Here is a 46488-nt window from a genome sequence, read left to right as displayed (position 1 = left end):
CGACCACGCAAAACGCTCGACTGGGACACCCCAGCCGAGCGAATGCGTGCTCTACTGACAACCATCTAAATCATCAGGTGTTGCGACGACCACGAGAATCCGCCCTCGGAGGTGGCGGGCCGTCGTCGTGAACGGACCGCGCGCGTGTCGCTGGACGCGCCTCGCGCTTAGCGGTCCGTCCGCCTGCGCTGGACAAGCCGCACGACGACGTAGCTCATCCCGATCCCGGTAGCCGCGAAGCAGAGGCCCCGCCCTCGGAGGTCATCGACGCCGGAGGTGGCGAACAGGATCACACCGGCTGTCAGCAGCCCTGAGGTGACGATGAGGGTGATGACAAACACAATGCGGTTTCGCGCTCTCATTCAAGCCACGCTTCCTTGCTCGACGGTCAGATCTTGAGCGCACAGGCGAACGCGTTCCCAAGAAGATGCTTTCACTGGCCTGCACACCACGGAGCACCGGTCCAGGACTGGTCGACGATCACCCCGTTGCCGTCGGCAGCGCAGAACGCGATAGCCCCCGCGCCGATGGAAAGCAGTGCGGCTATCACTCCGCCCGCGATTGCACCGACACCCGTCTCCGCGGTGACGATGGCGGCAAGGGTGGCGATTCCCGCGCCCACAGCCAGAGCAGCGATGAGGCGACTCGTGTCGCAGGAATTCAGCTTCAGCTGCCGTCCGAACCACTGGGTGGAGTAGTTCGTCACGCCCGCACAACGAGAGTCGAGGACGATGCGCGTGACGTCGAGGACCTTCGAGTCGTCTACGGTGATCCCAGATACGGCCCCGCCGCCGGCAACGATGCCGACCGCCACCTCGCGAACGGTCACGGGTGCTGCGCCGCGTTCGAGCGCGAGGGCCGCATCGAAGTGCACGGAGCCGTGAATCGTGGTGAGGGCGTCCCCGAGATCGCGGATCTTCGCGATCGAGGCGTCGCCTGCAGCGATGGCCGCTGTGGTCAATGGAGATCCGTAGCGACGTTCAGGGCCGGGATGCGAGTCCGCCATGGCCGGGCTCGCGACGAATGTGCCCGCTACAACGGCGAGCGAGGCGGCCATTGCGATCAGCCGCCGATTTACCTTCATGCGTAAACTCTTTTCTGGGTAAATATACCCTCGAATGTGGTCGATGCGGCAGACCCTCCTCCCTACTCGAACCCTTGTCAAGGCTGCGATGAACTATTCTGATAAATCGATAGTGTGGTAGGCACATAGTCGGATGACCGACAAGGTCGCCCCCCACACGAGGAATTCGATACACAGCCCTCCGGTAGCGTGGCCCGATGGATCCTGTGACGCTCCGCACCGCGCGCCTGACGCTCCGCCCGCCCGCCCTCGACGACGTCGACGCGATCCAGGCCGCCTGCCAAGATCCGGCGATCCAGCGGTACGTGCCCGTCCCCGTCCCGTACGCGCGCGAGGACGGCGTCGCGTATGTCACCGGGTTCTCCCCCGACGGCTGGACGTCGGGCGACCGCCTGACCTGGGCCGTGCTCGAGGGCGGCGGGCTCGTCGGCACCGTCGGGCTGCACGCCATCGCGGACGGTGCCGCCGAGATCGGGTACTGGCTCGCGCCGGGAGCACGCGGTCGCGGCCTCATGCGGGAGGCCGCCGCGGTGGTCGTCGACCACGGCTTCGACACGGGATCCGGGCTCGGGCTCGTCCGCATCGGCTGGCGCGCCTACGCCGGGAACACCGGATCCGCCGCCGTCGCGCAGAGCCTCGGCTTCCGCTTCGAGGGCGTGGCCCGCCTCGGCGCGATGGGCCGCGACGGCCGCGAGGACGACTGGCTCGCCGGGCTCCTGGCGACCGACGACCGGACGCCGCCGCCGTGGCCGGTGCTCGGGTGACGGACGACGGTCTCCTCGGCCGCGACGTCACGATCACGACCTCCGACGGCCGCCGCCTCCGCGCGATGGTCGCGGGCGAGGGCGACGACCTCGTGGTGCTGGAGGCGGGGCTCGGAGGAAGCGGGCTGACCTGGGGGCTCGTGCACGGGATCCTCGCGCGCACCCACCGCGTCGTCGCCTACGACCGCGCAGGGCTCGGCGACAGCGACCCGGATCCCGCGCCGCGCGACCTCGACCGGCTCGCCGACGACCTCGAGGCGGTCGTCGCGGCGTTCCCGCATCGCCGGCTGGTGCTCGTCGGGCACAGCTGGGGCGGGCCGATCGTGCGCGTGGCGGCGGCGCGGCGGATCGCGCGCGGGATCCCCACCGCGGGCGTCGTGCTGGTGGATCCGAGCGACGAGCGCGCCCGCGCCTACGCTTCCCCCGCCGCGCGCGTCGGCTTCGGCGTGCAGGCGGCCCTGCTCGTCCCGCTCGCGCGGCTGGGGATCCTGCGTCGGCTGCACCGGATCGCTCTGGCGGGCCTGCCGGAACCGCTCCGCACCGCGGCCGTCGGCGCCGCCGGGTCCGTGCGCGCGGCGCGCGCCACCGCCGCTGAGCAGCGGCACCTGCTGCCCGGCCTCGCCGGCATCGCGGGGATCCTCGGCTCGGCGGCCCCGCTTCCCGGCATCCCCGTACGGGTGATCTCGGGCACGACCTCGAGCGCGCTCACCCGCGGCCAGCGGCGCGACCTCGTGCGCGCGCACCGCGTGTCGGCGGCTGCCGTCGAGCAGGGCGAGTGGATCCCCGCCGCGCGGTCGGAGCACATGGTCCCGGTGACGGACCCGGACGTGGTCGCCGCCGTGGTCACCGCGCTGCTCTGAGCCCCGCGGGTGACCGTCAGCCCCGCACGCGCCGCAGCTCCAGCACGCCCGGGATCAGCTGCCGGGTCGGGAACCGGCCGCGCGCGAAGTCGCCCCACACCTGTCGCACGCGGCGGGCGTCGCGCTGGATCCCCTCCCAGTCCGCGCCCGCGAGCAGCCCCGCGCCTCGCCACGCGTCCTCGTCGCCGAAGAGCAGCGGCAGGTCGACGGTGTGCGCGGCGCCGAACGGGCTGCCGGGCGCGGACCAGCGGATGACGTAGCGGTGGGCCGTGCCGCCCGCGAGCGCGTGGCGGCGGGCGAAGCGGCGGGCGGGGATCCCGTAGATGATGCCCGTGACGGCCGCGACGGCCGCGCGGCGTACGAGCGGGCCCACGATCGGGAGCCGCGTGAGGCGCGCGAGCCATGGGATCCCCGGCAGGAACAGCCGCGCCTCCTCCGCCGTGTTGCCGATCAGAACGTCGACGCCGGGCGCGGCCGCATCCCACGCCGCGTCGATCCCGGCCTCGGGCGGGAGCGGCGCATGCCCGTACTGCGTGCCGAACGGCATGGCGCCGAGCAGCCCGTACGGGGCGGCGACGCGCTCGACCCCGGCCTGGCGGGCGATTACGTCCTCGACGGGCATGTCGGCCGTGAGCCCGCGGGAGGCGCGCGCCATCGCCGCGTTCATGCGCCGTCTGCCCCGCGAGATGCCGAGCGGCGCGCTCTGGATGATCGCCCGCCGGAAGAGACCGGCCGCCTCGGGCACGGCCATCAGGTGCGCGACCGCGTCGCCGCCCGCCGACTGGCCGAACGCCGTGACGCGGTCCGGGTCCCCACCGAAGGCGTGGATGTTGCGCGCGACCCAGCGGAGCGCCTCCAGCTGGTCGAGGAGGCCGAGGTTCGCCGGCCGGTCGCCGCCGTCGCCGAGGTAGCCGAGGAGACCGAGCCGGTAGGTGATCGTGACGACGACTACGCGCTGCTCGGCGACGAGGGCGGGCGGATCCATGATCGGCACGTCGCCCGCGCCCGAGACGTACGAGCCGCCGTGGATCCACACCATCACCGGCAGCGCGTCGTCCGGCCGCACGTCGCGCGGCATCGTCACGGACACGCGCAGGCAGTCCTCGTCCACGGCCAGTCCGGAGAAGCTCCCGAGCACCGCGTCGAGCTCCTCCATGGGCGGCTGCGGGCACGCGGGCGCCCACGTGGTCGCCGCGCGGGGCTCCGTCCAGTCGGGGTGCGGGACCGGCGCCGCGAAGCGGGCGGCGGTCGCGTACGGAATGCCGGTCGCGCGGACGACGTCGCCGTCCGCCCAGCCGACGACGGGGCCGCATGGCGGCGAGAAGGCGCTCACCCGATCGACGCTACCGTTCGCCAGGCGTTCGTCGCGCCGCCAGCGGAGGGGCCGGATCCCGGTGCTACCGTGACGCCATGCCCCGCCTGATCGACCACGCCCGTCGCGAGGACGAGCTCGCGGAGGCGGTCTGGCGGGTCATCCACCGGGACGGCGCGAGCGGCGTCTCGGTCCGCACGGTCGCCGCGGAGGCGGGCCTCTCCACCGGATCCCTGCGCCACAGCTTCCCCAGCCGCATCGACCTGATGACCCACGCCACGGCGCTGGTCGCCGCGCGCATCGACGGCCGCATCCGCAGCCGGCGCACCGATCCGGACGCGCGGCGGCGGGCCGTGCGGATCCTCGCGGAGCACCTGCCGCTGGACGATTCCCGCCGCGCCGAGGCCGAGGTCACGGCCGCGCTCCTCGCCGACGCGGCATCGCACCCGCGGCTGCGCGAGGTGCGCGCCGCGGCCCATGCGGCCGCGCGGGAGACGTGCCTCGAGCAGCTCGCGCAGCTGCGCGCGGCGGGCCTGCTGCGGCCCGATGCGGACCCCGAGATCGAGGCCGACCACCTGCAGGCGCTCCTCGGCGGCCTGGCGCTGCAGCTGCTCGTGGAGGAGCCGGATCCGGCCCGCAGCGCCCGCGCGCTCGGCGTGCTCGAGCGGCACGTGGATGCGCTCGTGGCCCGTCGCGTGGACCGCCCGGCGCGCATCGACGCCTAGTCGGCGGCCGGGGCGTCCCCGGCGCCGCGGAGCCGGCCGCGCAGCTCCTCGACGCGCGCCCCGATGTCGTCGCGCACGAGCCGCATCCGTTCCATGCCGTCGATGCCGCGCTCGGACGGCTCGTCGGTGATCCACGTCTCGACCGCGACGTCCTGGTCGCCGTCGACGTGCGCCTCCGCGCCGAGCACGACCACGAGGTCGGCGGCGCGCACCATGTCGTCGGTGAGCGGCTTCGGCCGCTCGCCGCCCACGTCGATACCGAGCTCCGCGAGCGACTCCACCGCGAGCGCGTTGAGCGAGGGGCCGGGATCCGTGCCCGCCGACGTGACGGCGACGGCGTCACCGGCCGTGTGGCGCATGAGCGCCGCCGCGAGCTGGGACTTGCCGCCGTTGCGGGCGCAGACGAAGACGACGTGCGGGATGCGCTCGGCCATGGATCCTCCGGTCGGGATGTCGGCCGCATGTCGGCGCGTCCCTCGATCCTGGCAGACCGCGGTGGCAGGACGTTCGCCCTCGGTACAGCCGACGCTGTATCCTCGTCGCGTGCCCACCCTCGCTCCCCGCCTCGACGTCATGACCCGCCTCGGCCGCGCGCTCGCGGACCCCACACGGTCCCGGATCCTGCTGGAGCTGCTCGACGGGCCCGCCTACCCCGCGCTGCTCGCCGAGCGGCTCGGCCTCACGCGGCAGAACGTGTCCAACCACCTCGCCTGCCTGCGCGGCTGCGGCATCGTCCGCACGGTGCCCGAGGGGCGCAGCACGCGCTACGAGATCGAGGATCCGCGCATCGCCCGCGGCATCGGCGCGCTCGTGGAGGTCGTGCTCGCGGTGGACGACGACCGGGAGTGCGCGGATCCGGCCCTGTGCGACCCCGGCTGCTGCGAGGCGGGGGCGTGAGCGGCCTCGCCTCGGCGGCCCCGGCACCCGCTCCCCGCCTGACGGTCGCGCGCCGGGACCTGCTGCGCCGCCGCATCCGCTGGATCGTCGCGGGCACCATCGCCTGGAACGCGGTCGAGGCCGTGGTCGCCCTCGCCGCGGGCGCCGTGGCGTCGTCGACCGCGCTCGTGGCCTTCGGGCTCGACTCGATCGTGGAGGTGCTCGCCGCGTCCGCCGTCGCGTGGCAGTTCTCCGCGCCGGATCCGGAAGCGCGCGAGCGCGCGGCCCTCCGCCTGATCGCGGTGTCGTTCCTCGGGCTCGCCGCCTACGTGAGCGTGGACGCCGTGCTCGCGCTCGCGGGCGGAAACGAGGCGCGCCCGAGTCCGACCGGCATCGTGCTCGCCGCGCTGAGCCTCGCGGTGATGCCGGTCCTCAGCCTGCTTGAGCGACGCACCGGCACCGAGCTCGGCTCCGCGAGCGCCGTCGCCGACTCGCGGCAGACCCTCGTGTGCGCCTGGCTGTCCGCCGCGCTCCTCATCGGGCTGCTGCTCGACGCCGGGCTCGGCTGGTGGTGGGCGGATCCCGTCGCCGGGCTCGCGATCGCCGCCTTCGCGGTCCGCGAGGGCGTCGAGGCGTGGCGCGGCGACGCGTGCACCGTCCCCGTCGGCGCGCTCACGGGCGAGCGGGTGCACGACGAGCACGACGCGAACGACGACGCCTGCTGCTGAATCCGCGAGGAGCACGGCCGGGCATCGCGCCCGGCCGTGCTCCGCTCACTTCGACAGCTGCACCGCGCCCGTCGCCCGCTGGTAGGCGGCGAAGTACTTGTCACCCATGGCCCGGGCGCCTGCCGCCGTGTAGTGGATCGAGTCCTCGGCCCTGCTGTACCCCGCGGCTCCCGGGATGTACGACACGTTCGACCGCAGCGCGGGCATGCCCTGCTGCGCGGTGTCGATGGCCTGGCGCTGCGACGACACGTTCAGCCACTCGGGCACCATGCCGCCGATGAGGAACGGCACCGCGCCGTACCGGGTGTTCAGCCGGTCGACGAGGTCGAGCAGCATCGACTGGTATCCCGCCGCGTTCGTGCGGGTCGCGTCGGACTCGCCCTGGGCCCAGACGACCGCGACGAGGCGGTTGTCGGGATCCTGCGCGAGCGCGGCGTCGATCTGGCCGAGCGCGCGCGTGAACAGGTTGATGCGCGAGCGCGTGTCCGCCGGGTTCCACGCGTAGGTTCCGTCCCCGGTCATCGACGTGGACGCCATCGCGGCGGGGACGAGCAGCACCTTGCGACTCGGGCGGGCGTCGGCGAGCATGTGCCGACCGAGCTCCATCCCGGGGCCGACGGCCTGGACGCCGCCGGAGGTCGTCCAGGTGGTCACGTGGCTCAGCGAGTCCTTGGCGGGCACGATCTGCCCGGCCTTGGCACCGCTGCCGGCGAGCTGGTCAAGCCCGGGCACGCTCACGTCGATCGACGGATCCCATCCGGTGCCGACGCCCTGCGCGTTCGACTGGCCGAGGACCACGACGACGTCGTAGCCCTCCCCGGTCGACGCGATCTGGCACGGCACGGAGGTGCGGGACGTCGGCGCGTAGCCGTCGGCCCGACCGGTGACGGTCACGGTGATCTGCGATCCCGCGTCGCGCGGCGCCGGCACGTAGGTCGATGCGGTGCGGCCGGGCACGACCACGCCATTGCGCTGCCAGACGTAGGAGTACGAGGTGGCGACCGGGGTCCATCCGGGCGTCTCGGCCGTGAGGGCGGATCCGACGGCGGCCTCGCCCGTGATGGTCGGGCTCGGCGCGTCCGCGAACGGCTGGTCGTCGGGCGACGGTGCGGGCTGGGCGGGCGGCACGTCGAGGGCGTCGACCACGACGGCGGTCGGCTCGCTCGTCACGCTCGTCGCCTTGTAGCCCGTGCGCGTGCCGGTGACGGTCACGGTGATCCGCGACCCGGCGTCCGCGCGGCGCACGGCGTACGTCGCGTCGGTCGCGCCGAGCACGGTGACGCCGTCCCGGGCCCAGGCGTAGGCGTAGGCGGTGGCCTCCGGCGTCCACGCGGCCGTCTCCACCCGCAGCGAGCCGCCGGCGACGGGCGGTCCCTGGATCACCGGCGCGGTCGTCGCCTCGAACGGCACGGCCGGGGCGGGCGGCGGCGGAGTCACCGGCGTCACGACGACGGCGACGCCCGGGCTGGTCACGGTCTGCGTGACGTAGCCGGTCTTCGTGCCCGTGACGGCGACGGAGATGCCCGTGCCGACGTCACCCGCCACGACGCGGTAGCTCGGGCCGGTCTGGTCGGGGATCACGACGCCGTCGCGCAGCCACGCGTAGGAGAAGGACGGCCACGGCGACCAGGTGCCGGACTTGGCCGTGAGCGTGTAGTCCACGCGACCGAGTCCGGTGATGGACGGCGTGCCGGCCGTCTCGAACGCGACGTCGGGGGCGGGCGTCGGGTCGGGCGTGGGCACGGTCGGCTCGGGCGTCGGCTCGGGCAGCGGCACGAGGAGCCCGGCGCTGGTGAGGGACTGCGTGACGTACCCGGTCTTCGTGCCGGTGACGTTCACGGCGATGGTGGTGCCCTGGTCGCCCTCCTGCACGCGGTAGGTGACGGCGGTCTGGTCGGCGATGGCGACGCCGTCGCGGGTCCACTGGTAGGAGAAGGCGGGCCAGGGGGTCCACACCCCGGCGCGCGCGGACAGCGTGAAGCCGACGCGGGCGGTGCCGCCGATGGTCGGGGTCGCGGCGGCCGAGAACGGCGCGTCCTCCTGCGGCGGGGTGGTGGGATCCGGGGTCGGCGTGCCGGGGGTAGCGGTGGGCGTGGGCGTCGGCGTGCTCGCGGCGGGGACCTGGAGCTCCGCGCTCGTCAGGGACTGCGTCGCGTACCCGGTCTTCGTGCCGGTGACGGTGACGCTGATGCGGGATCCGGCATCCCCGGCCTGCACGCGGTAGGTGACGCCGGTCTGCCCGGCGATCACCACGCCGTCGCGCAGCCAGGCGTAGGAGAACGTGGGCCACGGGGTCCAGACGCCGGCGCGCGCGGAGAGCGTGAAGCCGACGCGCGCGGTCCCGGCGATGATGGGCGTCGCGGCGGCCGTGAAGGGCGCTGCCGCGGGCATGGTCGGCGCGGGGGTCGGGGCGGTGGTCGGCGCGACGGTGGGCGTCGGCGTGGGGGTCGGCGCCTGCGTCGGCGTCGGCGTCGGCGTGGGCGCCGTCGTCGGAGCGGCGGTCGGCGTGGCCGTGGGCGCCGCGGTCGGCGTCGGGGTCGGGGTAGCGCCCGGCACGGTCATCGGGTCGCTCGTCCGGGTCGTCGTCGCGTACCCGGTCTTCGTGCCGGTGACCGTCACGGCGAGGGCCGCCCCGCGGTCCTGCTCGGTGACGCGGTAGGTCACGCCGGTCTGCCCGGCGATGAGCACCCCGTCGCGGGTCCAGGAGTAGGAGAACGTCGGCCACGGGGTCCAGGTGCCGGCCCGCGCGGTGAGCGTGAAGCCGACCTGCGGGGATCCGGCGATGGTGGGCGTCGGGGCGGACGAGAACTGCGCGACGACGGGCGTCGGGACGGTCGCGGTCGGCACGCTCGTCTGCGTGCTGGTGTCGTACCCGGAGCGGCTGCCCGTGACGGCGACGGTGATGACGGATCCCGCGTCGGCGGCGCGCACGGTGTACGCGGTGCTCGTCTACCCGCTCACGGGCACGCCGTCGACGAGCCACGCGTACGTGCTCGTCGTCGCGGCCGGGGTCCAGCGCGCGGTGGTGGCGAGGAGGCGCTGGCCGATCACGGCCTTGCCGGTGATCACGGGCGCGGGCGTCGCGGTGAACGGCGCCGCGGCGGCCGTGGCCTGCAGGATGCGCATCATCGATGCCGCGGTGGGCGTGCCGTCGGTCGCGGCCGGCGGCACGACGCTCGTGGTCGGCGCGATGACGCGCGCCGACGACGCCGCGGTGCCTGCCGACGCGGCCTCGGCCGGAGCGGCGCCCGGCTCGACGGCGACGAGCAGCGTCACCCCGAGGCTCAGCCCCGTGATGGCGGCGATGAGTCGTGCGCGTGCGGATGCGCTGCGCATCCTTCGTGTCGAGGCACGGCGGACGGCAGAGTGGTGCTCCCCCAATTGATCCCCCCAGATCGTCGAGGCGAATTCCACCTCATGTGGAAATGCTTGCACACCGCGCAGGTGATGCGTGACACGTGTCCGGCGAGGACCCCGCTCACGCCCGGCTCACAGGCGTTGCACATGCCACGTGCACGCCGCCGTCCGCGCAGGTGGACGCGGACGCCGGCGCCCGCCCTCTGCTCGCGTCCACAGCTCGTACCCGATGGCGCCCCGTACCCTGGGCGGCGACCTGCCCCGCCCGTCGGATCCCCGAGGATCCCCCCGCCCCGGAAGGCCCCATGACGAACGCCCCGCATCCCGACGCCGCCCCGCCCGCCGAGCCTGGGGCCCGCCCTGCGGGGTCGCCCGCCTCCCACGCCGTTACCGGCTCAGCGCCGACCGTCGGCTTCGCCGCCCTCGTCCGCGGCACGCGCGACCGCTCCGACCGGCCGTCGCGTCTCGGCCGCCTGTTCGCCGTGATCGCGGTCATCGAGGCGATCACGTGGACCGGGCTCCTCGTGGGCATGTTCCTCAAGTACGTGACGGAGACGACCGAGCTCGGCGTGTACGTCTTCGGCCGCCTGCACGGCGCCGCGTTCGTGCTCTACGTAATCGTCACGGCCGTCGCCGCGATCCCGCCGCTCGCCACGCTCCCGCTCGAGGTCGGGCTGCGGCGCCGCGGGTACCTGCGGCAGCCGGCCGATGCCGCCGATGGAGGGGCACGCACGACCGCGGTGTCGACGTCGGACAGCGCGAGCGCGCGGGGCTGAACGCCCCGGATCAGATCCCGGTGTAGCGCCCCGGCCGGTGGTTGAGCGCGAGCACCAGGTTGAGCAGCACCGCGCCGAGCGCCGACCACACGACGCCCTCGAGCGGCACGACCGTGAGGCCGAGCAGGATCACGATCACGTCGAGGATCATCTGCGCGTACCCGGCGGGGAAGCCGAACCGCTCCTGCACGATGAGCGCGACGATGTTGAAGCCGCCGAGGCTGGATCCGTGGCGGAAGACCACCAGCAGCCCGATCCCCACGAGCAGGTTCCCCGCGAGCACGCCGTAGACCGGCTGCAGCTCGAGCCCGGTGACCATGGCGGGATGCAGCGTCGAGAACAGCGACACGAGCGCGACCGAGATGACCGTGCGGATCGTGAACCGCCACCCCTTCTTCCACACCGCGAGCGCGAAGAACGGCGCATTGACCACGAAGAACAGCACCCCGAACGGCAGCACGCCCGTGTAGCTCAGCAGCAGCGCGAGCCCCGCGGTGCCGCCCGTGACGGCGCCGGCGTCCCGCAGCAGGTACAGCCCGAACGAGGCGACGAAGGTGCCGGTGAGGATCCCCAGCACGTCCTCGATGACCGAGTGCGGGATGCCGGCGGTCGTCGGCTCGTCGGGCGAGGGGGCGATCGGCGTGGGCAGGGGCTCGGACGCGGAAGCGGTCATGGCGGTCTCCGGGGTGGGGGGGGACGGGATCCGCGCGGGCGGTCGTGCCGCATCACGCGCAGGGAACAGCATGGCGGATCGGCGGGGTGGCGGAGGACGGGGCCGCCGCCCCAGGCGCTCGCGGGCTCAGATCGGGCCGTCGAAGGGGTCGACGTCGAAGTACCCCTGGGAGGTTCGCCGCCTCCGCCTCCCGACGAGGCGTTCGATGGATCGGCGCTCCCCCGTCATCATGCTGTCCCAGCGTCGCTCCGAGTCGCGGACGAACCACGCCCGCGCCTCCTGCCACGCCTCCGGCGACGCGTCCCACTCCACCTCGAGCACGGTCGTGACGACGTCGATGATCGACCCCTCGGGTGCGGGCGCGAACGCCCCCTCGGCGGTTCCCACCGTCCAGTCGTACTCGCCGTCGCCGTACCGGAGCACGTCCTCCGGGAGCTTCAGGCGGTAGGCGTCGTCACGGAGGAAGAAGTCGTTGCCGTTGCGCCGCGCCATCACCCACGGGTGCGGGTACCCGGAGAGACGGATGCAGCCTGCGATCCCGGACGGCAGCCAGTCGTCGTACGCCGGGACGGCGGGGTTGCGGAGGAACGAGCGAGCGGGGTAGGGCGACTCCGGCTCGACAGGCGGGCGGCGGCGCCGGAGGCGGATCACGACGGCTGCCTGCGCCCGGCCAGCGGGCCGAGCCCTCGGGAGCGGACGCGACCACCGAGCCGGCGCAGCCGGGAGCCGATGCCGCGCCGCTCCCGGCCCACGGTGCTGACGATGTCCCAGCAGGCCCCCGCCGCGTCGAGCCGCCACTGCGGATCGATGTCATGCGGCAGGTGGATCAGCTCGTGCCTCAGCTCCGTGAACGTCGTCGCGCTCGAGATCGGCGCGAGGAGCTCCACCGGGATGGGCTCCTCGACGAAGGCTGTCTGATCGGCCCATGCTTTCATCTCGTGCAAGCGATCGCTGATGTCGGAGAACGTGTCCATCACATTGCGCATGAGCGCGCGGTAGGTGGCACCCGGTACCAGGTGCAGCGCGCGCGACGCCTCGTCCGAGAGCAGGTCGCGGGCGCCCCACAGGTACTCGACGTGGAACACCCCGTCGTCAGCGACCCACATGCGCGCTCCTCCCAATCCCTGCGCGCCGGTGCGTGGCCGCAGGACGATCACGACGCATTCAGATACTCCAGGAAGTCCTCGATGAGGCCGGACCGCAGCTCCTCGTTGCAGATGCGCGCATCCGCTGACATCAGGAGATCGCGCAGGGACAGATCGGATCCGCGCAGGAATATGTAGACGCAGACCTCGCTCGGGTCGAGCACCTCTGCCCGGTCGCCGTGGGGCAAGCGATTGATGATCCCCGAGAGCATGGAGGCCGCCCGTCGACCCGGGAGCATGGGAACCACGTAGGCCGGGAACATCTCGTCCGCGCGAGCGTCACCGGCCGGCTCGCCCACCTCTCCGGCGCCGGACGTCAGTCGATCACCGAGGGCGCGGATGATCTCCATCCGGATCTCGTCCTGGGCATCGTCGCGGTCAGCGCCCAAGGGATCCCTCAGGGCGCCGACCAACGCATGCACTTCCTGGCGTCGCAATGCGATGACCGTGCCACTCGACGGCGAGAGGATCGTGCCCCTGTGCCGCTCAGCGACTGCCACCAGCGCACGAGTGACCCATGACGGTCTTGCTCCCCTTGGCCGGATCCAGATGTGCCACTCTGCTTCCGGCTCGTCCCGTGACACTCAGTCCCCAATCCGCTTGGTCAGATATTTGTCCCACGTGCCGCCGCGGGTCGTCTTGCTATTGAGGCCGGCAACAGAATTAGCCCTTTTCCAGTAGCCGCCGTTGTGACCACCGGTCGGGTCACTTCCACGATCATAGGTGATGTAGTCATTCTTCCCCTTCTTGAAGATCGCCCGACCCTTGGCCGAACGTGCCTTGATCTTTGTATAACCTTTCTCCTTTGCGACTTCAGCCGCTTCTTTGTCTGTTACCGCGTGCCCCTTGCCAGCATTAGGATTCTTCGGCTTACTGAACGTCTGGCGTATCCAGGGAAATGCGGTCGTCTTGATCCAAGAGCCGATCTGCTGCCCTATCTACCACGCGCCCAGGACTATGGCGGTAGCGAGGACCGCAAGACCGAGGGCAACGACGAGGAGGACAGCGAGGGGGATCAAGAACGCGAATTGCCCGGTCAGGTCGAACGAGTTGACCGGATCGTTCGGATACGCGTAGTCGTCATCCGTCCCACCCAGCACCGGATCCACCTGCAGGAACCGACCCAGCGCCGCGACGTACTGCCTCGCACCCATCTCGATGGTCGCGATGCCACCCAGGTGCTCCGACAGCTTCTGGTGCTGACCCAGCCACCCGTAGTCCGCGTTCCCCTGCTGCGTGTCCAGACCCGACTGGTTCGCCGCCACCGTGCCCAGCGCACCCGTCTTCGGATCCTCGACCTGACCGAACGGGTCGTACACCGCGAGCCCCGGCGCACGCGTCCCGGCCTGATCCGCCGTGACGAGGATGTCACCGTGGATGCCCGGGTACGACCACACGGCCGACCCGTTGCGGAACTCCGCCGTCACCCCACCCGGCAGCGGCAGATCCCACTCGGTCGCCGTGCTCGAGACGTCGAGCACGAAGTCCGGCGCATCGCCGCTCCCCGTGAAGCCGTAGCGCGTGACCGTCGTCACGCCCGCCGCGGTCACCTCCGTCCGCTGCACGATCCGGTCGGTCGCGTCGCGCATGTAGGAGACCGACGCACCGTCGGCCAGCTTGGTGGCCGTGTGCCGGTCCCCGCCGTCGTACGACAGGGTCTCGTCGGCGAGCTGCACCGTGTTGCCGTGCGCGTCGTAGACGAGCTGCGCCGCGCTCAGCGAGCGGTTCACCGGTGATGCGTCCGCCGGGGCGTTCGTCACCGTGGTGCCCAGGAGCCGGTCCGCGCCATCGTAGCAGGACGCCACCGTGGTGGGCGTCCCGCCGTCGAGCACGTCGGACGAGGCCGTCCGGTTGCCGTTCCGACCGGCCGCCGCGACCGCGCCGGCCTGGGTGCACGCCGAGGATCCGGCGAGCGCATCGAACCCGTAGGTCAGACGGTGGTGCGGGATCACCGCGGTAACGAGTCGCCCGGCGGCGTCGTACGAGTACGTCGAGACGTTGCTCGTCGTGCCGTCGCTCGTGGTGTCCTGGAGCACGTCGCCCGCCTGCGAGCGGATGACCCGATCGGTGACGGCGGTCTGCTTCCCGGGGAACGACCAGCCGATCCCGGTCACCGCGCCTGCGCCGTTCCGCGTGATCTCGGAGAGCGACGAGTCGTTGCCGGCGCCGTTCGCACCCGACGGGTAGGAGATGCCCGTGAGCTCGCCCTTCGCGTACGTGGGATCGGCGATGACCTTGCCGTCCACGCGCATCACGTCGACCCGGGAGTCGATGTCGTACTCGTAGGAGGTGGTGTGCGCGGTGCCGGAGGGCGGCGTCGCGACCGTCGAGGTGACCCGGCCCGCCGCGTCGTACGACATGGTCGTGACCGTGCCCCAGACGTCGGTGTACTTGACAGCCTGCCCGAGGAGGTTCGCGACCGTCGTGACGGTGCCACCACTCGTGGATCCGGTGACAGATCCGTCCGAGACCGCTCCGGTGAGCGGATCCCCGCCGACCGCGTAGTCCGTCTTCTCCGTGCGCGCCGCGACCGACCCGAAGGCGGCCGTGGTGCTCGAGGTGGCGCGCCCGCGGGCGTCGTAGCTCGTGCACGACCAGTCGGCGTCGCCGGAGCGTTTGGATCCGATCGCGCGCCCCATCACGTCGTAGACGAACGAGGTGACGATGGCGTCGCCCGATGCGGGCTTCGCTCCGGTGGTGGTCTTCGTCCCCCCGTACTGCGGCGTGGAGGCGTCGACGCCGCAGACCTTGCCGCTCGCGCCCCACGCGGAGGCGATGGTCTCCGTCGCGCCGTAGTACGCGCTCGTGGTCGCCACGTTCGCCTGTGCGGGGAGCGTGCGGGTGAGGCCGCGAAGGTACCCGGTGCCGCGCGCCTCGTGCGTGCCGGAGTGCGTGAGGGCCAGGCCCTTGGGATCCACCACCGACGCGGTCGCGATGCCGAGCCACGGCTCGTCGTACTGCGTGACTGAGGTGGCCGACGAGATCTGCGACGCGCTGATGCCCGCTACTCCCGTCGGAGCCTGGTCGGCGGCCGTCACGCTCGTCTGCAGGCCGTAGTCAGGCGTGAGCGCGCTGCCCGGCACCACGACCATGGCTCCGCTGCCGATCTGCCACTCCAGCTTGAGCGACGCGGACACCTGGCCCTCGTTGTACTGCAGCCGGATGCGCGCGGTCTGGCCCGCGGCGAGGTGCACGGCGTGGTTCGCCCGGATCTCGTTGCCGGGGTTCGCGCCCCACGCGTCGATCAGCGGGATGTCGTCGATGAACAGCTGCGTGCCGTCGTCCGCCTTGGTGGCGAAGGTGTAGTCGCCATCCTGCGGAGCCGTGACGAGACCCGTGAGCCGCAGCGAGAAGCCGTCCGACGGGAAGCCGTCGCCGGCCGCGGGCGGGCTGCCGTTCCCCCAGTCCTGATCCACGCTGCCGTCGGCGTTGCCGACGCCCAGCCCGTAGGCGCGCGGCGCTCCCGCGAGCCGGCCGTTGTCGTACCAGACGGCGTCGAGCCCGTGCAGACCGCTGTCGTACCCGGTCGACGAGTGCGCCGTCGTCGCGGCGCAGGCCGCCGTGGGCACGCGGTCGGAGCCGAAGCACGACGCGGGCGCCGGGCCGTAGGAGTCCGTCGGCCGGTCCTGCGCGTCGTAGAGCGTGGTGGACTTCCGACCCTGCGCGTCGACGGACGCGAGCGGCAGGTCCTTCTGGTTCCACTCGGAGGAGGCGGTGAGCCCCGACGGCCCGGTGATGCTCGTCTGCCGCCAGGCGTCGTCGTACGTCACGGTCGACGCGTGCGTGCCCGCGGGCAGGCCGAGCGCCGGCACATCGATCGAGGTCGTGCCGGATCCGTAGACGTACGTCTTCGTGGGCCGCTTCGCCGCCGTGACGCCGTCGGGCGCCGGGAGCGTGACCGTGGTAGCGCGGCCGGAGGCGTCGTAGGCGATGGTGGTGGCGACGTTCGCGTCGGCGGTGCGTCGGGCATCCGCCGCGAGCCAGTCGTCCGCGAGCGCGTCGCGGACCGCGGTGAGGCGCCCGCCGTCGTAGGCGAGGTCGGTGACCTCGTCGCCCGGGTCCGTGATGCGCACGAGGTTGCCGTGCGCGTCTCAGGAGAGGCGCGTGGTGTCCGCTGCTCCCGCGACGTGTCCCGGGTAGACGATGCGGCAGAGCATGTCGGCGGGAGGCGCGGCGAACCCGGCGGCGACCGGGCAGGCGGATCCCGTGGAGTCCGTGTCCTTCGCGTCGAGCCCCAGGGACGGGGCGGTGTCGCCGGCGTACGCGAAGCGGACCTCGCGGCCGTACGTCTCGGGCGAGGTGCCGAGCGCGGAGAGCGGATCCGAGATGCGGTCGACGAGGCCCGTGCCGGGTCGACGGGCTGACAGGGGCGTCGCCCGCTTGAGGGCGTCACCCGGTCCCGTGACGCCCTGCACGCGGCCGGACGGATCGAAGGTGGTGATCGTCCCGTCGTCGCCGGTCACGACGACCTGTCGCGACTGGTCGAGGGAGACGCGGTCGTGCTCTCCCGTCGGCGCCGTGTAGCCGGTGCCGGATCCGTCGCCCGCGGTGCGCGTGTAGGTGTGCGCGGTGCCGGAGGCGTCGGTGAGGATGACGGCGGAGTCCGTGACCTGGGCGCGCGACCAGTCGCCGGCGTCGCCCTCGAGCGCGGTGGTCGACGACCACCCGGCCGGGAGCGTGTCGACGGTGCGGGTGAACCAGTCGGCGGGGACCACGTACTGGGCGCCCGTCGGATCCGTGACCCACAGCGAGACCCCGGCCTCCCCCGCGTGCTCGAAGTAGTCGACCTCGAGCGGCACGGGCTTGCCCTGCGTCAAGGCGGTCGGGGTCGATCCCGTGGTGTCCTGCGCGACGTGGTCGTCGCGCCATCCGGAGTACACGGTGGATCCGTCGACCCGGACGCAGCCGCCGTCATCGCGCGTCATGCCGAACGTGTAGGTGCCCGTGGTGGGCACGTGCAGGAAGCCCGTCCACTTCGCGGAGAAGTCGTCCACGTCCACCCCAGGAGCCGGGGAACCGTCGCCCCAGTCGAAGGAGATCGACGGATCGGTGCGGGTGGTCGCGAGCGTGCCGGCGTCGGCGTGGCACGCGTCGCCGTCCCCGAGAGGAGCCGCGCCGTCGTAGTAGCGGCCGAGGAGCCCGCCGGAGCCGGCTTGCATCGAGTTGTAGCTGAAGCCCAGGCCCATGCTGCCGCCCACGGTCTGCACCGTCGGCGACGCGAAGCGCAGCCCGACGTTGCCGTTCGCGAGGTTCACGCTGACGGGACCCGCGGTGTCCGTCGGGGCGGGCCCGGCGTCGCCGACCCGGCGGTCGACCCGGATCTTGTCCGTCCACGTCACCGGCGGCTCGTCGTACCCGTCGGACGCGCGCACCGACCAGGTGTAGCGGCCGCCGTCCTGCAGGGAGTTCGCCGGAACGGTCCACGTCGTGCCCGCCTGCCAGCCGGACGTCGCGACCGCGCCCGTGGTGCCGTCGGCCCCGGAGGCGATCTGGAAGCGGTACCGAACCGGGTCGCCGTCGGGATCCGCGATGGTCGGCGCCGTCAGGGTCGGCGTGGTCGTGGTGATGACCGAGCCGTCCGCGGGCGCGGACCCCGCCTGCGCCGTCATCGCCGGAGTGTTCGTGGTGAAGCTCCACGTGGAGGAGATGCCGAGAGTGGAGGTGCCGTGCACCCCGTCGTACCCGTCCTTGACGTAGCCCTTCCAGTGGTACCTGGTGCCGGGCTTCAACGCGCCGAACGGCACCTTCACCTGCTGCGCGCCCCAGCCCGACTCCCACACCGGGCCCACCTCGGGATCGTCCCCGGCGCTGATGCGGTAGAAGTACTGCAGCCCGGTGCCCTCCGGGTCCGTCCCCGAGATCGCGAGCGTGGGCATCACGGGACCGCGGGCTCCGTCGGCGGGCGACGGCGCGATGGCCGGGCCCGCGGTGGGCATGTCCTTATAGGTCACGACGAGGGCGACCGCGATCGACTTGTACGTGTAGACGCCGGGCCGCTCGTCGCCGCCGATGATGAGGTACGCGCCGCGCGAGCCGTCGCGCACGTACTTGGCGATCTCGTCGGTGAGCCGGTCGTCCTGCGCGGATCCGTTGTCGGACATCGCGAACTGGCTCAGGCGGTCGCCGACCCCGTTGTAGGAGAACGAGGTGGCTGCGCTGATGGATCCGCCGAAGAGCGCCTTGGTCCCGCCGTTGTAGTACGAGCCGTCGATGCGGGCGCTGAGGACCTGCTTGCCGAACAGCTGCTCGTAGTCGAAGTGCTCGACCGTGCGCCAGTACTTGTCGCCGTGGTCCCGCGCGTTGCCGATGCGGACGGTGCCGTCGGTGAGCCGGGTGCCGTCGGACTTGTACTCGTGCTGGTCGTTCGACCAGGACGCGACGGACGACGGGTCCACGTGCACCGGGTAGGCGCGCTCGGGGCTCGCGAGCCACGCCGGATCGGGCGCCATCCGGATGGTCCAGCCGCGTCCGTCGGCGGTCAGCGTCGTGGCGACGGGCGCGTCGGCGGGCTCCTGCACGTCCGGGATCCCGCTCGAGTCGTACATGCGCGGCGCGGGGATGCCGAAGACGACGGATCCCGCCTTGTCCGTGAAGAGGATGGAGCCGTCGGCGTCCTGCGCCGCGTGCAGACCGGCTGCGCTGACATGCCAGGTGTACGAGGGCGCGGCCGGCACCGGCGGCGCCGCGAGGATGAGCTCCTCCTTGACCTGACCGGCCGTCACCGCGTAGTGCAGGTCGGTCCGCGGGAACACGTCCCGGTACTGCACCTCGTCGGCGCTGGGCCGCTCGAGCGGGCTGTCCGCGGCGCCGTCGAGCGTGTACTTCAGGACGTGCCCGTCGTGGTGCAGCGTGAGGACGCCCGCGTCGGACGCGGAGTCGGCGAAGCGCGGGGCGAGCGGGTGGTCGGGGACGACCCCCGCGCCGGACGACCGGACGGTGATGTCCGTGTTGACCGGCACCCAGTCGCCCTTCGTGTCCTGCACGTTGAGGGGCGTCTGCGAGAGCACCGCCGACTCGGTGCCGTCGTCGTTCGCGTAGGTGTCCTGGAACTGCGACTGGGACACGAGCTGGGCCGAGTCCTGCAGCTGGCTCGCCGATGCCGCCCGCCGGGGTCGGGCGACGGCGGAGGCCGAGAGGGAGGAGGGCGAGACGGCCGACTCGTCGGCGGCCGGCGCGCTCGGGTCGGCGGGAGCCTGGGCGTACGCGGGAGCGGGGGCGTCGACCGAGCCGCTGGGGATCGTCGGCGTGGCGACGTCGACGTCGTCGGACGTGAGCGCGGGCACGGAGGCGACGGGCCGGGTCGGCGTGGTCGCGGCCTCGGCGGGCAGGGCGACGAAGATCTCCGCGACCAGGGCCAGGGCGACGATGACGGCGGTGGAGGTGAGACGGCGTGCAGGACGCATCCGAGTGCTCCCTTTCGAGCAGACGGATCAGGCACCCGCATCCGCGACCGCCGGGCGCTCGCGAAGCTGAGAATAGGGTTGGAGCTGGAAAAGAATCACTTGCATTCCACAGGCACGTCCGGGGTGGACGATCGGCGCCCGCGCCCCCGTTGCGGGGGCACGCCCCTCACTCCCCGAAGATCACCCCCACCGGCTCGCGCTTCTCCGCCTGGAAGCGGTCCTCGGCGCGGCCGAGCGCCCAGTAGGCGGAGAGCGAGAGGGCGCGGCGGTCGATGCCCCAGCCGTCCTGGAGGACCGCCCGCAGCTCCTTCATCGCCCCGCGCTCGCCGTGCGCGAAGACCTCCACCTCGCCGTCGGGACGCTCGAGCGCGCGGGCCGCGGCGACGAGGGGCGCGCCCGGCACGGCGTCGGGCGTGCGCGAGCGGTGGATCCAGCGCACGGCGACGCCCGAGGGGTGCGCGAGCGGGAGCTCGTCGTCCGGGCCGTCGACCTCGAGGAGCGCGACCCCGGTGGCGTCGGCGGGCATGGCGGCGAGCGCCGCGGCGATGGCGGGCACGGCGGAGTCGTCGCCGAGGAGGACGCGCGCGATCGCGGCGTCCTCGCTCGGCCGGTACATCCCACCGGGGCCGCTCGCCGCGAGCAGGTCGCCGGGCTGCGCGGACGCCGCCCAGGGGCCCGCGAGCCCCTCGTCCCCGTGCACGACGAAGTCGATCGCGCAGGTGCCGGCGGCCGGATCCGCGTGCCGCAGCGTGTAGGTCCGCACCGCCGGCAGCGCCTCGGCCGGCCGCGTCTCGCGGAGGGCGGGCAGGTCGTACGGCGGCGTGAGCCCGGATCCCCGCGGCGGCAGCATCAGCTTCACATAGGCGTCGGTCGCGGCGAGCCGCTCGGGGGCGGCCCGCTCCAGCAGCGCCCGCATCCCCTCGCCGCCGAGGTGCACGCGCACGAGGTGCGGGGTGAGTCGCTCGGCGCGGACCACCTCCAGCACGTGCTGCGTCCGCGCGGCGCGGACGGGACGGTCGGGGACGGCGGGTGCGGAGGAGTCGGTCATCGAGGTCGATCCTCCGCCCCGCGCGCCTCCCCCGCAACGCGACCGGGCCGCGCGCACCCTCGCCCGCCGCGGATCGCCCGCCTACACTGACGGCGTGGTCGACATCGTCGTCACGGGGCTAAGCGCCAACTCCGTGCCGTACATCGAGGCCCTCGAGCGTCAGCGTGCCCTGCATGCCGACGTCGTCGCGGGCCGGGCGCAGGACACCGTCATCCTCCTCGAGCACCCCAGCGTGTACACCGCGGGGCGACGCACGGAGCCGGACGACAGGCCGCGCGATGGCACGCCGGTCATCGACGTCGACCGCGGCGGACGCATCACCTGGCACGGGCCGGGACAGCTCGTCGGCTACCCGATCGTCCGGCTGCCGGAGCCCCTCGACGTCGTGGCCCATGTGCGCCGCCTCGAGGACGCGCTCATCGCCCTCCTCGCCGAGCTCGGCATCGCGTCATGCCGCGTCGACGGCCGCTCCGGCGTCTGGATCCGCGGCACCGCCCCCGACGGCACGCCCCGCGACGAGAAGGTCGCCGCCATCGGCGTCCGCGTCGCCGAGCGGGTCACGATGCACGGCTTCGCCCTCAACTGCAGCAACGCGCTCGACGCCTACGACCGCATCGTCCCGTGCGGGATCCGCGACGCCGGCGTCACCTCCCTGAGCCGCGTCCTCGGCCGCACGGTGACGCCGGCCGACGTCGTCCCCCTCCTCCGCCCGCACCTCGTGCGCGCCCTCTCGAACGGATCCGCCATGCCCGCAACGCCCGCCCTCCCCTCCGCCGCCGGGGCCCGCGCATGAGCGCCGCGCCCGAGGGTCGCCGCATGCTCCGCCTCGAGGTCCGCAACGCCGAGACGCCCATCGAGCGGAAGCCGGAGTGGATCAAGACGAAGGCCCGCATGGGGCCGGAGTACCAGGCCCTCCAGCAGCTCGTGAAGACCGAGGACCTGCACACCGTCTGCCAGGAGGCGGCGTGCCCCAACATCTACGAGTGCTGGGAGGACCGCGAGGCCACGTTCCTCATCGGCGGATCCCAGTGCACGCGCCGATGCGACTTCTGCCAGATCGACACCGGCAAGCCCGCCGACTACGACACCGACGAGCCGCGCCGCGTCGCCGACTCGGTGCGCCGGATGGGGCTCCGCTACGCCACCGTCACGGGTGTGGCGCGCGACGACCTCCCCGACGAGGGCGCGTGGCTGCACGCGGAGACCGTGCGGCGTATCCACGCGGACAACCCCGGCACGGGCGTCGAGATCCTCGCGACCGACTTCTCCGGGAACCCCGACCTCCTCGCCGAGGTCTTCTCGTCCCGGCCCGAGGTCTTCGCGCACAACGTCGAGACGGTGCCGCGCATCTTCAAGCGGATCCGGCCGGCATTCCGGTACGAGCGCTCCCTCGACGTGATCACGCAGGGGCGCGACGCCGACCTCATCACGAAGTCCAACCTCATCCTCGGCATGGGCGAGACGCGCGAGGAGGTGTCCGAGGCCCTTGCCGACCTGCACGACGCGGGCTGCGACATCATCACCGTCACGCAGTACCTGCGGCCGTCGCCGCGGCATCTGCCGGTCGCGCGCTGGGTGCGGCCGGAGGAGTTCGTGGAGATCAAGGCGGAAGCCGAGGCCATCGGCTTCCTCGGCGTGCTCGCCGGACCGCTCGTGCGCTCGTCGTACCGCGCCGGCCGGCTGTACGCGCAGTCGATGAGCGCGAAGGGCCGGGAGCTCCCCGCGAGTCTGGCGCACCTCGCGGATCCGGCGAACGGCTTCGCGCAGGCCGTCGGCTGACGCGTCCCGTCGCTCCCCACCTCCCGGACCTGTCGGCTCGCTGACGAACGGGCCCCTCCCGGGTCCGCGACCAGGTGCGCGGCCTATCGTCGGGAGGACCGCGCACGTCCCACAGCAAGGAGCTCGTCATGGCCGCAACGTCCCCGTCCGCAGGATCCGCATTCGGAGACGCCGCCGACGGCGTGTGGCAGGCGATGGAGTCGCTCCGCGCCCGCTTCGAGAAGCGCGACGGCACAACCGCCGGGCATGACGCCGGTCACGGTGCCGGCCCGCACGATGTGCGCCACGCGGTGCTCGCGCTCCTCGCCGAGGAGCCCATGCACGGCTACCGCATCATCCACGAGATCCAGGAGCGCACCGCCGGCGCCTGGACCCCGAACGCCGGATCCGTGTACCCCACGCTCCAGCTCCTCACCGACGAGGGCCTCATCGCGGCCGAGACCACCGACGGCCGCAAGGTCTACGCGCTGACGGAGTCCGGCCGCGCCACGATCGCCCGCGACGGCATCACCGCGCCGTGGGCCGACGCGTCCCACGGACACGACGCGCACGACCGCCACGACCGTTCCGCCCTCCCCAAGGCCGGGCTATCGCTCGCCCAGGCCGCGGCCCAGGTGCAGCGCACGGGCACCCCGGCGCAGGTCGCCGAGGCCGTCACCGAGCTCGACGCGGCCCGCCGCCGCCTCTACGCGATCCTCGCCCGGGAGTGACCGCGGCCACGGCCGGCACCGCGCCCGGGGCGGATCCCGAGGCCGACGCCCCGGAGACGCGCGCCCGCTACCGCCGCATCCTCCGCTTCGCCGCGTGGAACCTCGCCGTCACGTGGTGGTACGAGCTGTTCCTGCCCCGCGTCGGCCTCCGTCGCATCGCCGACCGCACGCGCACGCGGCGCATGAAGCTCTTCGCCCGACGCTTCCGCGTCCTCGCCGTCGAGCTCGGCGGGCTCATGATCAAGGTCGGCCAGTTCATGTCGTCGCGCCTCGACGTGCTCCCGCCCGAGATCACCGCGGAGCTCGAGGACCTGCAGGACGAGGTGCCGGCCGTGCCCTTCCCCGAGATCCGGGCGCTGGCCGAACGCGAGCTCGGCATGCCGCTCGCCGACGCCTTCGCCTGGGTCGACGAGACGCCCGTCGCCGCCGCGTCGCTCGGCCAGGCGCACCGCGCCGTCCTCGGCCCGATCGACTCCGCCGACACGGGCCTCACGGGTGTCGTCATCAAGGTGCAGCGGCCGGGCATCGACGACATCGTCCGGATCGACCTGGCCGCCCTCCGCCGCATCGGCGGCTGGCTCACGCACGTCCGCCTCGTGTCCGACCGGGTGGACGCGCCGGCGCTCGTGGAGGAGTTCGCCGAGACGAGCCTCGAGGAGATCGACTACCTGCACGAGGCCCGCAGCTCTGCGCGCTTCCAGGAGATGTTCGCCTCGGACGACCGCGTGGCCGTGCCCGAGATCGTCTGGGAGCGCAGCACCCGCCGCGTGCTCACGCTCGAGGACGTGACGGCGATCAAGATCACCGACCACGCCGGGCTCCTCGCGGCCGGCATCGACCCGGTCGACGTCGCGCCCGTCTTCGCCGCGGTCATGTTCGACCAGCTCTTCGCCGACGGCTTCTTCCACGCGGATCCGCACCCCGGCAACGTCTTCGTCACGCCCGTGACGGACGGCTCCGTCGAGCAGGGCTGGACGCTCACGTTCATCGACTTCGGGATGATGGGCGAGGTCCCGCCGAGCACCCGCCGCGGACTCCGCAAAATGCTCATCGCCGCCGCCTCGCGCGACGGCAAGGGCCTCGTGGACGCGGCGCGCGACATCGGAGTGCTCCTCCCCTCCGCCGACACCACGCAGCTCGAGCTCGCCATGACCCGGCTCTTCGCCCGCTTCGGCGGCCTGGGCTTCGCGGAGCTGCGCGAGGTGGATCCGCGGGAGTTCCGCGCCTTCGCCAACGAGTTCCAGGAGGTGGTGCGCACCCTGCCGTTCCAGCTGCCGGACGACTTCCTCCTCATCATCCGCGCCATGTCGCTGACGTCGGGCGTGTGCAGTGCGCTGGATCCCGCGTTCAACCTGTGGGACTCGGTCGAGCCGTACGCGGCGCGCCTCATTCGCGAGGAGCGCGGCAACGTCGTGCGCGACATCGGCACGCGCGTCTCCGACACCGCGGGCACGCTCGCCCGCCTCCCCGGCCGCCTCGACGCGCTCCTCACCCGCATCGACGACGGCGCCCTCCCGATCAGCGACCCGACGCTCGAGCGCCGCGTCGGCGCCCTGGAGCGCACCCTCCGCCGCGCGGTCTCCGCCCTCGTCTTCGGTGGCCTCCTCGCCGGCGGCGTGCTCCTCCGCCCCGACGACGAGGTGCTCGGCACCGTGCTGATGGTCGTCTCCGTCTTCCCCCTCGCGCAGGCGCTCGTCCCGGGGCGCCGCGGCCGCTGAGGTCCGCCCGCTATTCCGCGAGCAGGTCCATCAGCGCGGCCAGAGCGCGGCGCGCGTCCGCTCCGTCGATGCGATGCGCAGGAGCGCCGTCGCGCCGCAGGGCGCGCACCCGCGCATCGAGCTCGTCGAGGTGCCTCCGACCGCCCGCCCGTGTCAGGGCCTCGTCCACGACCCGGCTGAGCCGCGGGACGGGTCGTGACCCGCGGCCCGCGCCTGCAGGCGTCGCCAGCACTCGTCCAGGGGCACGTCGAGCACGACGTGCGTCACACGGCCGCCCGCGCCGCGCGCCTGAGCAGCCAGACCCGCCAGCTCGTCCTCGTCGTCGAGCAGCTGCGGCACGACGACCGTGCCGCCGTCGCGGACGACGCTCCGCACGATCGCGTGGGCGATGGGCCGGACGATGCGACCGGCCCGACCGAAGTCGTCCGCCCACCCGCCGATGGAGGTGCGGAGCACGTCGATGTCCAGGAGGAACCACCCGGGGCAGGCGTCCACCAGACGCCGGGCGACGTGGGACTTGCCGCTGCCGGGAACGCCGTTGAGGAGGACGACCGCGCCTGCCGTGTGCTCTCCATCTCGCCTCCGTCGCGCCGGCCCCGTCGGAGGCGATCGGGTCCATCCTCGCCGGGGATGCGCGGTCCGCGTGGCGCCGGTCCACCGGACGAGCGTCCGGGAACGCAGAAGGCCCGGTCTCCAGGAGACCGGGCCTTCATCTTGTTGCGGGGGCAGGATTTGAACCTACGACCTCTGGGTTATGAGCCCAGCGAGCTACCGAACTGCTCCACCCCGCGCTACGAGGAATACAATACCAGACCTCTGACGTGCTCATGACCACGGCGGAGCGACAGCCCGGATCCACCACCCGCACGACGACGGCCCCGGCAGCACCCGCATCGCGGGGCCGCCGGGGCCGTGATCGTGAGGCGCTGAGCGCTACTGCTGCTGGCTCAGCTCGTACGCGCGCTGCACCGCCTCGGTGAACCGCTGGTCCGCCTGCGCGGCAGCGACGAGGTCGCCGGACGCGTACGCGGCCTGGCGCTCCTGCAGCGCCGTGTTCGCCGCGTCGAGCGCCGCCTGCACGTCCTGCGCGGGAGCCGCCGGCGATGCGGTCGGCGCGGGCGTGGGCGTGGATCCAGTGCCCCCGTCGGTCGCGCCGTCGGTGGACCCGTCCCCCGCCGCACCGTCCGCGGGCGTCGTGGGCACGACGTCCTCGTCACCGGCGGTGGCACCCGAGTCGCCCTCGAAGATGCTGTCGAGGGCCGCATCGAGCGTGTCCTCGAACGCGATCTTGTCGCCGAACGCCACGAGCACCTTGCGGAGCAGCGGGTAGCTCGTATCGCCCGTTGACCGCACGTACACCGGCTGCACGTACAGCAGACCGCCGCCGACGGGGAGCGTCAGCAGGTTTCCGCGGACCACGCTCGTCCGCCCGCCGCGCTCCAGCAGGTTCAGCTGGTTCGCCACGTTCGTGTCGGAGTTGAAGTTGTTCTGGATCTGCGTCGGCGCCGGGATGGTGTCGTCGTTCGGCAGCGTCAGCAGGCGCAGCTTCCCGTAGTCCGCTGCCTTCTCCCCCGCCGTGCTGCCGGCGTCGGAGTCGACCCCGAGGTAGCCCGTGAGCACGCTCCTCGAGGTGTCCTGCGTGGCAGGTGGGATGAACGTCGAGTAGAGGGAGAACCGCGGGGAGTCCTGACCCGGCATCTGCATCGTCAGGTAGTACGGCGGCTGGAGGCTCGCCGGCGTGCCCGCCTCGGTGGTGGCGGTGGGGTCGTTCGGCGTGGTCCAGAGGTCCTGGTTCGAGTAGATCGAGCCGGGGTCGGTCACGTGGTACTTGCCGAGCACCGCGCGCTGCACCTTGAACATGTCGGCCGGGAAGCGCAGGTGGCTCATGAGCTCGCCCGAGATGTCCGCGATCGGCTTGAGCGTCGACGGGAACACCTTCTGCCACGTCTTGAGGATCGGGTCGTCGGTGTCCCACGCGTAGAGCGTGACCTTGCCGTCGTACGCGTCGACCGTGGCCTTCACCGAGTTGCGGATGTAGTTGATCCGGTCCGTCGGCACGAGCGGCTGCGTCTGCTGCGAGTCGGCGATGAGGCGGCTCATGTCGTTGTGCTGCGAGTACGGGTACTGGTCGCTCGTCGTGTAGCCGTCGACGATCCAGACCACGCGCCCGTCGACGACGCTGGGGTACGGGTCCTTGTCGACCGTGAGGTACGGCGCGACCTTGCCGACGCGCTCCGCCGGGTCGCGGTCGTAGAGGATCTGCGACTGGTCGTTGATCTGGTTGGCCAGGAAGATCTGCTCCGACTGGAACTTGAGGGCGTAGATGAGGCGCTTGAAGACGTTGTCGACCTTCGGCCCGCCGTCGCCCTGGAACGTCGTGTACGTCTCGTCCGCGCCGTCGACGCCGGACGGGTAGTCGAGTTCGACCTTGTCGCCCGACTCGGGGCCGCCGACGATGGAGTAGTCGGGCGAGTCCTCGCCGAAGTACACGCGCGGCTCGAAGTCGCCCAGGTCGCCCGAGGCCGGGATGCCCGACTCGAGGAACACGGGCTGGCCGTCGGAGGTGCGCTGCGTGCCGTACGCCGCCACGAGCGAGTAGCCGTGCGTGTAGACGAGGTGCTGGTTGACCCACGACGTGCCCGTGTTGGTGGGGCTCAGCTCGCGGACCGCGACCACCGTGTCCTGCACGCGGCCGTCGATCTGGTACCGGTCGACGTCGAGGTTGTCGCCGAACTGGTAGTACTGCCGGAACTGCTGCAGCTGGCTGAAGGCGTCGCCCACGACGGCGGGGTCGAGGATGCGGATGTTCGCGGTGGTCGCGGCGTCCTCGCGGAGCGCGCCCGGCGTGGTGTCCGTGGTCGCGTCGTAGGGGATCTCCTCGATGTCCGCGAGGCCGTACGCCGCTCGGGTCGCCTCGATGTTGCGCTCGTAGAAGGGCGATTCGAGCGAGCGCTCGTTCGGCTCGACCTGGAAGCGCTGCACGATGGCCGGGTAGGCCGTGCCGATGAGGATGCTGGCCACGATGAGCCCCGCGGTGCCGATGATGGGCAGGCGCCAGCGGCCGATGGCCGCGGTGATGATGAACATTACGGCGACGACGACGGCGATGCCGGCGAGGATCGTGCGGCCGGGGATCACGGCGTTCACGTCGGAGAACGCAGCACCGGTGAACAGCCCGCCGTTGGCCGTGTTGACCACGGACGAGTACTGGTCGAGCCAGATGCTCACGCCCTGGAGCAGGAAGTAGACGCCAGCCGTGATCGCGATCTGGATGCGCGAGCTCTTCGAGATGCGCACCTCGCGGCCCGTGAACCGCACAGCGCCGTAGAGGTAGCTCGTGGCGAGGACGCCGAGCATGGAGATGATGACGACGGCCGAGGCGAAGCCGACGACCGCGTGGTAGAAGGGCAGCTCGAACAGGTAGAACGACGTGTCGAGCCCGAACTGCGGGTCGGTCGTGCCGGAGGGCGTGCGGTTCAGCCACAGCAGCGTGCGCTGCCAGCCGCTCGAGGCCGAGACGCCGGCGAAGAGGCCGAACACCGCGGGGATCGCGAACATGGCGAGGCGGCGCAGCGGCTCGATGACCTGCTGGTAGCGGTCGAGCTGCGAGTTGAGCTTCGCGTAGACGGGCCGCGAGCGGTACGCGACCTGGATGCTGACGAACACCGGGATCGCCATGGCAAGGAACCCGATGAAGAACAGCGCGATGCCCGCGCCCCACTGCGTGAGCAGCACGCCCAGGTAGCCCAGCTGGTCGTACCAGAGCACGTCCGCGTAGAAGCCGGCGAAGATGAAGAACGCGATCACGAGGGCGGCGATGATGGCCGCGGTGATGGCGAGGGGGGCTCGGCTCCGTCTGGCGGGCCGGGCGGATGTGCTAGTCACAGATGTGCCTCAGAGTCGTAGGACAGCGGAGTCCTCATCCTAGGCGGGGCGGTTGCCAGGTCCCTGCGAGCGATCAGGGGTTCCCGTCTGGTAAGGCGCACCTCTCGTGCACCGGCCGCCGTCGTCCTCAGCAGGTGGGCAGCGCGTCCAGGTCGCCATCCGTGGAGATGGCCGCGAGCGCCGCGAGCGAGTCGTCGAGCGTCGAGACGGAGAAGACGCGCAGGCCGTCGGGGACGTGCCCGCGCACCTCGTCGCAGTTGTCGGCGGGCGCGAGGAAGTACTCGGCTCCCGCGCGCTCGGCGCCGTAGAGCTTCTGCCGGATCCCGCCGATGGGGCCGACGTCGCCGGCCGCGTCGATCGTGCCCGTGCCCGCGATGGCCTTGCCGCCCGTGAGCGAGCCCTCCTCGAGCTTGTCCATGATCCCGAGCGCGAACATCATGCCGGCGCTCGGCCCGCCGACGTCGTCGAGCTGGATGTCGACCTCGAACGGGAACTCGTAGGAGGTGGAGGTGACGATGCCGATGACGGGGCGGCCGTCGCGCTCCGCGGGCGTGACCTCGACCGTGCTCTCCTGGCCGTCGCGCGTGATCCCGAAGGACAGCGGCGTGCTCGTGCCGGCGGCGGCGACGCGCGCCTGGAGGTCGGCGAGGTCGACGACGTCCTGGCCGTCGACCGTGCGGATCGCGTCGCCGGTGCGGAGGGGCCCGGCGGCCGGGGACCCGTCGAGGATGCTCTGCACCTGGAGGGTGCGCGGCACCTGGATGCCGAGCTCGGTGAGGGCCGCCGCGACCGCGTCCTGCTGCGAGTCGGTCATCTGGACCTGGTTCTGGGCGTCGCGCTCTTCCGCGGTCTGCTCGGCGGGGAACACGGCCTCCATCGGCACGACGCTCCGGGTCGGGTCGAGCCAGGCGGAGACCACCGAGAACCAGTCCGGGCGCTGCGCGGGGTTGCCCACGACGCTGACCGTGAGCATGTCGAGCCGACCGTCGGTCGGGTACGTGGTGCGGTCGGGGATGGAGATGAGGGGACGCTCGGTGCCCTCGTGGTCGCTCGTGCCCAGGGTGTCGAACACGGGACCCGGCTGCTCGATGACGTACGGCGACGGCATGAGGCCGAGGGCGAGGGCGAGCACGGCGCCGGTGCCGGCCAGCACGCGGCCGACACGACGGCGGCGCGCAGGCCGGGGTGCGCGGGGGGCGTGCTGGGCGAACAGGCTCATCCGGATGTCCTCGGGTTCGGGGGCGCGTCGGGCCGGGAGGCGGCCGGACGACGGGTGTCGAGGCGGCCCGCTGGCCGCTGTTCGCGGCGGGCGGAAGACGCGAGGGCTCAGCCTAGGCGAATGCGGATGGGTTTCCCGTGGGCGCGGGCTAGCGTGGATCCACCGGCCGCGGCACCGCGATCCGGACCCCCTCGAACCCCCGGGAGACCCTCCATGGCCGACGAGCCCACCCCGAATCCCGAGGACGAGTTCCGGCGCATGCTGGAGCGGTTCCTCGGCGCCGACGGGCAGATCGACCCCGACAAGCTCGCCGGTGCGGCAGGCCTGCCGCAGGACCCGGAGATGGTGCGCCAGCTCCTCGCGCAGCTGCAGGGCGCGCTCGCGAACACCGGCGACGGCGTCGACTGGAAGGTCGCCCGCGAGGGCGCCCGCCAGCTCGCCGCGAAGGACCAGACGCAGGTCACCGCCGCGGCGTCCGCGCCCCTCGACCAGGCGTTCCAGGTCGCCGCGCTCTGGCTCGACGAGGTCACCTACGTCAGCCAGCTCACCGTCGCGCCGCGCCTCATCACCCGCGCGCAGTGGACGGAGCTCACGATGCCCGTGTGGACGCAGCTCGCCGAGCCCGTGGCCCTCAGCATCGCCGACTCGCTCACCGAGGTGCTCCAGCAGAACGCGCCCGAGGAGATGCAGGGCATGGTCGCGGGCGCCGGCCGCATGATGCGGAACCTCGGCGGCACGCTCTTCGCCGTGCAGCTCGGCCAGGTGGTCGGGCGGCTGTCCACCGAGGTGGTCTCGGGCGGCGACGTCGGCATCCCGCTCCTCGACGACCAGCAGGCCGCGCTCCTCCCGCAGAACGTCCAGGCGTTCGGCTCGGGGCTCGACGTCTCCGACGACCAGGTGCAGATCTACCTCGCGGTGCGCGAGCTCGCCCACGCGCGCCTGTTCCGCCACGCCCGCTGGCTGCGGCTGCAGCTCATCTCCTCGATCACGGAGTTCGCGAAGGGCGTGCACATCGACACCGAGCGGCTCGAGTCGCTCGCGGAGGGGTTCGACCCGTCGAACCCGGAGGAGCTCCGCCAGGCGATGGTCGACGGATCCCTCATCCCGCCGAAGACGGAGGCGCAGCTCGCCGCCCTGGCGCGCCTCGAGACCATGCTCGCGCTCATCGAGGGCTGGGTGGACGTGGTCACGGCGGCTGCGACCGTGCGGCTCCCCCGCGCGTCCGCCATCGCCGAGACCGTGCGCCGCCGCCGCGCGACGGGCGGTCCCGCCGAGTCCGCGTTCGCGACGCTCGTCGGCCTCGAGCTCCGGCCCCGCCGCCTCCGCGAAGCCGCGGCCATGTGGCAGGCCGTCTCCGACGGCGTCGGCGCCGAGCAGCGCGACGCGCTCTGGTCTCACCCCGACGTGCTGCCCACCTCCGAGGACATCGACGCGCCGCACGCGCTCGTCGCGCGCCTCACCCAGGACGAGCCCGAGCCCGACGAGGTCGACCAGGCGCTCGAGGACCTGCTAAGCGGATCCGACGCCGGCCGCCCCCTGGAGGACGGCCAGGGTCGGGCGACCGAGCCGGGCGAGATGCCGGGCGACGGTCCGGACGACGCGCCCGGGACGGATCCGCGTCCCGTCTGACGTCCGACCCGCACCCTCCGGAGAGGCTGGCACCGCGACCGCGGTGCCGGCCTCTCGCACGTCGACCCGGCCCCGCATCCCCGCGTCGGGCCTGTGGACGCGCTCCCCGCGAGCCGCGCCCGTCGGGCAATCTCCGCGCCCATGGCCATCCGACTCGATCCCCGTCTCCCGCTCGTCTGGCGCACGCCGGACTCCCTCCAGCTCGGCGTCGACCGCCCGCCCGTGGTGCTGAGCGCCGTGTCGCGGCTCGACGAGCGGCTCCTCGACGCGCTCGTGCACGGCATCAGCCGCGGAGGCCTCGACATGATCGCGGCGACGGAGGGCGCGGGCCCCGCGCACGTCACGCAGCTGCTCGACCTGGTGCGGCCGGCGCTCCTCCCGCCACGCGACGGGGGATCCCCGTCCGGCCTCGATGCCACCACCACCCGCCGGGCGCGGACCGGCCCGGTCGCGGTCGTCGGCGGAGGTGCGACCGCGGATCGCATCGCCGACGCCCTCGCCCGCGCCGGGCACGACGTCGCACCCCGGCGGATGGCCGACGACGCGGACCCGCGCACCGCCCTCGCCGTGATCGTCGCGCACTTCGCCATCGCGCCGGCCGTCTACGGGCGCTGGTCCCGGGAGGACGTGCCGCACCTGCCGGTCGTCCTCGGCGACCGGCACGCCGTCGTCGGGCCGCTGGTCGAGCCCGGACGCACGGTCTGCTGCTACTGCCTCGACCTCGGGCGACGCGACGCGGATCCCGCCTGGCCCGCCATCGCGACCCAGCTGCTCGGGCGCGACAGCGGATCCGAGGCGGGGCTCGTGCCGACGGAGCTCGCCGCCCTCGCCGCGCGGCCCGCCGACCGGCTGCTGACGACGGGCGAGAACGCGCTCGCCACCCACCAGGCGGTGCTCGACGTGCGGTCGGGCCGGATCACGCGCCGCGCTTCGCGCCCCCACCCGCGATGCGGGTGTCGAGCTCTGCCAGGAACCGCGACGGCTCCCGTTGACCCGATCGGTGCGGTCCGCTCCGGCTCCAGGACAGCCGGAGCCCGGACCGCGCGCGGGTGATCCCCACGTAGAGGAGGCGCCGCTCCTCGTCGACCGCCTCGAGCGTCTGCGCGTAGCTGATGGGCACGAGCCCCTCGCTGAGCCCCATCAGGTAGACGTGCTCCCACTCGAGGCCCTTGGCGGAGTGCAGCGTCGCGAGCGTGACCGCGGAGACGGTGGGCTCGTGCTGGCCGGCCTGGCGCTCGAGCAGCTCGTCGGTGAAGGCTCGAAAGGTGCTGCCCGCGGGCATCCGCTCGGCGAGGCCCATGATCGCGTCGAGGGACTCCCAGCGGTCGCGCACGGCGCCCTGCTGCTCGGGCGGCTGCTGGCTCCAGCCGAGGCCGCGGAGCACGTCGCTCACCGACTTGAACAGCGGCTCGCCGGAGATGGAGACGGACGCGCCGCGGAGCGCGAGGAGCGCCTGCTTGATCTCGGGGCGGTCGAAGAAGCGCTGGGATCCGCGCACCTGGTAGCTCACGCCCGCGTCACCGAGCGCCTGCTCGAGCACCGCCGACTGGCCGTTCATGCGGTAGAGCACGGCGATGTCCTCCGGCGCGATGCCCGAGGAGATCTGCTGGGCGATGGCGCCGGCGATGGCCCGGGCCTCGGCGCCGTCCGACGGGAACGCGCTCACCTGCGGCGCGCGGAAGCCCTCGCCGCGGCCGGGCACCGCGGCGGATCCGCGGCCCTTGGTGGCGCGGGCGGAAGACGCGCCCGTGCCGTCGCCGTCGGGATCCGCGTCCGCCGAGACGAGCGTGAGCGCGCCGGGCCGCCCGCGCATCAGCCGGTTCGCCGCCTCCGTGATGCCCGAGGTCGACCGGTAGTTCCGCTCCAGCCGCACGACGGTGGCCTCGGGGAAGCGCGACGCGAAGTCGAGGAGGTACGCGCTCTTGGCGCCCGCGAACGAGTAGATGGTCTGGCTCGCGTCGCCGACCACGCAGAGGTCGCGGCGGTCGCCCATCCAGAGGTCGAGGATCGTCTGCTGCAGCGGCGAGACGTCCTGGTACTCGTCGACCACGAAGAAGCGGTACTGCTCGCGCACCTGCTGTGCGACCCAGGGCTCCGCCTCGATCATGCCCGCGGTGGCGAGCAGCACGTCCTCGAAGTCGAGCTGGCGGCGCTGGTCCTTGATGTCCTCGTAGGCCTGGAGCAGCGCCACGGCCTGGTCGGCGTCGAGCTGCGGGGGCAGCGTCCGGCTCGTGCGCGCGGCGAGGCCGTACTCCTCGACGGAGATCATCGAGACCTTGCGCCACTCGACCTCGGCGGCCATGTCGCGGAGGGCGGCGGTGTCGAGGCGGAGGCGGAGGGACTCGGCGGCGTGCCCGAGCATGCGCCCCTTGCTCTCGATGAGACGAGGCATGGTGCCGCCGACCACCTGCGGCCAGAAGAAGTTGAGCTGCTTGAGGGCCGCGGCGTGGAAGGTGCGGGCCGCGACGGGACCGGCGCCGAGCTCGCGCAGGCGCCCCCGCAGCTCGGCCGCGGCGCGCGACGTGAAGGTCAGCGCCATCACGCGGTTGGGCGGGTAGACGCCCGCCTGGATCCCGTAGGCGATGCGGTGCGTGATGGCCCGCGTCTTGCCGGTGCCGGCGCCCGCGAGGACGACGACGGGGCCGAGGAGCGCCTGCGCGGCGAGGCGCTGCTGGTCGTCGAGGGCCTCGAGCAGGGACTCCGCGGACGGCGCCTCGACCTCGACCTCGTCCGCGGTCGCGGTAGCGGGGCCGAGGGAGACGGGAGCCGGCAGGGCGCCGGGCGCAGCGGACCCGTAGGGGTCGCGCCCGGGCGTGCCGGGGACGAGCTGGTCGGTCACGATCGGCGGATCACCACTCCCGCTCGCCGTCCTCGAGGGGCCCGCCGTACCACTCCTCGATGATGGCGCGCGCGATGGACGACGGGCCCGGCAGCGCGATCTCGCCGAGCGACGCGCGGAGCTCCTCGCGGCTGAACCAGCGCAGGTCGATGATCTCGACGCCGTCGGGCGTCGCGGGCCCGCTGGTGGCAGAGACGCGCGCGAGGAAGCCGACCATCACGGACGCGGGGAACGGCCACGGCTGGCTGCCCAGGTAGTGGGGATCCTCGACGGTGACGCCGGACTCCTCGAGCACCTCGCGCTTCACCGCCGCCTCGAACGACTCCCCCGGCTCGACGAAACCCGCGAGCAGCGAGTAGCGGTCGCCGCCCCACATGGCGTTGGCGCCGAGGAGCAGGCGGTCGTCCGCATCGACGACGCCCATGATCACCGCGGCGTCGGTCCGCGGGAAGACCTGCGAGCCGTCGGAGGGCGCGCGCCGCACCCAGCCGCCCTGCTCGACGACGGTCGGCTCGCCCGTCTTCGGCGAGAAGGGGTGGGAGGCGTGCCAGTTCGCCGTGGCGAGCGCGCCCGTGAACAGGGCGGCATCGCGGTCGTCGAGCTGCGTCGCGGTCGTGCGCAGCTCCAGCCAGCGCTCCTCGGCGGGCGCGAGCTCAGCCGCCGCGGCGTCCGTGAGGACCGCGGCGACGACGGGCGTGCCGACCGGCTCGCCCTCGTGCGCGATGGTGCTGCGGCCGAGGTAGATGCGCACGGTCGCGGCGGTGACGCGGTCCACCGGCAGCAGGTCGAGCGCGGCGCGGCCGTCGGCGACGGAGCCCAGCGCGCGGTGTCCGTGCAGGGCGAGGACGCGGGTGGCGGGATCCGCCCACAGCTCGTCGAAGAGAGCGGGCGAGTCGCGGTGCAGGCCGTCGCGGTCGACGCCCTCGCGGGACAGGGGCAGGCGGGAGAGGAAGCTGTCGAGCACGGGTGACCAATCGACTTCGGGGGCGGACGGGCCGAAGGGCAGAGACGGCGGTGCCGATGGTCCGCCCACGGTGCGCGTGTGGGGCCGGAAGCGCGTGGCGCGGTGAGACGGAGGGCTCCCAGCGACCTAACCTGTAAGGCATGGCCAGATCCCACCTCACTCTAGCCGCGTTGGCGACCTCGGCCGTCTCCGGGCTCGACGTGGTCCGCAGCACCCCCTTCACGGCCGGCGGCGCGGGCGACTTCGACTCCGCGCTCCTCACCACGAAGGACGGCCGCGAGCTCCTCGTGCGCGTCCCGACCACGCAGGCCGCCGAGTCCGAGCAGTCCGCCGACCTCGTGGCGCTCCGGGCGCTGAGCACCGGGATCCGCTCGCGGCTGCCGTTCCAGGTGCCGGAGTTCCTGGGGCAGGCGGCCATCAAGCCGACCCGCGGCTTCGTCTACGGGCACGTGCCCGGCCGCGTGATCTCGCTCGACGAGATCCCCGCCGGCGACGGCCTCGCGCGCTCCATCGGCGCCGCCGTCTCCGCCGTGCACAGCCTGCCGACCGGCTTCGTCGCCGACGCGGGGCTGCCCGTGCTCTCGGCCGCGGAGATCCACAGCCAGACCGCGGCGCTCATCGACCGGGCCGCGGCCACCGCGCTCGTGCCGAGCCTGCTGCTCAGCCGCTGGGAGGAGGCGCTCGACGACCAGTCGCTCTGGCAGTTCCAGCCCGCGGTCGTCAACGGCGCCGTGCAGGCCTCCTCGTTCCTCGTCGACGGCGACGACGTGACCGGCATGATCGGCTGGTCGGAGCTCCGCGTGGCCGACCCCGCGCACGACCTGCACTGGGTGCTGGGCGCGCGCGCCGAGCACGTGGCCGAGAGCGTCTTCCGCGCCTACAACCAGGCGCACCATGTGACGGTGGACCGCCAGCTCAAGCAGCGCGCGCTCCTCTACGCGGAGCTCGAGATCGCCCGCTGGCTGCTGCACGGGACGGACACGCGCAACCAGGGCATCATCGACGACGCCGTCAACATGCTCAGCGCACTCGTCGACACGGTGCGCGCCGACGAGGGCCAGCGCATCGCACACGAGACGCTGCCCGTGATGGACGTCGACCAGGTCGAGGAGATGCTCGACTCCCGGCCTCAGCCCACCGTCTCCCCCGACGGCGCGCGCGACGCGTCGGGCGTGCGCGCGCCCGACCAGAGCGCCACGAGGTCCTCCTCGGAGTAGAGCCGCTCCGGCTTCAGCGACCGGTCGTCCGCCACGAAGTAGAACTCCGCGTCGATGAGGTCGGGGTCGATGCCCCGCCACTTCGCGAACGCGAGGCGGTAGAGCGCGAGCTGGAGCTGCTTGAGCTCGAGGTCGGCCGCGTCCTTCGGGGTGCGCCCCGTCTTCCAGTCGACGACGCGGTAGCGGCCGTCGATGAGGAACACGGCGTCGATCTTGCAGATGACGACCTGGCCGGCGAGCTCCATGTGGATCTCTACCTCTACCTCCTCGGGCTTCCGGCTGGCCCACTCGCTGGCCTCGAAGATGGCGCGCAGCCGGTCGAGGTCCTCCTGCTCCACGGGCGGCTCGGTCGGATCCGCGTCGAGCTCGACCCCGGACGCGTCGATGACGTCGGACGTGCCCGCGGGCCCGTAGCGCGCCTCGACCCAGCCGTGGAAGAGCGTGCCGAGCCGGGTCTGCCGGTAGGGCCGCTCGGGCATGGGGCGACGCAGGCGCGCGGCGACGCCCGCCGGGTCGCTCACGAAGTCCTTGAAGCGCGACGCGGGGATGCGCGTGGGCAGGTCGACGAGCTCCGCGTCGCGGGCGCGGGCGTCGCGCTCGGCGAGGAGCAGGTCGATGTCGCGGGTCCAGACGGTCTCCGCGTCCGGATCCGCGCCGGCCACGGCCCCGGCTGCCGCGCGCACGCGGGCCTCGCGCGGCCCGAGCGGGGGCAGCGGCCAGGCGACGCGCGCGGATCCGGGCTCGAGCGGGTTCTCCTCGAGCTCGGGCGCCTCGGGCAGGGCGTCGGGCGCGATGAGGCCCACCTGCTGGATCTCGCGGAGGAACGCCCCCGGCCCGCGCGGCTTCTGCTGCGTCGACCAGAAGGAGCCGCTGAGGAGCAGATCCGACCGGGTGCGCGTGATCGCGACGTACGCGAGGCGCCGCTGCTCGGCCGCGTTCCGCTCCTCGAGCTCCTCGCCGAACGCCTCCATCGCCTCGGCGAACTCCTTCTGCGTCTCCACGCCGCGCCAGGCGAGCGACGGCAGCTCGGCGGAGTCGCCGCGGAACTCGAAGGGCAGCGCGCCGAACGCGACCCAGCCCTTCTTCTCCCGCAGCGTGCCGGGCAGCTCGCCCTCGACCATGCGGGGCACCGCGACGACGTCCCACTCGAGGCCCTTGGAGCCGTGGATGGTGAGGATCTGCACGGTGCCGGGCTCCGGCTCCTCGGTGCGCGGCGCGAGGTTGTCGCGCCGCTCGGCCTCCGCGAGCCAGGCGAGGAACGGGCCGAGCGTGCCGGCGGAGTCGCCCTGGAGGTAGCCGGCCACCTGCTCGGTGAAGGCCTCGAGGCTCGCGCGGCCGAGCGGATCCGTCTCGTTGGCGGCCACCTCGATGTCGAGCAGCAGCTCCTGCTGGACGACCGTGACGAGGTCCACCAGGTCGAGCCCGACGCGGGACCGCAGCACCTGCAGCTGGCGGCCGGCGGCGCGGAGGCGCGCGAGGCCCTCGTCGCTGAAGCCGGCGAGCGCCGTGTGGCCGTCGCGGGCGCCGACGACGAAGTCGAGCGCGTCGACGACGGATCCGACCTCGTCGGGCACCACGGAGGCCCGCAGGCCGTCGCGCACCTCCTCGGCGAGCGGCTTCTGCGCGTGGTCGCGGGACATGAGCCAGGAGGCGACGCGGGACAGCGCGTGCACGTCCTTCGTGCCGATGCGCCAGCGCGCGCCGGTGAGGAGGCGCACGAGCTCGCTGCCCGCGGTGGGGTCGTGCAGCACGCGGAGCACGCACACCAGGTCGACCACGGCGGGCTGGTCGAGGAGCCCCCCGAGCCCGAGCACGCGGAACGGGACGCCCCGGTCGGCGAGCGCCGTCGTGAACGGCTCGATGGTCTTCAGCGAGCGGCACAGCATGGCGGCCGAGCGGGGACGGCCGTCGGATCCGGTCTGCCGCAGCAGGTCGGCGAACCACGCGGCGACGCTCGCGGCCTCGTCGGCGATGGTCTCCTCGTAGGCGACGTCGAGGTGCCCGTCGCCCGCGTCGGGGCGCGGTTCGAGGCGCGCGACGGGGATCCGCGATGCGGCCGTGAGCGGCTCGACGATGCGGTTCGCGGCGCCGAGCACGGACGCCGGGTTCCGCCAGCTGGTCGAGAGCGCGTACACCGGCACGTCGGCGGCGGATGCACCGGCAGGCGCGAAGTCGGCGCCGAAGCGCGCGAGGTTCGCCGCGCTCGCGCCGCGCCAGCCGTAGATGGACTGGTGCGGATCCCCCACCGCCATGACGGGCGTGCCGCCGAACAGCGTCGAGAGGAGCCGGGTCTGCACGACCGAGGTGTCCTGGTACTCATCGAGCAGCACGACGCGGAAGCGCTTCCGGTGCTCGGCGACGACCTGCGGCACGCGCTCGCAGATCGCGAGCGCGAACGCGACCTGGTCGCTGTACTCCACGAGCCCGCGCCGGGTCTTCTCCTCCTGGAACCGCACGGCGAGGTCGACGAGCGGCGGCAGCGCGCCCACGGAGGCGACCGCGTCGGCGGCCGGGGCCTTCCTGATGCGGGCGGATCCGAACGGGAGCTCCGCGAGCCCCGTGAACGACCCGGCGAGGCGCACGACCTCGGCCGGATCCGCGACGTTCTCGCTCATCGCGCGGCTGAGGGAGATGACGGCCTGCGTGATGGGATCCACGCCGCGCCCGAGCTCGAGCAGCCGCGGGTCGGTGCTGTCGACGACGAGGCGACGCGCCAACTGCCACGCGGACGCCTCCGTGAGGACGACCGACTCCGCCTCGCGGCCGATGAGGGTCGCGCTGTCGCGGAAGATGCCGTTGGCGAACGCGTTGTAGGTCTGGACGGTGGGCGTGGCGAAGGCATCCGCGGGCACGGCCGCGAGTCCCGCCTGCTGGAGCTGCTCGATGCGCGCGCGGATCCGCACCCCGAGCTCCCCCGCGGCCTTGCGCGTGAAGGTGAGGCCGAGGATCTCCTCGACCCCGACGTGCCCGTTGGCCAGCAGCCAGACGACGCGGCTCGCCATCGTCTCGGTCTTGCCGCTGCCCGCGCCCGCGACGACGAGGCCGGGCTCCAGCGGCGACTCGATGACGCGCCGCTGCTGCTCGGTGGGGCTCGGCAGGCCGAGCGTCTCCGCGATGCGCTGCGCGCTGATCATGTTGCCGTGAGCCCCACCGGTCGTGCCGACGCCGCTCACGCGGACACCGCCCGGACGAGGTGGATGCGGTACCGCCGGGCCGATCCCGGATCGCGCTCCCCCAGGTCCGGCGTGCCGTCGAAGGTCGCGCCCGCCATGCCCTCCGCGGCCTCGGCGATGCGCGCGCGGAACCCGTCGAGCTCCTCGCGCGTGAGCGGCTCCTGCGGCAGCTCGCGGTACGGCAGGCCGCGCGTGCCGCCCGAGACGTACAGCAGCTTCGCGCCGCCCGACGGCGCCTCGGCGGGCACCTGCTCCAGGGAGCCCTCGGTGAAGGCGAGCTGGTAGGAGCCGAGCTGCGCGTGCGCCGGGATCTCGGCGCGGGTCGGGTAGTGGCGTCCGGTCTTGAGGTCGACGATGACCACCGCACCCTCCTTCGTCAGCTCGATGCGGTCGATCTTCCCGCGCAGCCGCGCCACGCCCACCTCGAGCTCGAAGCCGCCCTCGGCCGCGAGCATGCGCCCGCCGTCGGCGGCGAAGTCGCGGAGGTAGCCGCTGACGCCCGCGATCAGCTCGCCCGCCTGCCGCCGCTCGCGCTCGCCCACCCACGGCGACTCGAACGGCAGCTCGCCCCAGCGCGCGTCGAGGCGGGCCTCGAGGGCGGGCGGACGGAGGTCGGCGTCGGGATCGAGGCTCGCCTCCTCCATGACGGCGTGCACGATGGTGCCGATGCCCATGGCGGTGCTCGTGGATCCGCCGGACGCCTGGTCGATGAACCAGTTGAGCGGCGACCGCTCGAAGGCCTCGAGCCGCGACGGCGAGACGGGCACGCGGGCCTCGGGGTCGGTCAGGTCGACGACGGGCTCGGTGGTGGAGGGCTCGCGCAGGCCGTACCACTCGGCCGGATCCGCGCCCGTCACGCCCTCCGCCGCGAGCCGGGCCAGGGCGGACGCGGCGGCGAGACCGCGCTCGCGGGTCGCGTCGGCCGGCCGCCGTGCCGTCCGGTCGCCGGACACGACGCGCCCGTCGTCGAGGAGCACGGCGTCGCGGTGCACGACCGCCAGCTCGCGCCGGAGCGCGCCGACGAGCCCGCGGAGCGAGAGCGGGTGGTCCGGCCGGATCCGCAGCGCGGCCGGCGCGTCCTTCGCCACGCGGCCCGCCTCGGCCCCGGCCTCCGCCTCCGCTTGGCCGGGCGCGGGCGGCACGAGGCGCAGGAACGGCGACGGCGCCTCCTCGTCGTTGGCGGTGGCGCTGAGGACCACGACGCGGGACGCGCGGGAGACGGCGAGCGCGAGCATCCGCAGCTCGTCGCCGAGGACCTCGGCGCGCTCGTCGACGTCGGCCCCGTCGAGGCCGCGCGCGACGGCGGAGAGGCGCGGGGGGTGGAGCAGGGATCCGCGCAGCCGCAGGTTCGGCCACACGCACTCCTGGAGCGCGGCGACCGCGACTACCTCGTACCCGGCGCCGACCACCGCGGACGGCGTGGCGACGAGGACGGTGTCGGCGAGCGGCTGGGGCGACAGCGTGTCCTCGGGCACCTCGGCGCCGAGCAGCTCCTCGACGAAGTCGGACGCGGGACGGCCCGGGTTCCGCTCGACGAAGCGCCGCGCGGCCGTGAAGAGCGCGACGACGCCGTCGAGGTCGCGGTTCGCCTGGTCGGCGACGATCCCCGTCTGCAGCGCCTGCTCGAACCACGGCGTCGCCAGCCCCGAGCCCTCCCACAGGTGCCAGAGCAGCTCCTCGATCGTGCCGTCGGCGGCTGCCAGCTCGCGGGCCCCCTGCAGCGTGCGGGCGAGCCGTGCGAGGCGACGCGCGGGCGCGAGGTCGAGCGTCTCGAGCCGGCCGGGCGCGGCGAGGGCCTCGACGAGGAGCTCGTCGCTCGACCGGTGGCCGTCGCCCGCGAGCTCCTCCTGGCGCATCGCGAGCCGGAGCCTGCGGAGCTGGACCCCGTCGAGGCCGCCGAGCGGACCCGTGGCGAGCTCCGCCGCGATGTCCGGCGTGAGCGGCACGCGACCGAGCACGACGTCGACCGCGCGGATGAGCGCGAGCGCGGCGAGGTCGTCGCGGAGCGCGCGCCCGGCGACGGCCGTGCGCGTGGGCACCTCGGCGGTCGCGAGGCTGCGGGCGACCTGGGGCACGAGGGATCCGGACCGCACGAGCACGACCATGCGCGCCCACGGCACCCCGCCCAGCAGGTGCTCCTCGCGGAGACGCCGCGCGAGGCGGGCGAGCTCGAGGGCGCGCGTCGGCGCCTCGATGACCTGGATCGGGTCGGCGTCGTCGACGAGGCCGGGCGCGGATCCCGCCTGCCGCTGCCGACCCGCGCCCGCCGCGCCGATGCGCGCGGTGACGGCCGAGGTGAGTGCCCGGAGCGCGGGCGGCTGGCGGTGCACCCGGTCGAGCACGAGCGTGCGGAGGCCGGGCAGTCCGAGCACGGTGGAGAGGCGGCCGAGCGCGGACGCCTCCGCCCCGCGGAAGGTGGCCGCCGCCACGTCCGGGTCGCCGAACGCGATGACGTCCGCGCCGCGCGCCGCGAGCGCCCGGAGGAGGGAGAGGGTCGCGACGGTCGCCTCGTGCAGGTCGTCGGCGACGACCAGCCGGATCCCCGTAAGCGCCTCCCCGCGCGACACGAGCAGCACGGCCTCGGCGAGCAGCTCCGCGCTGTCGAGGTGGTCACCGCGGAAGGAGTCGACGACGTCCTCGTACTCGCGGGCGAACTCCGCCGCGGCGATCCACTCGGGCACGTCGTGCGCGCGGCCGAGCTCGGCGAGGGCATCCGGCCGCACGCCCTCCTCTGTGGCGCGCATGAGCAGCTCGCGGAGCTCCGTGCGGAAGGCGCGGAGCCGCCGCACCTCGACGCCGAGCGGATCCGGCCACGCGGGCCCCGTGCCCAGCTCCTCGTGCCCAGCGAGGAGGTCGGCGATGATCTGGTCCTGCTCGGCGCCCGTGAGCAGCCGCGGCGGCTCGGTGCCCGTCTCGGCGGCGCGGCGCGCGAGCACCTCGAACGCGACGGAGGTGGCGGTGCGCGCGAGCGGCCCGAGCGTGGGCACCCCGACCCGGAGCGCGAGCTCGTCGCGGAGGCGCGTGGCGGCGGCGCGCGACGGGGCGAGCACCAGCACCTCGGCGGGGTCGAGCCCCTGCGCGAGGATCCGCTCGGCGACGAGCTCCCGCAGGGTCGTGGTGCGGCCCGAGCCCGGCGCGCCGATGACGGCCGCGCTCACGCCCACCGGCAGCTCGACGACGGCGCGCTGCGAGGGGTCCAGCTCCACCGCGGGCACCTGGCCGTCGGCGGCGGAGGCGGGCGGCTGGCGGAATCCCCTGATGGTCACGCGCCCACGCTACCGGCGGCCCCCGACGGCGGCGGATCCGCGGATCGGCATCCGACGCGCGTGCACCCCGCGTCCGCCGCGAGCCCGCCGCACGCCCGCCCGTCCGCCCTCAGTGAACGCCGCCGGGCCGCGCATGCGGGTGCCCTAGCCTGAGGGGGCACCGTCGCATCCGACGCATCGAAAGGCACCTCCCGTGGAAATCCGTATCGGCCTCGTCAACACCGCCCGCGAGCTCTCCTTCAGCACCAAGCAGACGCCCGAGGAGGTCCAGCGGACCGTCACGGACGCCGTCCGCGACTCCTCCCCCTTCATCTCCTTCACCGACGACAAGGGCGCCACGCACCTCGCCGTCACCGCCCACCTCGCCTACGTGGAGCTCGGCAGCGCCGACGCCCCGCGCATCGGCTTCGTCCGCTAAGCCCGACTCCCGTGGAGCTCCTGTTCGTCGCACTCTTCGGCGCCCTCATCGGGCTCGTGGCGCGCTACGCGCTCCCCCACCGCGCCACGCACGGAGCGCTGCTCGTCCCCGCCGTCGGCACCATCGCGGCCATGGTCGCGTGGGTGGCCCTCACCTGGGCCGGTCTCCGCTGGGACCAGGGCGTCATCTGGATCGCGACGCTCGCTATCTCAGCGCTGGTCGCCGCGGGCGTCGACATCGTGGTCGGGCGCCGGCGGTCCTCCGCGGACGCCCGCGACCTGGCCGCCATCGGCGGCTGAGCGCACCCGCATAACACGACGCCCGGTCCCGTCGAGGGGCCGGGCGTCGTGCGCCGGCCGGAGACGGCGGCGGGCGTCAGGCCGTGAGCCCGAGCGCGTCCATCCGCCGGGTGTGCGCCGTGATGATTCCCGCGAACACGGGCTCCAGGTGCACGCGCGCGTCGTCGGGGTCGGCGAGGGACGCGCGCATCGCCGTCCCCGCGACCAGGAGCGTGTCGCCGACGAGCCGGCGACCCCACATGGCGAGGCGCGATGCGAGGCGCGGGTCGCGGCGGATCCCGGCGCGCACCGCGTCGACGATGCCCTGCTGCCCCACGCCCGACGACAGGAGCACGACGACGCGCTGGCGCTGGTCCGACGGGAGCCCCGAGGCGAGGCGCACGAAGAAGTCGTCGAGGAGCCCCGTGGTGATGTAGGCGGAGAGCAGGCACTCGTACCAGTCGGCGCCCGCGACGGTGGCGGTGAACCGGTCGAACGCGGCGCGGTGCGGCTCCATGACGACGCTCGGGTCGCCGTCCTGCCGCTTGATCTCGGCGGCGAGCGCCTGGTGCTTGCCGAGCGCGATGCCGGCGGCCGTGGAGACGGCCTCCTTGCCGGCGAGGTCGGGCGCCTCGGTGACCGCACGCGACAGCGTCTCGAAGACGGTGAGCTGCAGGTACGCGACGGCGCCGAGGAAGCGGAGGGTGTCGGGCGAGAAGTCGTCCACGCTGACGGTCGTCGCCTGCGATCGACGCTTCGACTCGCCGCGGGACCTGACCCGGGGCGCCTCGATCGTCGTCGACCGGCGTCCGAACATCTTGAGCACGTGGCCAGTGTAAAGGGCGGCGGAGGGGGTCTTCGGGCCCCGGCCCGCTAAACTCCCCCGTGGTCCCTCAACGGAAGGGCCCCATCGCGCCCGCAAAGAAGCAGTCCGGGCGTGGACCGCACCGCTAGACAGGGCACAACGTGACTTTCACCGAACTGAACATCGACGAGGACATGGTGCAGGCGCTGGCCGACCACGGCATCCTCGAACCCTTCCCCATCCAGGAGCAGACCATCCCCCTGGCGCTCTCCGGCCAGGACATCATCGGCCAGGCCAAGACGGGCACCGGCAAGACCTTCGGCTTCGGCCTCCCGCTCATCCAGCGGCTCGGCCTCACCCCCGAGCCCGGCGTGCAGGCCCTCGTGGTCGTGCCGACGCGCGAGCTCGCCGTGCAGGTCACCGAGGACCTGCAGATCGCCACCAAGCACCGCGCCACCACGGTCGTCTCCATCTACGGCGGCAAGGCGTACGAGGGACAGATCGAGCAGCTCAAGGCCGGCGCGCAGATCGTCGTCGGCACGCCGGGCCGTCTCCTCGACCTCGTGGGCCAGCGCCTGCTCTCGCTCAAGTACGTGCGCGAGATGGTGCTCGACGAGGCTGACAAGATGCTCGACCTCGGCTTCCTCTCCGACATCGAGAAGCTCTTCGCGCAGACCCCGGCCGTGCGCCACACGATGCTGTTCTCGGCCACCATGCCGGGCCCGATCGTCGCGCTCGCCCGCCGCTTCATGACGAAGCCGATCCACATCCGGGCCACGGACCCCGACGAGGGCCTCATGCAGGCGAACATCCGCCACCTCGTCTACCGCGCGCACAACATGGACAAGGACGAGGTCATCGGCCGCATCCTCCAGGCCGAGGGCCGCGGCAAGACCGTGATCTTCACGCGCACCAAGCGCGCCGCCGCCCGGCTCGTCGAGGAGCTCAACGACCGCGGCTTCAACGCCGCCGCCGTGCACGGCGACCTCAACCAGGAGCAGCGCGAGCGCGCCATGGCTGCGTTCAAGGCGGGCAAGAAGGACATCCTCATCGCCACCGACGTGGCGGCGCGCGGCATCGACGTGCTCGACGTCACCCACGTCATCAACCACACCATCCCCGAGGACGACAAGGCGTACCTGCACCGCGTCGGGCGCACCGGCCGCGCGGGCAAGACGGGCATCGCCGTCACGTTCGTCGACTGGGACGACCTGCACAAGTGGGCGCTCATCAACCGCGCCCTCGAGTTCGGCCAGCCGGAGCCCACCGAGACGTACTCGTCCTCGCCGCACCTGTTCACCGACCTCGACATCCCGGCCGGATCCAAGGGCCGCCTCCGCGCGACCCCCACGGTCAACCCCGACGGCACGCCGCGCGAGCGCCCGGGCAGCCGCGGCGGCGACTCGGGTCGCGACGGCGGCCGCGGCGGAAGCCGTGACGGCGGACGCGGCGGCGACCGGGGCGGGGACCGCTCGGGCGGACGCTCGTCGTCGTCCTCCTCCACCTCCACCTCCTCCGGGGGCGGCGACCGCGACCGCTCGCGCAGCCGCAGCACGTCGACCGCCTCGGCCACCGCACCCGCGGACGCGACCGCGACGATCGGCAGCGAGCAGCCGAACACGGCGGGCGGCCACGACGCGCCCCACGCCGACGGCCAGACCCGCCCGCGCTCGCGCAACCGCCGTCGCCGCTCGGGCGGCGATCGCCCGACCGCGACGTCCTAGCTGTACTCGGCCATGACGTTGGTGACACTTCGGGGCGTGTGAAGAGGCCTCCTGGCTTGATGGAGCTGTTCAGTTCAACCATCGCCAGGAGGCCTCGATGTCCCACGGTAATG

The 46488-nt window shown here is 73.3% G+C and carries 37 protein-coding genes, 1 tRNA gene and 1 pseudogene; 16 read left to right on the top strand and 23 right to left on the bottom strand.

What is annotated here, in order from left to right; genetic code table 11:
* Positions 1 to 433: 433 nt before the first annotated feature.
* Positions 434 to 1084 (bottom strand): hypothetical protein, encoded by a 651-nt coding sequence (locus HDR73_RS13175; protein WP_133064086.1) that lies wholly within the window; start codon positions 1082 to 1084, stop codon positions 434 to 436.
* A 197-nt stretch (positions 1085 to 1281) separates the two neighbouring features.
* On the opposite strand from HDR73_RS13175, the gene HDR73_RS13170 reads away from it, so the two are divergent.
* The gene (locus HDR73_RS13170) at positions 1282 to 1848 is read left to right on the top strand and encodes a GNAT family N-acetyltransferase (protein ID WP_012299205.1); all 567 of its coding nucleotides are present in this window, start codon (positions 1282 to 1284) and stop codon (positions 1846 to 1848) included.
* Entirely contained in the window at positions 1845 to 2708 is an 864-nt protein-coding gene (locus HDR73_RS13165) for an alpha/beta fold hydrolase (RefSeq protein ID WP_223842618.1), read from the top strand. The genes HDR73_RS13170 and HDR73_RS13165 overlap by 4 nt, the downstream gene beginning before the upstream one ends.
* 16 nt (positions 2709 to 2724) lie before the next feature.
* Here HDR73_RS13165 and HDR73_RS13160 read toward each other — a convergent pair whose 3' ends face one another.
* Positions 2725 to 4041: a carboxylesterase family protein gene (locus HDR73_RS13160; protein ID WP_012299207.1), complete on the bottom strand. Its 1317-nt coding sequence runs from the start codon at positions 4039 to 4041 to the stop codon at positions 2725 to 2727.
* A 77-nt stretch (positions 4042 to 4118) separates the two neighbouring features.
* On the opposite strand from HDR73_RS13160, the gene HDR73_RS13155 reads away from it, so the two are divergent.
* Positions 4119 to 4745 carry a TetR/AcrR family transcriptional regulator gene (locus HDR73_RS13155; protein WP_012299208.1) on the top strand — a complete coding sequence of 209 codons (627 nt, stop codon included), beginning with the start codon at positions 4119 to 4121 and terminating at the stop codon, positions 4743 to 4745.
* Here the strand turns inward: HDR73_RS13155 and HDR73_RS13150 are convergent.
* Positions 4742 to 5179: an arsenate-mycothiol transferase ArsC gene (locus HDR73_RS13150; protein WP_012299209.1), complete on the bottom strand. Its 438-nt coding sequence runs from the start codon at positions 5177 to 5179 to the stop codon at positions 4742 to 4744. The two genes, HDR73_RS13155 and HDR73_RS13150, sit on opposite strands and share 4 nt — an antisense overlap.
* Positions 5180 to 5288: 109 nt before the next feature.
* Between HDR73_RS13150 and cmtR the strand changes: the two genes are divergently transcribed.
* Complete coding sequence (gene cmtR, locus HDR73_RS13145) at positions 5289 to 5642, top strand: Cd(II)/Pb(II)-sensing metalloregulatory transcriptional regulator CmtR (RefSeq protein WP_012299210.1); 354 nt, start codon at positions 5289 to 5291, stop codon at positions 5640 to 5642.
* Positions 5639 to 6349, top strand: coding sequence for a cation efflux transmembrane domain-containing protein (locus tag HDR73_RS13140; protein WP_012299211.1), 711 nt, complete (start codon positions 5639 to 5641; stop codon positions 6347 to 6349). Before cmtR ends, HDR73_RS13140 begins: the two co-directional genes overlap by 4 nt.
* Positions 6350 to 6394: 45 nt before the next feature.
* Here the strand turns inward: HDR73_RS13140 and HDR73_RS13135 are convergent, their stop codons facing one another.
* A complete protein-coding gene (locus HDR73_RS13135) occupies positions 6395 to 9280 on the bottom strand; it encodes a sialate O-acetylesterase (RefSeq protein WP_223842619.1) in 2886 nt (961 codons plus the stop codon).
* Between the two features lie 18 nt (positions 9281 to 9298).
* Complete coding sequence (locus HDR73_RS13130) at positions 9299 to 9685, bottom strand: hypothetical protein (RefSeq protein WP_223842620.1); 387 nt, start codon at positions 9683 to 9685, stop codon at positions 9299 to 9301.
* 326 nt (positions 9686 to 10011) lie between these two features.
* Here HDR73_RS13130 and HDR73_RS13125 point away from each other — a divergent pair, with 326 nt between their 5' ends.
* Positions 10012 to 10482, top strand: a complete 471-nt coding sequence (locus HDR73_RS13125) for a DUF3817 domain-containing protein (protein WP_012299212.1) — start codon at positions 10012 to 10014, stop codon at positions 10480 to 10482.
* Between the two features lie 10 nt (positions 10483 to 10492).
* On the opposite strand, the gene HDR73_RS13120 is transcribed toward HDR73_RS13125, so the two are convergent.
* The 8 genes from HDR73_RS13120 to HDR73_RS13085 form a co-directional block, all read right to left on the bottom strand.
* On the bottom strand, positions 10493 to 11155 hold the full coding sequence (locus HDR73_RS13120) for a YitT family protein (RefSeq protein ID WP_012299213.1): 663 nt from the start codon (positions 11153 to 11155) through the stop codon (positions 10493 to 10495).
* A gap of 126 nt (positions 11156 to 11281) precedes the next feature.
* On the bottom strand, positions 11282 to 11806 hold the full coding sequence (locus tag HDR73_RS13115; protein WP_012299214.1) for a hypothetical protein: 525 nt from the start codon (positions 11804 to 11806) through the stop codon (positions 11282 to 11284).
* Positions 11803 to 12312 carry a hypothetical protein gene (locus HDR73_RS13110; RefSeq protein WP_012299215.1) on the bottom strand — a complete coding sequence of 170 codons (510 nt, stop codon included), beginning with the start codon at positions 12310 to 12312 and terminating at the stop codon, positions 11803 to 11805. Before HDR73_RS13110 ends, HDR73_RS13115 begins: the two co-directional genes overlap by 4 nt.
* Entirely contained in the window at positions 12309 to 12800 is a 492-nt protein-coding gene (locus HDR73_RS13105; protein ID WP_012299216.1) for a hypothetical protein, read from the bottom strand. The genes HDR73_RS13110 and HDR73_RS13105 overlap by 4 nt, the downstream gene beginning before the upstream one ends.
* Before the next feature lie 84 nt (positions 12801 to 12884).
* The gene (locus tag HDR73_RS16610) at positions 12885 to 13190 is read right to left on the bottom strand and encodes a toxin C-terminal domain-containing protein (RefSeq protein WP_223842778.1); all 306 of its coding nucleotides are present in this window, start codon (positions 13188 to 13190) and stop codon (positions 12885 to 12887) included.
* A 48-nt stretch (positions 13191 to 13238) separates the two neighbouring features.
* Complete coding sequence (locus HDR73_RS16605) at positions 13239 to 16373, bottom strand: PA14 domain-containing protein (RefSeq protein ID WP_012299217.1); 3135 nt, start codon at positions 16371 to 16373, stop codon at positions 13239 to 13241.
* An 18-nt stretch (positions 16374 to 16391) separates the two neighbouring features.
* On the bottom strand, positions 16392 to 19703 hold the full coding sequence (locus HDR73_RS13090) for a PA14 domain-containing protein (RefSeq protein ID WP_012299218.1): 3312 nt from the start codon (positions 19701 to 19703) through the stop codon (positions 16392 to 16394).
* 166 nt (positions 19704 to 19869) lie between these two features.
* Complete coding sequence (locus tag HDR73_RS13085; RefSeq protein WP_012299219.1) at positions 19870 to 20751, bottom strand: siderophore-interacting protein; 882 nt, start codon at positions 20749 to 20751, stop codon at positions 19870 to 19872.
* 94 nt (positions 20752 to 20845) lie between these two features.
* On the opposite strand from HDR73_RS13085, the gene lipB reads away from it, so the two are divergent.
* From lipB to HDR73_RS13065, 4 genes are all read left to right on the top strand, one after another.
* Positions 20846 to 21544 carry a lipoyl(octanoyl) transferase LipB gene (lipB, locus tag HDR73_RS13080; protein ID WP_012299220.1) on the top strand — a complete coding sequence of 233 codons (699 nt, stop codon included), beginning with the start codon at positions 20846 to 20848 and terminating at the stop codon, positions 21542 to 21544.
* On the top strand, positions 21541 to 22530 hold the full coding sequence (lipA, locus tag HDR73_RS13075) for a lipoyl synthase (protein WP_012299221.1): 990 nt from the start codon (positions 21541 to 21543) through the stop codon (positions 22528 to 22530). The genes lipB and lipA overlap by 4 nt, the downstream gene beginning before the upstream one ends.
* Before the next feature lie 128 nt (positions 22531 to 22658).
* The gene (locus tag HDR73_RS13070) at positions 22659 to 23240 is read left to right on the top strand and encodes a PadR family transcriptional regulator (protein WP_041464583.1); all 582 of its coding nucleotides are present in this window, start codon (positions 22659 to 22661) and stop codon (positions 23238 to 23240) included.
* Positions 23237 to 24958, top strand: coding sequence for an ABC1 kinase family protein (locus HDR73_RS13065; RefSeq protein WP_041464584.1), 1722 nt, complete (start codon positions 23237 to 23239; stop codon positions 24956 to 24958). The genes HDR73_RS13070 and HDR73_RS13065 overlap by 4 nt, the downstream gene beginning before the upstream one ends.
* A 10-nt stretch (positions 24959 to 24968) precedes the next feature.
* Here the strand turns inward: HDR73_RS13065 and HDR73_RS13060 are convergent, their stop codons facing one another.
* From HDR73_RS13060 to HDR73_RS13040, 5 genes are all read right to left on the bottom strand, one after another.
* On the bottom strand, positions 24969 to 25127 hold the full coding sequence (locus tag HDR73_RS13060; RefSeq protein WP_287136461.1) for a hypothetical protein: 159 nt from the start codon (positions 25125 to 25127) through the stop codon (positions 24969 to 24971).
* Positions 25112 to 25639 (bottom strand): ATP-binding protein, encoded by a 528-nt coding sequence (locus HDR73_RS13055; RefSeq protein WP_223842779.1) that lies wholly within the window; start codon positions 25637 to 25639, stop codon positions 25112 to 25114. The genes HDR73_RS13060 and HDR73_RS13055 overlap by 16 nt, the downstream gene beginning before the upstream one ends.
* 36 nt (positions 25640 to 25675) lie before the next feature.
* Positions 25676 to 25749 (bottom strand) — tRNA-Met (locus HDR73_RS13050).
* A gap of 142 nt (positions 25750 to 25891) precedes the next feature.
* Complete coding sequence (locus tag HDR73_RS13045; RefSeq protein WP_210432996.1) at positions 25892 to 28843, bottom strand: UPF0182 family membrane protein; 2952 nt, start codon at positions 28841 to 28843, stop codon at positions 25892 to 25894.
* A 127-nt stretch (positions 28844 to 28970) separates the two neighbouring features.
* Positions 28971 to 30062, bottom strand: a complete 1092-nt coding sequence (locus HDR73_RS13040) for a YlbL family protein (protein ID WP_012299224.1) — start codon at positions 30060 to 30062, stop codon at positions 28971 to 28973.
* A gap of 213 nt (positions 30063 to 30275) precedes the next feature.
* Between HDR73_RS13040 and HDR73_RS13035 the strand changes: the two genes are divergently transcribed.
* Both HDR73_RS13035 and HDR73_RS16595 read left to right on the top strand, forming a co-directional pair.
* The gene (locus HDR73_RS13035) at positions 30276 to 31691 is read left to right on the top strand and encodes a zinc-dependent metalloprotease (protein ID WP_012299225.1); all 1416 of its coding nucleotides are present in this window, start codon (positions 30276 to 30278) and stop codon (positions 31689 to 31691) included.
* 141 nt (positions 31692 to 31832) lie between these two features.
* Positions 31833 to 32633 (top strand): annotated as a pseudogene (locus HDR73_RS16595) (TOMM precursor leader peptide-binding protein); the annotation flags it as partial.
* Here the strand turns inward: HDR73_RS16595 and HDR73_RS13025 are convergent.
* Positions 32608 to 34530, bottom strand: a complete 1923-nt coding sequence (locus HDR73_RS13025; RefSeq protein WP_012299227.1) for an ATP-dependent helicase — start codon at positions 34528 to 34530, stop codon at positions 32608 to 32610. The pseudogene HDR73_RS16595 and the gene HDR73_RS13025 sit on opposite strands and share 26 nt — an antisense overlap.
* A gap of 10 nt (positions 34531 to 34540) precedes the next feature.
* A complete protein-coding gene (nudC, locus tag HDR73_RS13020; protein ID WP_041464585.1) occupies positions 34541 to 35494 on the bottom strand; it encodes an NAD(+) diphosphatase in 954 nt (317 codons plus the stop codon).
* A 140-nt stretch (positions 35495 to 35634) separates the two neighbouring features.
* Between nudC and HDR73_RS13015 the strand changes: the two genes are divergently transcribed.
* Positions 35635 to 36711: a phosphotransferase gene (locus HDR73_RS13015; protein ID WP_012299229.1), complete on the top strand. Its 1077-nt coding sequence runs from the start codon at positions 35635 to 35637 to the stop codon at positions 36709 to 36711.
* Here HDR73_RS13015 and HDR73_RS13010 read toward each other — a convergent pair.
* Both HDR73_RS13010 and HDR73_RS13005 read right to left on the bottom strand, forming a co-directional pair.
* Positions 36624 to 39845 (bottom strand): ATP-dependent helicase, encoded by a 3222-nt coding sequence (locus HDR73_RS13010; protein ID WP_041464586.1) that lies wholly within the window; start codon positions 39843 to 39845, stop codon positions 36624 to 36626. The two genes, HDR73_RS13015 and HDR73_RS13010, sit on opposite strands and share 88 nt — an antisense overlap.
* 35 nt (positions 39846 to 39880) lie before the next feature.
* Positions 39881 to 43150 (bottom strand): ATP-dependent helicase, encoded by a 3270-nt coding sequence (locus tag HDR73_RS13005; protein ID WP_012299231.1) that lies wholly within the window; start codon positions 43148 to 43150, stop codon positions 39881 to 39883.
* 193 nt (positions 43151 to 43343) lie between these two features.
* On the opposite strand from HDR73_RS13005, the gene HDR73_RS13000 reads away from it, so the two are divergent.
* Together HDR73_RS13000 and HDR73_RS12995 are read left to right on the top strand one after the other, a co-directional pair.
* Entirely contained in the window at positions 43344 to 43568 is a 225-nt protein-coding gene (locus HDR73_RS13000; protein WP_012299232.1) for a DUF3107 domain-containing protein, read from the top strand.
* 11 nt (positions 43569 to 43579) lie between these two features.
* Positions 43580 to 43867 (top strand): hypothetical protein, encoded by a 288-nt coding sequence (locus HDR73_RS12995; RefSeq protein ID WP_012299233.1) that lies wholly within the window; start codon positions 43580 to 43582, stop codon positions 43865 to 43867.
* A 76-nt stretch (positions 43868 to 43943) separates the two neighbouring features.
* Here HDR73_RS12995 and HDR73_RS12990 read toward each other — a convergent pair whose 3' ends face one another.
* Positions 43944 to 44663 (bottom strand): ferritin-like fold-containing protein, encoded by a 720-nt coding sequence (locus HDR73_RS12990; protein WP_223842780.1) that lies wholly within the window; start codon positions 44661 to 44663, stop codon positions 43944 to 43946.
* Positions 44664 to 44812: 149 nt separating this feature from the next.
* Here HDR73_RS12990 and HDR73_RS12985 point away from each other — a divergent pair, with 149 nt between their 5' ends.
* Positions 44813 to 46375 (top strand): DEAD/DEAH box helicase, encoded by a 1563-nt coding sequence (locus tag HDR73_RS12985; protein ID WP_012299235.1) that lies wholly within the window; start codon positions 44813 to 44815, stop codon positions 46373 to 46375.
* Positions 46376 to 46488 lie beyond the last annotated feature (113 nt).

The organism is Clavibacter sp., assembly GCF_014802555.1.
GTDB classification, from domain to species: Bacteria; Actinomycetota; Actinomycetes; order Actinomycetales; family Microbacteriaceae; genus Clavibacter; species Clavibacter sepedonicus.
Note: the sequence above shows the minus strand (reverse complement) of the source record. Positions and strands in the feature narration are given on the sequence as shown.

What these genes read in the sequence shown, in the direction of transcription:
- HDR73_RS13175 (WP_133064086.1), bottom strand. Translation starts at nt 1,084, where the DNA reads ATGAAGGTAAATCGGCGGCTGATCGCAATGGCCGCCTCGCTCGCCGTT.
- HDR73_RS13170 (WP_012299205.1), top strand. Translation starts at nt 1,282, where the DNA reads ATGGATCCTGTGACGCTCCGCACCGCGCGCCTGACGCTCCGCCCGCCC.
- HDR73_RS13155 (WP_012299208.1), top strand. Translation starts at nt 4,119, where the DNA reads ATGCCCCGCCTGATCGACCACGCCCGTCGCGAGGACGAGCTCGCGGAG.
- HDR73_RS13150 (WP_012299209.1), bottom strand. Translation starts at nt 5,179, where the DNA reads ATGGCCGAGCGCATCCCGCACGTCGTCTTCGTCTGCGCCCGCAACGGC.
- HDR73_RS13130 (WP_223842620.1), bottom strand. Translation starts at nt 9,685, where the DNA reads ATGCGCAGCGCATCCGCACGCGCACGACTCATCGCCGCCATCACGGGG.
- HDR73_RS13125 (WP_012299212.1), top strand. Translation starts at nt 10,012, where the DNA reads ATGACGAACGCCCCGCATCCCGACGCCGCCCCGCCCGCCGAGCCTGGG.
- HDR73_RS13120 (WP_012299213.1), bottom strand. Translation starts at nt 11,155, where the DNA reads ATGACCGCTTCCGCGTCCGAGCCCCTGCCCACGCCGATCGCCCCCTCG.
- HDR73_RS13090 (WP_012299218.1), bottom strand. Translation starts at nt 19,703, where the DNA reads ATGCGTCCTGCACGCCGTCTCACCTCCACCGCCGTCATCGTCGCCCTG.
- HDR73_RS13085 (WP_012299219.1), bottom strand. Translation starts at nt 20,751, where the DNA reads ATGACCGACTCCTCCGCACCCGCCGTCCCCGACCGTCCCGTCCGCGCC.
- lipA (WP_012299221.1), top strand. Translation starts at nt 21,541, where the DNA reads ATGAGCGCCGCGCCCGAGGGTCGCCGCATGCTCCGCCTCGAGGTCCGC.
- HDR73_RS13070 (WP_041464583.1), top strand. Translation starts at nt 22,659, where the DNA reads ATGGCCGCAACGTCCCCGTCCGCAGGATCCGCATTCGGAGACGCCGCC.
- HDR73_RS13040 (WP_012299224.1), bottom strand. Translation starts at nt 30,062, where the DNA reads ATGAGCCTGTTCGCCCAGCACGCCCCCCGCGCACCCCGGCCTGCGCGC.
- HDR73_RS13035 (WP_012299225.1), top strand. Translation starts at nt 30,276, where the DNA reads ATGGCCGACGAGCCCACCCCGAATCCCGAGGACGAGTTCCGGCGCATG.
- HDR73_RS13015 (WP_012299229.1), top strand. Translation starts at nt 35,635, where the DNA reads ATGGCCAGATCCCACCTCACTCTAGCCGCGTTGGCGACCTCGGCCGTC.
- HDR73_RS13010 (WP_041464586.1), bottom strand. Translation starts at nt 39,845, where the DNA reads ATGATCAGCGCGCAGCGCATCGCGGAGACGCTCGGCCTGCCGAGCCCC.
- HDR73_RS12990 (WP_223842780.1), bottom strand. Translation starts at nt 44,663, where the DNA reads ATGTTCGGACGCCGGTCGACGACGATCGAGGCGCCCCGGGTCAGGTCC.